Annotated in this window: 60 protein-coding genes, 1 tRNA gene and 1 riboswitch (1 of these 62 running past the window's edge); of the genes, 28 read left to right on the top strand and 33 right to left on the bottom strand. The window is 44.9% G+C overall.

Going from position 1 to position 57,671, the window contains the following annotated elements:
• The 4 genes from RMO55_RS04430 to RMO55_RS04445 form a co-directional block, all read right to left on the bottom strand.
• Positions 1-2,034, bottom strand: a 2,034-nt coding sequence (locus tag RMO55_RS04430) for a dynamin family protein (protein WP_310424134.1), incomplete at its 3' end; no start/stop codon positions are given.
• Positions 2,035-2,285: 251 nt separating this feature from the next.
• Positions 2,286-2,957, bottom strand: coding sequence for a hypothetical protein (locus RMO55_RS04435; protein ID WP_310424137.1), 672 nt, complete (start codon positions 2,955-2,957; stop codon positions 2,286-2,288).
• A gap of 156 nt (positions 2,958-3,113) precedes the next feature.
• Positions 3,114-3,422 carry a hypothetical protein gene (locus RMO55_RS04440; protein WP_310424141.1) on the bottom strand — a complete coding sequence of 103 codons (309 nt, stop codon included), beginning with the start codon at positions 3,420-3,422 and terminating at the stop codon, positions 3,114-3,116.
• A gap of 94 nt (positions 3,423-3,516) precedes the next feature.
• The gene (locus RMO55_RS04445) at positions 3,517-3,846 is read right to left on the bottom strand and encodes a helix-turn-helix domain-containing protein (RefSeq protein ID WP_310424143.1); all 330 of its coding nucleotides are present in this window, start codon (positions 3,844-3,846) and stop codon (positions 3,517-3,519) included.
• A 112-nt stretch (positions 3,847-3,958) separates the two neighbouring features.
• Here RMO55_RS04445 and RMO55_RS04450 point away from each other — a divergent pair, with 112 nt between their 5' ends.
• Entirely contained in the window at positions 3,959-4,399 is a 441-nt protein-coding gene (locus RMO55_RS04450; RefSeq protein WP_310424147.1) for a hypothetical protein, read from the top strand.
• Positions 4,400-4,402: 3 nt separating this feature from the next.
• Here the strand turns inward: RMO55_RS04450 and RMO55_RS04455 are convergent, their stop codons facing one another.
• From RMO55_RS04455 to RMO55_RS04465, 3 genes are all read right to left on the bottom strand, one after another.
• Positions 4,403-4,957 (bottom strand): shikimate kinase, encoded by a 555-nt coding sequence (locus tag RMO55_RS04455; protein WP_310424149.1) that lies wholly within the window; start codon positions 4,955-4,957, stop codon positions 4,403-4,405.
• A 110-nt stretch (positions 4,958-5,067) separates the two neighbouring features.
• The gene (locus tag RMO55_RS04460; RefSeq protein WP_310424152.1) at positions 5,068-5,250 is read right to left on the bottom strand and encodes an NAD(P)H dehydrogenase subunit NdhS; all 183 of its coding nucleotides are present in this window, start codon (positions 5,248-5,250) and stop codon (positions 5,068-5,070) included.
• Between the two features lie 160 nt (positions 5,251-5,410).
• Entirely contained in the window at positions 5,411-6,118 is a 708-nt protein-coding gene (locus RMO55_RS04465; RefSeq protein ID WP_310424155.1) for a Crp/Fnr family transcriptional regulator, read from the bottom strand.
• 114 nt (positions 6,119-6,232) lie between these two features.
• Between RMO55_RS04465 and RMO55_RS04470 the strand changes: the two genes are divergently transcribed.
• Positions 6,233-7,219 (top strand): hypothetical protein, encoded by a 987-nt coding sequence (locus RMO55_RS04470; protein WP_310424158.1) that lies wholly within the window; start codon positions 6,233-6,235, stop codon positions 7,217-7,219.
• Between the two features lie 191 nt (positions 7,220-7,410).
• Here RMO55_RS04470 and cobI read toward each other — a convergent pair whose 3' ends face one another.
• The 3 genes from cobI to cobG form a co-directional block, all read right to left on the bottom strand.
• The gene (cobI, locus tag RMO55_RS04475; RefSeq protein WP_310424160.1) at positions 7,411-8,121 is read right to left on the bottom strand and encodes a precorrin-2 C(20)-methyltransferase; all 711 of its coding nucleotides are present in this window, start codon (positions 8,119-8,121) and stop codon (positions 7,411-7,413) included.
• Positions 8,122-8,252: 131 nt separating this feature from the next.
• Positions 8,253-8,909: a precorrin-8X methylmutase gene (locus tag RMO55_RS04480; RefSeq protein WP_310424163.1), complete on the bottom strand. Its 657-nt coding sequence runs from the start codon at positions 8,907-8,909 to the stop codon at positions 8,253-8,255.
• A complete protein-coding gene (cobG, locus tag RMO55_RS04485; protein ID WP_310424167.1) occupies positions 8,899-10,347 on the bottom strand; it encodes a precorrin-3B synthase in 1,449 nt (482 codons plus the stop codon). Before cobG ends, RMO55_RS04480 begins: the two co-directional genes overlap by 11 nt.
• A gap of 60 nt (positions 10,348-10,407) precedes the next feature.
• A riboswitch (cobalamin riboswitch) is annotated at positions 10,408-10,554 on the bottom strand.
• A gap of 137 nt (positions 10,555-10,691) precedes the next feature.
• Between cobG and RMO55_RS04490 the strand changes: the two genes are divergently transcribed.
• Complete coding sequence (locus tag RMO55_RS04490) at positions 10,692-10,880, top strand: hypothetical protein (RefSeq protein ID WP_310424170.1); 189 nt, start codon at positions 10,692-10,694, stop codon at positions 10,878-10,880.
• A 135-nt stretch (positions 10,881-11,015) separates the two neighbouring features.
• Here the strand turns inward: RMO55_RS04490 and RMO55_RS04495 are convergent, their stop codons facing one another.
• A complete protein-coding gene (locus RMO55_RS04495; RefSeq protein ID WP_310424173.1) occupies positions 11,016-11,573 on the bottom strand; it encodes an HD domain-containing protein in 558 nt (185 codons plus the stop codon).
• Positions 11,574-11,674: 101 nt separating this feature from the next.
• Between RMO55_RS04495 and RMO55_RS04500 the strand changes: the two genes are divergently transcribed.
• The 4 genes from RMO55_RS04500 to RMO55_RS04515 all read left to right on the top strand — a co-directional run bounded on the left by RMO55_RS04500 (position 11,675) and on the right by RMO55_RS04515 (position 14,136).
• Positions 11,675-11,848, top strand: coding sequence for a TMEM165/GDT1 family protein (locus RMO55_RS04500; RefSeq protein WP_310424175.1), 174 nt, complete (start codon positions 11,675-11,677; stop codon positions 11,846-11,848).
• Between the two features lie 68 nt (positions 11,849-11,916).
• Positions 11,917-12,039 (top strand): hypothetical protein, encoded by a 123-nt coding sequence (locus RMO55_RS04505; protein WP_310424178.1) that lies wholly within the window; start codon positions 11,917-11,919, stop codon positions 12,037-12,039.
• A gap of 93 nt (positions 12,040-12,132) precedes the next feature.
• Positions 12,133-12,981 carry an alpha/beta fold hydrolase gene (locus RMO55_RS04510; protein ID WP_310424181.1) on the top strand — a complete coding sequence of 283 codons (849 nt, stop codon included), beginning with the start codon at positions 12,133-12,135 and terminating at the stop codon, positions 12,979-12,981.
• A 165-nt stretch (positions 12,982-13,146) separates the two neighbouring features.
• The gene (locus RMO55_RS04515; RefSeq protein ID WP_310424186.1) at positions 13,147-14,136 is read left to right on the top strand and encodes a LysR family transcriptional regulator; all 990 of its coding nucleotides are present in this window, start codon (positions 13,147-13,149) and stop codon (positions 14,134-14,136) included.
• 140 nt (positions 14,137-14,276) lie between these two features.
• Here RMO55_RS04515 and RMO55_RS04520 read toward each other — a convergent pair whose 3' ends face one another.
• Positions 14,277-15,200: a DMT family transporter gene (locus tag RMO55_RS04520; RefSeq protein ID WP_310424188.1), complete on the bottom strand. Its 924-nt coding sequence runs from the start codon at positions 15,198-15,200 to the stop codon at positions 14,277-14,279.
• A gap of 116 nt (positions 15,201-15,316) precedes the next feature.
• Between RMO55_RS04520 and RMO55_RS04525 the strand changes: the two genes are divergently transcribed.
• Positions 15,317-16,477 carry a class I SAM-dependent methyltransferase gene (locus tag RMO55_RS04525; RefSeq protein ID WP_310424191.1) on the top strand — a complete coding sequence of 387 codons (1,161 nt, stop codon included), beginning with the start codon at positions 15,317-15,319 and terminating at the stop codon, positions 16,475-16,477.
• A gap of 120 nt (positions 16,478-16,597) precedes the next feature.
• Here the strand turns inward: RMO55_RS04525 and RMO55_RS04530 are convergent, their stop codons facing one another.
• A complete protein-coding gene (locus RMO55_RS04530) occupies positions 16,598-17,911 on the bottom strand; it encodes a hypothetical protein (RefSeq protein WP_310424194.1) in 1,314 nt (437 codons plus the stop codon).
• Between the two features lie 96 nt (positions 17,912-18,007).
• Between RMO55_RS04530 and RMO55_RS04535 the strand changes: the two genes are divergently transcribed.
• Entirely contained in the window at positions 18,008-18,814 is an 807-nt protein-coding gene (locus RMO55_RS04535; protein WP_310424197.1) for an inositol monophosphatase family protein, read from the top strand.
• 136 nt (positions 18,815-18,950) lie between these two features.
• Here RMO55_RS04535 and psb29 read toward each other — a convergent pair whose 3' ends face one another.
• Complete coding sequence (gene psb29, locus RMO55_RS04540) at positions 18,951-19,682, bottom strand: photosystem II biogenesis protein Psp29 (protein WP_310424199.1); 732 nt, start codon at positions 19,680-19,682, stop codon at positions 18,951-18,953.
• 178 nt (positions 19,683-19,860) lie between these two features.
• On the opposite strand from psb29, the gene tatC reads away from it, so the two are divergent.
• Positions 19,861-20,670 (top strand): twin-arginine translocase subunit TatC, encoded by an 810-nt coding sequence (gene tatC / locus RMO55_RS04545; RefSeq protein ID WP_310424202.1) that lies wholly within the window; start codon positions 19,861-19,863, stop codon positions 20,668-20,670.
• A 214-nt stretch (positions 20,671-20,884) separates the two neighbouring features.
• Here tatC and RMO55_RS04550 read toward each other — a convergent pair whose 3' ends face one another.
• The 7 genes from RMO55_RS04550 to RMO55_RS04580 all read right to left on the bottom strand — a co-directional run bounded on the left by RMO55_RS04550 (position 20,885) and on the right by RMO55_RS04580 (position 25,098).
• Positions 20,885-21,376: a hypothetical protein gene (locus RMO55_RS04550; RefSeq protein ID WP_310424205.1), complete on the bottom strand. Its 492-nt coding sequence runs from the start codon at positions 21,374-21,376 to the stop codon at positions 20,885-20,887.
• 117 nt (positions 21,377-21,493) lie between these two features.
• A complete protein-coding gene (locus tag RMO55_RS04555) occupies positions 21,494-22,159 on the bottom strand; it encodes a sigma-70 family RNA polymerase sigma factor (protein ID WP_310424208.1) in 666 nt (221 codons plus the stop codon).
• A gap of 120 nt (positions 22,160-22,279) precedes the next feature.
• Positions 22,280-22,816, bottom strand: coding sequence for an FKBP-type peptidyl-prolyl cis-trans isomerase (locus RMO55_RS04560; protein ID WP_310424211.1), 537 nt, complete (start codon positions 22,814-22,816; stop codon positions 22,280-22,282).
• 131 nt (positions 22,817-22,947) lie between these two features.
• A complete protein-coding gene (locus tag RMO55_RS04565) occupies positions 22,948-23,271 on the bottom strand; it encodes a phasin family protein (RefSeq protein WP_310424214.1) in 324 nt (107 codons plus the stop codon).
• A gap of 96 nt (positions 23,272-23,367) precedes the next feature.
• Positions 23,368-23,733, bottom strand: coding sequence for a hypothetical protein (locus RMO55_RS04570; protein ID WP_310424217.1), 366 nt, complete (start codon positions 23,731-23,733; stop codon positions 23,368-23,370).
• Positions 23,734-23,943: 210 nt separating this feature from the next.
• The gene (locus RMO55_RS04575; protein WP_310424220.1) at positions 23,944-24,501 is read right to left on the bottom strand and encodes a rhomboid family intramembrane serine protease; all 558 of its coding nucleotides are present in this window, start codon (positions 24,499-24,501) and stop codon (positions 23,944-23,946) included.
• A 120-nt stretch (positions 24,502-24,621) separates the two neighbouring features.
• Positions 24,622-25,098, bottom strand: a complete 477-nt coding sequence (locus RMO55_RS04580) for a GNAT family N-acetyltransferase (protein WP_310424223.1) — start codon at positions 25,096-25,098, stop codon at positions 24,622-24,624.
• Between the two features lie 169 nt (positions 25,099-25,267).
• On the opposite strand from RMO55_RS04580, the gene RMO55_RS04585 reads away from it, so the two are divergent.
• Complete coding sequence (locus tag RMO55_RS04585; protein WP_310424225.1) at positions 25,268-25,516, top strand: AMP-binding protein; 249 nt, start codon at positions 25,268-25,270, stop codon at positions 25,514-25,516.
• Between the two features lie 455 nt (positions 25,517-25,971).
• The gene (locus RMO55_RS04590) at positions 25,972-27,447 is read left to right on the top strand and encodes a glycosyl hydrolase family 57 (protein ID WP_310424228.1); all 1,476 of its coding nucleotides are present in this window, start codon (positions 25,972-25,974) and stop codon (positions 27,445-27,447) included.
• Between the two features lie 158 nt (positions 27,448-27,605).
• Here the strand turns inward: RMO55_RS04590 and RMO55_RS04595 are convergent, their stop codons facing one another.
• From RMO55_RS04595 to RMO55_RS04605, 3 genes are read right to left on the bottom strand one after another with little or no spacing between them, the layout of a single operon-like run.
• Positions 27,606-28,001 carry a nuclease A inhibitor family protein gene (locus RMO55_RS04595; RefSeq protein WP_310424231.1) on the bottom strand — a complete coding sequence of 132 codons (396 nt, stop codon included), beginning with the start codon at positions 27,999-28,001 and terminating at the stop codon, positions 27,606-27,608.
• A gap of 29 nt (positions 28,002-28,030) precedes the next feature.
• Positions 28,031-28,816 carry a hypothetical protein gene (locus RMO55_RS04600; protein WP_310424234.1) on the bottom strand — a complete coding sequence of 262 codons (786 nt, stop codon included), beginning with the start codon at positions 28,814-28,816 and terminating at the stop codon, positions 28,031-28,033.
• Positions 28,813-29,118, bottom strand: coding sequence for a hypothetical protein (locus tag RMO55_RS04605; protein ID WP_310424238.1), 306 nt, complete (start codon positions 29,116-29,118; stop codon positions 28,813-28,815). The genes RMO55_RS04600 and RMO55_RS04605 overlap by 4 nt, the downstream gene beginning before the upstream one ends.
• 16 nt (positions 29,119-29,134) lie before the next feature.
• Between RMO55_RS04605 and RMO55_RS04610 the strand changes: the two genes are divergently transcribed.
• A complete protein-coding gene (locus RMO55_RS04610) occupies positions 29,135-29,344 on the top strand; it encodes an Hfq-related RNA-binding protein (protein ID WP_310424241.1) in 210 nt (69 codons plus the stop codon).
• Between the two features lie 219 nt (positions 29,345-29,563).
• Here the strand turns inward: RMO55_RS04610 and RMO55_RS04615 are convergent, their stop codons facing one another.
• On the bottom strand, positions 29,564-31,609 hold the full coding sequence (locus tag RMO55_RS04615; protein WP_310424244.1) for a cation:proton antiporter: 2,046 nt from the start codon (positions 31,607-31,609) through the stop codon (positions 29,564-29,566).
• 158 nt (positions 31,610-31,767) lie between these two features.
• On the opposite strand from RMO55_RS04615, the gene RMO55_RS04620 reads away from it, so the two are divergent.
• The 5 genes from RMO55_RS04620 (at position 31,768) to rpe (ending at position 37,362) form a co-directional block, all read left to right on the top strand.
• On the top strand, positions 31,768-32,664 hold the full coding sequence (locus RMO55_RS04620; protein WP_310424247.1) for a M23 family metallopeptidase: 897 nt from the start codon (positions 31,768-31,770) through the stop codon (positions 32,662-32,664).
• A gap of 344 nt (positions 32,665-33,008) precedes the next feature.
• Complete coding sequence (locus tag RMO55_RS04625; RefSeq protein WP_310424343.1) at positions 33,009-33,593, top strand: late competence development ComFB family protein; 585 nt, start codon at positions 33,009-33,011, stop codon at positions 33,591-33,593.
• Between the two features lie 17 nt (positions 33,594-33,610).
• Complete coding sequence (locus RMO55_RS04635; RefSeq protein ID WP_396134169.1) at positions 33,611-34,396, top strand: SAM-dependent methyltransferase; 786 nt, start codon at positions 33,611-33,613, stop codon at positions 34,394-34,396.
• A gap of 320 nt (positions 34,397-34,716) precedes the next feature.
• The gene (locus tag RMO55_RS04640) at positions 34,717-36,516 is read left to right on the top strand and encodes a hypothetical protein (RefSeq protein WP_310424251.1); all 1,800 of its coding nucleotides are present in this window, start codon (positions 34,717-34,719) and stop codon (positions 36,514-36,516) included.
• Positions 36,517-36,672: 156 nt separating this feature from the next.
• Positions 36,673-37,362, top strand: coding sequence for a ribulose-phosphate 3-epimerase (gene rpe / locus RMO55_RS04645; RefSeq protein ID WP_310424254.1), 690 nt, complete (start codon positions 36,673-36,675; stop codon positions 37,360-37,362).
• 150 nt (positions 37,363-37,512) lie between these two features.
• Here rpe and psbM read toward each other — a convergent pair whose 3' ends face one another.
• The 5 genes from psbM to RMO55_RS04670 all read right to left on the bottom strand — a co-directional run bounded on the left by psbM (position 37,513) and on the right by RMO55_RS04670 (position 39,710).
• Positions 37,513-37,629 (bottom strand): photosystem II reaction center protein PsbM, encoded by a 117-nt coding sequence (psbM, locus tag RMO55_RS04650; protein ID WP_310424257.1) that lies wholly within the window; start codon positions 37,627-37,629, stop codon positions 37,513-37,515.
• 146 nt (positions 37,630-37,775) lie between these two features.
• A tRNA-Leu gene (locus RMO55_RS04655) sits at positions 37,776-37,855 on the bottom strand.
• Positions 37,834-38,712 (bottom strand): M48 family metallopeptidase, encoded by an 879-nt coding sequence (locus RMO55_RS04660; RefSeq protein WP_310424260.1) that lies wholly within the window; start codon positions 38,710-38,712, stop codon positions 37,834-37,836. The genes RMO55_RS04655 and RMO55_RS04660 overlap by 22 nt, the downstream gene beginning before the upstream one ends.
• Positions 38,713-38,801: 89 nt before the next feature.
• Entirely contained in the window at positions 38,802-39,236 is a 435-nt protein-coding gene (locus RMO55_RS04665) for a hypothetical protein (protein WP_310424263.1), read from the bottom strand.
• A 117-nt stretch (positions 39,237-39,353) separates the two neighbouring features.
• Positions 39,354-39,710 (bottom strand): iron-sulfur cluster assembly accessory protein, encoded by a 357-nt coding sequence (locus tag RMO55_RS04670; RefSeq protein ID WP_310424266.1) that lies wholly within the window; start codon positions 39,708-39,710, stop codon positions 39,354-39,356.
• Positions 39,711-39,928: 218 nt separating this feature from the next.
• Between RMO55_RS04670 and RMO55_RS04675 the strand changes: the two genes are divergently transcribed.
• Complete coding sequence (locus tag RMO55_RS04675) at positions 39,929-41,560, top strand: DUF6930 domain-containing protein (protein WP_310424269.1); 1,632 nt, start codon at positions 39,929-39,931, stop codon at positions 41,558-41,560.
• Between the two features lie 120 nt (positions 41,561-41,680).
• Here the strand turns inward: RMO55_RS04675 and RMO55_RS04680 are convergent, their stop codons facing one another.
• On the bottom strand, positions 41,681-41,830 hold the full coding sequence (locus tag RMO55_RS04680) for a hypothetical protein (RefSeq protein WP_310424273.1): 150 nt from the start codon (positions 41,828-41,830) through the stop codon (positions 41,681-41,683).
• Between the two features lie 32 nt (positions 41,831-41,862).
• Between RMO55_RS04680 and RMO55_RS04685 the strand changes: the two genes are divergently transcribed.
• Positions 41,863-44,217, top strand: a complete 2,355-nt coding sequence (locus RMO55_RS04685) for a serine/threonine phosphatase (RefSeq protein WP_310424275.1) — start codon at positions 41,863-41,865, stop codon at positions 44,215-44,217.
• A gap of 63 nt (positions 44,218-44,280) precedes the next feature.
• Here RMO55_RS04685 and uvrC read toward each other — a convergent pair whose 3' ends face one another.
• On the bottom strand, positions 44,281-46,194 hold the full coding sequence (uvrC, locus tag RMO55_RS04690; RefSeq protein WP_396134171.1) for an excinuclease ABC subunit UvrC: 1,914 nt from the start codon (positions 46,192-46,194) through the stop codon (positions 44,281-44,283).
• A gap of 345 nt (positions 46,195-46,539) precedes the next feature.
• Between uvrC and RMO55_RS04695 the strand changes: the two genes are divergently transcribed.
• Positions 46,540-48,786 (top strand): polysaccharide biosynthesis tyrosine autokinase, encoded by a 2,247-nt coding sequence (locus RMO55_RS04695; protein WP_310424278.1) that lies wholly within the window; start codon positions 46,540-46,542, stop codon positions 48,784-48,786.
• Positions 48,787-48,939: 153 nt separating this feature from the next.
• Here the strand turns inward: RMO55_RS04695 and RMO55_RS04700 are convergent, their stop codons facing one another.
• Positions 48,940-50,370 (bottom strand): CHAT domain-containing protein, encoded by a 1,431-nt coding sequence (locus RMO55_RS04700; RefSeq protein WP_310424282.1) that lies wholly within the window; start codon positions 50,368-50,370, stop codon positions 48,940-48,942.
• A 34-nt stretch (positions 50,371-50,404) separates the two neighbouring features.
• Between RMO55_RS04700 and RMO55_RS04705 the strand changes: the two genes are divergently transcribed.
• From RMO55_RS04705 to RMO55_RS04735, 7 genes are all read left to right on the top strand, one after another.
• Positions 50,405-50,605 (top strand): hypothetical protein, encoded by a 201-nt coding sequence (locus RMO55_RS04705; protein WP_310424285.1) that lies wholly within the window; start codon positions 50,405-50,407, stop codon positions 50,603-50,605.
• A gap of 179 nt (positions 50,606-50,784) precedes the next feature.
• Positions 50,785-51,996 carry a sigma-70 family RNA polymerase sigma factor gene (locus RMO55_RS04710; RefSeq protein ID WP_310424288.1) on the top strand — a complete coding sequence of 404 codons (1,212 nt, stop codon included), beginning with the start codon at positions 50,785-50,787 and terminating at the stop codon, positions 51,994-51,996.
• On the top strand, positions 51,993-53,150 hold the full coding sequence (locus tag RMO55_RS04715; protein WP_310424291.1) for a DUF1822 family protein: 1,158 nt from the start codon (positions 51,993-51,995) through the stop codon (positions 53,148-53,150). Before RMO55_RS04710 ends, RMO55_RS04715 begins: the two co-directional genes overlap by 4 nt.
• A gap of 263 nt (positions 53,151-53,413) precedes the next feature.
• Entirely contained in the window at positions 53,414-55,780 is a 2,367-nt protein-coding gene (locus RMO55_RS04720; protein ID WP_310424294.1) for a CHASE2 domain-containing protein, read from the top strand.
• Positions 55,781-55,784: 4 nt separating this feature from the next.
• Positions 55,785-56,549 (top strand): DUF928 domain-containing protein, encoded by a 765-nt coding sequence (locus RMO55_RS04725; protein ID WP_310424297.1) that lies wholly within the window; start codon positions 55,785-55,787, stop codon positions 56,547-56,549.
• Between the two features lie 108 nt (positions 56,550-56,657).
• Positions 56,658-57,029: a hypothetical protein gene (locus RMO55_RS04730; protein WP_310424300.1), complete on the top strand. Its 372-nt coding sequence runs from the start codon at positions 56,658-56,660 to the stop codon at positions 57,027-57,029.
• 171 nt (positions 57,030-57,200) lie between these two features.
• Positions 57,201-57,671: the start of an ATP-dependent helicase gene (locus RMO55_RS04735; protein WP_310424303.1), read on the top strand. It continues 1,866 nt past the right edge of the window; only the first 471 of its 2,337 coding nucleotides appear in the window; the start codon lies at positions 57,201-57,203; the stop codon falls past the right edge of the window.

Raw genomic sequence — 57,671 nt, forward strand, 5'->3', positions numbered from 1 at the left:
GGACTCGATCGATTCAGACTCCTTCACTACATCAGCTTCAAATTTTTGTAACCGATCGACCTCAGTAACTCGATCGATCTCTTGAGATTCTTTCTGTTTGACGAGGTTTTGTAACTCACCTTTGCGAGTTTTAATATCATCATCGATTCGTTCGATCGCTTCCCGTTCGTAGCTATCAAAACACTCTTGCACCGCACTATAAATCGGTTGCCATTGTTCTTTAGAAATCTCTGGTAATTTGGCGATTAATTGCTTTTTGATTTCTTGAGTAAAATATTTCCGCGCGTGTTCGACTTGAAAAGCCGCAACGCCGATGCCTGCTGCCATCACCCCAATCGGGCCGAGCAGCGCGCCGAAGACAACGGCAATTCCCGCTGTGGTAAAGATGTTGAGCATGATGCTCTGAAAGTTGAAACCGCCGACTGCTAAAGCGGCTACGGCAAAGTTGCCAGATGCGAGGGAAAATAAACCCATCGCCCATTTTGCCCACGCTGGGGTACCATCATCGTCGAGAGCTTTACTGCGGGTGTGGATTTTACCTGTCAGTTTTTCGGCCATCTCTTGGGTGATGTTTTGATAATCGCCACCATGCTTTTGAGCTTGGACTGAGAGTTCGCTAAAAGCCGCTGTGAGTTCTTTTTGAGCTGAGAGCGTCCAGGTGGCATATTTATCATTTATGTACTGCTGGAAGCCTTTTTGGGCGGCTTGGTTGAACTGTTCGCGCTTGCTGCCGCTAAAAAAGTCTAAAAGTTGCAGATCGGAGGGTTGATAAGTCTGGAAATCTGCCTCGAAAGTATCTTCTAATTGTAATAAGTAAGTTTTCATTGAATCGGCGATCGATCGAGCTTGTCGATCGCGCACGCGGCGAATATCATCGCGGAATAGATCGCGAATTTCTTGGAGTTTATTAAATTGCGGTTCGACTGCGGCAATTTTGGTTTTTAGTTCGTTGACATCTGCATCCAATAATGGAATTCTTCGGGCTACTGCTTCTTTAACGTGGGTGCAAGTTTGTTTGCCAATAATTCGGGCTTGACGAAGTTCGGCAATCGCCCGCTCTTGAGTCAAAAATGTATTTAGGGCATTAATAAATGGTGGAAATCCAGTTCCTTCCAAATCGGCATCTTTATCTTTGATCCGGCGACGGAGTGCGGTAATTGAAGATAGAGAGAATACTCGTTCATCGTAGATATCGTAACCATCTACCGCACAGTATTCGGCTAAATTTGCCTTAAATACCCGATTTAATTTTCCTTCAGCTTCAGCCATTTCAGTCGCATCGTCAGGATCGATTAGTGATTCTTTCACCCGATCCCAAGCATTAATTAAAAAGAAGACACTCAAACCGCGATCTTTGACATAATTTTCGAGATAGCGACGTTCGCCTAATGTACAGGGTTGAGATGCACTGAGCACGAATAAAACGGCGTGACAGTTATTTAGATATCCCAGCGACAATTCATTCCGCGCTTCGGTATCATTCAAACCAGGACTATCAATAATTTCAATTCCTTTCGATAGTAACTCTAGGGGATATTCTACCACTGCATAATCTACATCGGGAAAGGCAGGCTGATTACTTTCTTCTAACTTTTTAGCTTCAGCCGGATCGATCGTGTATTTAGTTTTAAATGCACTGAAATCGATCGATTCGGCTGGCTTACCATCTTTGAAATGAACGGTGACTTTTTTCTCCTCACCATAGCGTAATACTGTCAGTAATGCCGTACAAGGATTGACATCACTCGGTAAAATATTTTCGCCAATTAAAGCATTTAGAAACGTACTTTTCCCCCGTTTCATATCGCCCAATACCATCAAGCGAAATACACCCTGCTGTAAATTGGTACTGGCTTTAGTCAAATCTGCTAAATCTCGATCGAATCCCATTTCTCCCGATCCTTTTTGGGCAGCTAGTTCGGATTTCTGGAGATTAGTTATCATCCGACGAAGACAACCAGCCACCTCTTGGCGTACTCTAGCAACCCGATCTAAATCTTGAAGGAAGCGATTAGTTTGAGCAGTTGACATCATAGGAGTTGGGGTTTAGGAGTTAAGAGAACTGTAAGGTGTTTTATCCCGTAAGTAAAGCACCATATTTTCAAACTAGTGAGGACATATCGCCGATTTCTCCAAGAAATCGGCGATATAGCGTAGTTCGTCAGAGATGAAAATTTGTAACCGTCCCAAAGGGACAGCAATTCAAGCGGTTTGAGCATGATGCTCCTACGAGTTAACGTTACTCACAAGAATTCAAGTAGAGTTTATATATCGGACAGACTAGATTAGAAACTACCAAAAAAGTTAATCCCTGCTTGAAATTCTGTCCCGTAAGCACTATTTGTGGGTAAGTTGACTGCACCAGTGATACTGATGCTATCAGCAATCTGCATATCTACGCCACCAGTGCCATAAAAAGAAAATTCATCAGATTTAATACTATCAACTTTATCAATACTTTTCATGCCTAGTCCAGCACCTAAAAATGGATTAAAGATTGTTGATTTATTACTTAGACTATAGGTAAATGCTCCGTTAATACTATTACCAGATCCAAAGTATAAACCTGTTCGGACTCGGATATTTTCAAACCCAAATTTGCTCTGGATACCATACTGACCTACTCCATTGCTAGCGATAAAACTCGGTCCAAAATTGAAGAAGCTAAAAATTTCACCAAAACCATCTAGCCCAAAACTGTCATAGGATGATGATGATGGTGTTGAATCCAATTTACTTGGGCTAGTAGTTTTGCTTGGCTGCATATTTTCACGGATTCGTTCGCGGTATTGTTCATTATATTTACGCGATTCTGTTTCTCGTTGATTATTTTGTTGTTGCTGTCGGTATTGTTGATTGTCTTCGCGCCAACCCGCAGCAGCAGGGGCAGTTTTAGTAAAAATTGAAGTGATTGGAAGTACTGTTGTAAGTAGTAATAAAGTGAAACTATTTTTCATTAGTTGAGAATAACCGAGGCTAAATGATCGTGCTATTATCATTCCCCTGATTAACAATATTTTCACAACATTTCTCAAACTTCAATCGATTCGGTTGATCTTACAATTTATGTGTCATATTGTTGCGCTATAAATAGTGTGATGATCGAGGAAAATTTAGTGTTTACGGTTGAATTCAAACCAAGCCCATCCAGCCGCGCCGAGGAAGGCAAAGAAGGAGATCCAAGCCAGCCATTGAGAGACGTAAATAACTACAACACCAGTGAGGAAGAAACCGGAAAATTTAGCAGCAATGATGAGATCTCGTTTGAAACTGCGGACTGGTTTTTTCTTGCTCGTATCCTTTACCGTTGGGTGAAAGGGTGCCTCGACACGATCTATCTCTGATTCTAGCTCGCGCATCCGTAATTCTAGTTCGCGCTGACGGAGTTGTTCCTCCCATTCCCGATTTTTACGATCTTGCACAAAACGTACTCACTATTACTAGAATCAATTTATCGAGGTAGTGCCTCGCCATCGCTAATCTAACTAAGGCAAATGTTGAGTGTCAACCGTGAATCTACATAAGATCGTCGCCATACCAGTTTGTAGCCAGATCGCAGAGATGATAAAGTGGTTGAGATAGCTGTTTGCCACGATCTGTTAATTCGTAAGTAACTTGGGGTGGAATCGTCGGTTTATAATGACGATCGATAATCCCGATCGATTCTAGCAATTGCAATCTTTCGGTCAGAACTTTGGTGGAGATTCCGTCGATCTTCCGTTTTAATTCACCAAATCGTAATTTTCCATTAGTATCCAAAATCCACAAAATATAGATCGTCCATTTCCCTGAAATTTGATTTAGGAGCTTTTCGAGGGGAATCGAGTCAGGATCTGTGATACCCATTGATAGTTTCGGATAAGTTACTTTGTTACGAAAAGGTAACTACTTTACTTTAATAACTAATCAGTTTAATGTCTAGCTAGGTTTTTAAAAAATATTTGCGGGACAAGTGAAGATGAAAGGTCAAATCTGGTATATTGCGTTGCCGATCGGACTGATGTGTGCTATTCGGTTTAGTCTTAGTGCTTTTGGTTATGCCAGTCCACATTGGTTGATGGAAGAGGTTGGACTTTCTTTATCTTCTAATCCCCAAATACCTTATACTATTCGTGTTTGGGCAATCAGAGATATCGTGCTGTCTATTCTCATCGTATTTGCAGATAAAAGCATGGTGAAGATGCTCTTGTTTGCTTGTGTGGCGATCGATTCCACTGACATTATTTCTGCCTATTTGAGTGGATTATCAGGGGTGTTTGATGCAACAGATGGTTGGCTACTGAAACTGACATCAACTGCAATTGCCGCACTAATTTTAGATCTAGTAGCATTAACATTGCTGTTCATTTATAAAACACCTAAAAATCTCGATCTTGAAACTTCCTCGATCGACAAATAGTATTTACTCTGGACAAGCGATCGGTGTTTTTAAGACTGTTGGAATTGCTGTTAAGATCCGCTCTACAATCTCTTCAGTCGTGATATTTTGAGCGATCGGAATATGAATATCGGCTTCAGCGTACCTGTCGCGCCGCTCTACCAAGATTTGGTCTAATTTAGACTGAAGATTTTTAGAGGTATCTAGAATCGGACGGGTGGTGTCACCCTGAAGTCGTTCGATGAGAAGATCCACAGAGGGATCGAGCCAAATTACCAAACCCTGATGTAAGTGGTTCCAATTCTCTTGTCTAATGGGAATCCCGCCACCTGTCGCAACTACCAGCCGAATATATGCAGAAACTTCCGCTAATACCTGAGTTTCGATTTGACGGAATTCTGTTTCGCCCACGGTTTGAAAAATTTCGACGATACTTTGACCGACTAATTTTTCGATGGTAGGATCGGTATCGAGAAAGCCATACCCCAATCGTTCGGCGAGTAAGGGAGCAATAGTACTTTTACCCGAACCCATCATCCCGATCAGGTAAATATTCAGTCCTTGTAAGTCAAACATCATAAGCTAGTAGTCTGTAGCGTGTTGGGTGTTGGGATTCGGGATTTGAGATTCGGGAATAATCCCATAACTTACGCCGCCTACTACTAGTACACAGCTAGATCGCTTTCAACTTATTTCTGTGTGAGATCTACTAGTTCGAGTTCGCTGAGGCGAAAAGTTACCATTTTATCCCAGTTACCGCCTTCAAAAATTATCGCCGCTTTCCCGTCGGTGACTCGTTGAACGAATCCTTGGAAACCATAATAGATATCGTTGCTATTTTTGACACGAATAGTAGAACCAGGCAAAATCATAGGTCGATCGCTATTAAAGTTGTGAATAATTAATTTCTAGTTTAGCTCGATTTGCCATCGACGAGGCAAGGCAAATGGGATCGATCGAAAGCTGGCGAAGACCGCCAAGTCTATAAGATTTATTCTAACGATCGCCAGGACGATCGCTAAAACTTAGATCTTATTCGTTGGGAGTATGAGTGCGCAGACAGATGAGATTGTCATCTTTGATTTGGATCGCTTTGCGTTCTTCCCGCAATTCTTTCATTAGTCTCGTCACTGTAACGCGAGTTGTCCCGATCGCACTGGCAATTTGGGCGTGAGTCAAGGGAAAAGGCAAGAAATATCCTTCCTTACAAGGTTCGCCAAATTCTTCAATCAACAGGGTTAAATAACCGAGCAATCGTTCGATCGTGTGGCGTTGTCCGAGGGTATTCAACCATAGTAACTTCCGTTGATGTTGATAACGAAAAGAATCTAAGATCTCGCGTCGGAAACTCGGAAAATTTTCTAGATCGTGCCAATACATCCAGAAAATTGAAGTGTTGTCTGTATGGGCAAAGGCTTGAAGCGTAAATGGAGATCGATCTATAATTTCAAATGGTTGCCCCGCGCCTACAAAACCCAGGAAAGTTTCATCGCCACTTTGAAGCTGAAACTCTGTCGGGGTAATATTTTGATGTGGATATGCTGGTGGACTTGCTTCGGCTCCTCCAGTCAGGCGGATCGTACCACGCTGAACCAAATAGAGTAATCCCGATCGAGTCGGGATCTGAGCATCCTTAGAAAATGTGCGATAGCGATAATGTTCTTGCGCCCAATCTAGCAATCGGTGCCAGGTTGAGAACGAACGAGTATTGTTTTTTGGTGGGGTAGATGATGAATGCATAACAAACCAGCAGAACGGCAGATGATTTTCAATGATTCTACATGTATTTTGATGTAGTGAATCATTTTTATTTTAGTCTGGAATGTACTTGACTTTTGAGCGCGAGGTTTAGGTGTGAAGACATTTCCTTTGTCAGACCAGATCGTACTACCATTGGCACCTGCAATTGAGGGAACAATTGCCGATTATTTGCAGTCGATCGCTCAGGAACTTTACGTAAGCTTATCAACTAATTGTGACAGTGCAAATACTGGGTTCCCGCAAGATTTGTTTTGGCACGAGGATTTGGGTCGAAACGGCGTAAAGAGCGACCGTTTTACCGCATCGATCGGTTGCGTGCCAACACTACAATACCAGTATGTCAGCCCGATCGCACATCGACTGGCAACAAAATTAGGATTAACACCGTTGGAAATCTGTCAACGGCTCCAACCACTCAGCCATTCAGTAGCAGTTAATCCTCGCGATCGCCTGGATCTGTACTGTTGGTATAATGATTCTGGCTATATTTACTTTCAGCTCGCACCAGAAACGATCGCGATTTGGCTAAATTATATTCATGACTTGCCACTAGACATACAGCTAAATCAAGATCTATCGCCTGCTTCTGTCAATATTGCCTTGTACGCTCACGATCGATGTTGCTCGCTCCTAGCATTGGCACAAACCGAAAAATTAGTGACAATTAGCGATAATTGGCAGATTGAGAGATCTGATAAGCCGATAAACGCGCGCAGTTGCCCTGAAAATCACTTTACAGCAGCGTTAGCCAGCATTTTCGAGGAACCAGCCGAGCAGCGACTAATTCATACTTTAATGGAAGTTTTAGATGGCATCTACGATCGCCGTTCGCAGTTGCAACCCGTGCGGCGTGTCGCTGCTTCAGGAAGAGCCATAAATTGGGCTAAATTAACGATCGATCTAGCTGAAAGCTGGTTGGAATTTCATCGTCATTGTCGGATTTTTGGCGATCTCACCCGTCGAAATCCTCGTCTAGCAATTGCGCGATGTGAGTTAACGGCGATCTCTCGTCGTTATTTACAGGTTTTATTGGAGCATTATTTAGGAGTTAGATTAATCGATAATCGCTCGAACATTTAAACCACATATTAAAATTATTGAAAGCTCGGAATTATCGGCTCCAAATCTTCAGCACAAATATCGCTTAATTTAGCGGCGGTCGATCGATCGAGGTAAAATAAAATCATTGCTTGACAATTATCGATCGAATAGAATTGATAATTAATAATTGGGTTTTTAGGATGGGGATTTAGCAGACTCAGGAGAGATGATTAAAATTGGGTTTGACTGGGAACAATAATCATCGAGAAATAAGGAACATTGCGCGGATCGACATCCTCGATCGAGATAATCCGTTGATCTATACTAGTTGCCCGTTCGATATATTTAGCGCGATCTAATAAATCTAGATCGGTTAAGATCTGACGAACTTTTTCAAAATGACGACGGAGCTTGATAATTGCTACCGCGTCAGCGTTGATTAATTGTGCTGTTAACACTTCTACAGATAAAGTTGCCGAGAGGATGCTGAAAATATCGTTACGATAACATATCGGTGCCCCGATCGCCGCCGCCGCACCCATTGGGGACGCTACTCCTGGCACGATTTCGGTGATAAATCGATCGGCTAAACGGGTAAATAAATACATAAACGAACCGTAAAATAACGGATCGCCACAGCATAATACTACGACATCTCGCCCCGCCGCTAAATGTGCCGCGATCGGTCTAATTGCATCGGCATATAATTCTTGAGCTGCGTCAGGATCGAGGGCGCGGGGGAAGTGAAAACAGACTTCGATTTGGTTGCCAGTCAGATAAGGTGCGACAATCGATCGAGCGATACTTTCATGGTCGTTGGCTGCTTGATAAGCAACGACAGGAGCCGATTGCAATAGGCGAAACGCCTTGAGCGTCAACAATTCGGGGTCGCCAGGGCCAACCCCAATCCCGTATAATCTCCCTGTCTGAATTGCAACCATTATGCTAAGTTGTTCCTAGATATTTACCAGTTAATAATTAGGTTAGTAGTCTGCGGCGTATAGGATTCGGGGTTCGGCAATTTAGATCGCAACTATTCACTATTCACCATTCACCATCCACTATCCACCAATTATTCCTGCTCCATCGCTAGTGCATTAACCGCAGCCGCAGCCATCGCACTACCGCCGCGTCTGCCGTGAATTGTCAGAAAAGGCACCCCTCGACTATCTGCGGCTAGAGCAGCCTTGGATTCTAACGCGCCGACAAAACCGACGGGAAAACCTAGAATTAGGGCGGGTTTAGGTGCGCCTTCATCAAGCATTTCCAATAGTCGAAATAGAGCCGTCGGTGCATTTCCGATGGCGACTACCGAGCCAGCTAAATAGGGTCGCCATAATTCTAGGGCAGCAGCCGATCGAGTATTCTCTAGTTGGGCTGCTAAATCTGCTACCTGCGGATCTGGGAGCGTACAAATTACTTGATTATTTACAGGTAAGCGTTTCCGCGTCACGCCATCTGCTACCATTCGCGCATCGCACAAAATTGGTGCCCCGTTGGCTAAAGCTCGTCGTCCGACACGAACGGCATCGATCGAGTAATCCAGATCGCTGACTATATCAATCATCCCACAAGCATGGATCAGTCGCACTGCTACTGAATTGAAGTCCGCAGGTAAGTTGTCTAATTGTGCCTCCGATCGAATCGTAGCAAAAGATTGACGATAAATTTCCGCCCCATCACGAACATAATTAAGGGGTGCTGGAATGGTGGTAATTTTAGACGGCATGAAGTATTTGTTGCAGTTGGGCTAAAGATTGACGACTGGTAAATGCTCGAAAAGATTCTTGGGGATTGAGCCGATGATCGTGATAGGTATCGATTAACTGACCGATCGCAATCGGGACTCGTTCTGGGGGCAAAATATCGCTCGACTCCTGTTCTGCTTCGGCTGTAAGCCCAGCAATCGACAGCCGATAGCTTCCAGATTGTTCGGGGTTTGGTTGGTGCCCCCAGAGGGTGATATCGGCGCGATCGTGTTGGGCACAAGATTTGTCACAACCACTGAAATGGATATTCAGAGGTCGATCTAGACTAAATTTAGCTGCTAAATAATTAGCTAGATCGATCGCATCAGCCTGAGTATCTGTAGCTGCAAATTGACAACCAGTCGCACCTGCACAGGCTCTTAATAAACTACTGGGATGGTTTGCTGTCTGTACTAAACCTAAATCGGTAATTAATTCCTGCACCCTCGCCAGATCCCGCTCATTAATGTCGGGGACAATAATATTTTGCCAAGGAGTCAATCGAATATGCCCACTGCCATACCGAGCGGCAATTTTACCCAAACCCTCGATTTGGTCGATCGTCCATCGTCCCAACGGTAACACTATCCCCAGGTAATAAAAACCCGTTTGACTTTGCTGATGTACACCTAAATGACGATCGCCATTTTCTCCGTACGACTCTCGATCTGGAGCGAGGTTTTTAAAAATAAACCGCCTGGAACCCGCTAATTCTCGTTGGACAATCTCGCTAAACCCTGTCAAACCCCAGTGACGAACTACATCTCTCAGACGTGGTTTTCGCCGAGCATCTCCACCTAATAATTCAATTCCCTGTCGATAACTCTGAGCGATCGCCACCAACATCGGCAAACATTCAGCTAGGGTTAATCTTACCCCCACAGGTACAGGTGCGTCGCCGCGTTCGCCGATGCCTAAATGTAGACTAAATCCGTTATCACTAACAGCTAACAGCGTAATATCATTAGGTCGATCGATAATTCCAACAGTTCCACCACCATCAACCCCGACACTAAATTTAGTCGATAACACGCCTAATTCGGGATGGTGAGTTAAATACTCATACCAAGCTTCAGCCAATGGACGCACGTCAATTAATTCCTGCGCGTCAAACCCCGTCGTCGGACTTAGCATCATATTGCGGATACCATCTACAGCAGGATCGATCGCCGCCAAACCACAATCGGCTAATCTAGTTAATAAATCTGGCGCGAGATCCTGCGCTAGTCCTCGTAACTGTAAATTTGCCCGATTTGTTACCTGAAGATACTCTAACCCAGTTGACTCTAATAACTGCGCGATCGCCAAACACTGAAATTCATTGAGCACTCCACCAGGAATTCGCAACCGAGTCAACAATCCATCCCGAGCGACAGCAGGATGATAAATATCTGGACAGATAGATCTTTCGACAGACAATGAATTTAACTCCTTCCCCATGCGACGCAAGGAATAGTGGATTTTTAGAGTACCGATTGGGCACACTCAACCTCAGGATGCGGTATTCTGACTCGAAGCAATTGCTTCATCACAGTTGCGGCACAGTCCTGGATTTTCACCAGACTTCCCCGACCCCCAGTTAGACCAATTTACCATGACATCGTGACATCGGAACAATCCCACTATTGCCCCGTCACAGACATTAAATCCACATTTTGCGGTAGATAGTTCGGAAACCTCCATAATTTATCTCTTTGAGAACGGTGGAATTCAGGCTACAATTACTCCTAGTGTGAGTAAGTATAAATAACTATTCTAAAGCTATGTCTTCCAGCCCACTAACCCTCGTCGATCGTCCTGTTGAATCTGCTACCTCCGAGCACGAGCAGCAAGTTGCTAAATTGACCAAGGCTCTATATCCAGTCGATAGACAAGAGAAGTTTCTCGAACTTCACGCAGAAGTTGAGATTCTGTTCTCTCAGTTACAAGCTCTCCAACGGGTGCGCGTGTAGTTTTTTCATCAAGAAGAATTTTCCCATCATCTAAAATAACAACTCTTTAAATCAGCGAACAGAAAGCGATCGACTAAATTCGATCGCTTTCTGTTTTAAGAGGATGTTTGGAAAGTATAGCTTGCTACTTAGACCCTAGAGAATCCCCCTGTCTTGTTGCGCTTTATAGTTTTGGATTTTTTCTACCAATCTTACCGAGAGAAAGTGACTAGCAGTATGTAATCGACTGTGAATCTCGATCGCTTCGTCACGATACTGGATAATTTTTGCTCTCGTCCAATCAGGTGGTGGCGGCTGAAGATTGCTAATCCGATCTGCTAATTTTACCATCGAAATCTCGATCGGTTGTTGTCCGATGCGATCGAGACTATCAACTAATTGTTGTGATTTCTCTAGCTCTAGATTTTTGCTCAAAGCAGCAACCCCATCGGCAACTCTGATTCCAAAGATCGATTCAATCTGCTCGTAGCTAGTATCTGTATCCTCGATTGTGTCATGGAGCAAAGCGCACTGGATCGCCAGATCGCCATCAGATCCAGGTTCGGCATTGAGCGCGGCAATAATCTCCATACTCACGAAATTCAAGTGCATCAGATACGGTAATTCAGTACCTGGATACAACTGTCCCCGATGAGCCTCAGCAGCAAAGCGACAAGCTTTAATATATATTTCTCGATCCCAATCGGATTTCATTTTTACTTTTATTACTAGAAGGGGTTGAGGAAGCAATTGTTGAAGGCGAACGCAAATTCCGGCAACGGAATACTACTTGGAAGATTTTGATAGAAAGTTGCGTGCTAACATTTGTTGCCGAATGGGGCGATCGTAACCAGTTTGCTACAATTACACTGGCTGCATCCAAAGACTCGATCGGGGTAATGTTAGGTAGTATTGTCGGTCATACGATCTGTGCGTTAATTGCTGTAATTGGCAGTAGAGCGATTGCTAGTACTCGGTGGCGTAAATAACATTACTATTTCGTAAAAGCGGGGAGCGGGGAGCGGGGAGCGGGGAGAGTGATTAGAACAAGGACTAAATGGTGGCTTTATTTCAGCCGCTCAGTACTAGTCATATTTTCGAGCGTACCATTACTATAATTGGTGGATTATTATTTATTTTACTGGCGATCGTGACGATCGCTTTTAATGGGAAAGTGTAAATACTCTCTTCGTTAGTATTTATATCGATACGCATAGATATTGATAAATATCGATATAACTGAAGACAAAACAGCACATCTCCATCATTTATCGTGGCAAAAATCACCAAAACATTAATTAAAGTCGGTTCGCTAGAATGGTGCTATCGAAAACTTTCCCCTGTTGGCTGGGAAAATCCCCAAACGGCGATACTGTTGCATGGATTGCCCTCTCAAAGCTTGACATGGACTGGATTGATGCCACCATTAGCCGAGCAGGGGATTCGGACAATCGCGCCAGATTGGATTGGGTTTGGGAATTCTAGTAAGCCGGAAGCACGAGATTTTGCCTACACGCCAGATGCCTTTGTTGCCGCTTTTGCGGAGGCGATCGACACTTTAGACCTCGATCGAGTTTCCCTAGTCGTTCAGGGCTTTCTAGGCAGCGTAGGGATACAATATGCGATCCGTTATCCAGAGCGTGTCAACAAGTTAGTTATCCTGAATGCACCGCTAACTACTAGTGTGAAATTGCCCTGGAAAATCAAACAATTGGGTTTACCTGTCGCAGGTGAAATGCTCACTCAAGATCCACTTTCAGTCGAGCGGACTTTAGAGGCTGGCTGTAAATGTATCATTGAGGACAAGTATCTCGAAGTCTATCGTCAACCATATCTCAAGAGTTCGATTCCTGGTCGATCGCTACTAGCGACAATTCGCAATCTTAGACTAGTTGAATCCCTGACAGAGATTAGCACAGGACTGCCAAAATTAGATATCCCGATCCAAATATTATGGGGTATGAACGATCCCTGGCTCGATCTTGCACCAGCCGAAGCATGTGTCAAATCTTTAAAACACGGGGAATTAGTCACTTTGCCCACCGCCGCACATTATCCTCAGGAACACTGGTATGCTGAGATTAAAGCACCACTAATCTCATTTTTGCGCCGTCAGGTTTAGGCGTTAGGTTTTAGGTTTTAGGCTTTAGGGCTAGAAATCTTAATTTAAACGTTAATATTCGTCCAATATCTAAAATCATCTCACCCAGGAAATAAGTACCGACTGGTATGGTAATGTCAATGGAAGTCGATAGTTTATCGCTACTAATCTTACACGCTCACTGCTATGTCTGACCTGCCTTTCACTCTGGATCAGTTACGGATTCTCAGGGCAATTGCTGCGGAGGGAAGTTTTAAACGCGCCGCTGATAGTTTATATGTGTCGCAACCTGCTGTCAGTTTACAGGTTCAGAATCTCGAACGTCAATTGGATGTGCCGTTATTCGATCGCGGTGGCAGACGGGCGCAACTGACTGAGGCTGGGCATTTGTTGCTCAGTTATGGGGAGAAGATTATCACACTGTGTCAGGAAACCTGTCGGGCGATCGAGGATCTCCAGAATCTCCAAGGTGGTACTCTAATTGTGGGCGCATCGCAGACGACCGGTACTTATCTACTCCCTCGGATGATTGGCGTGTTTCGACAAAAGTATCCCGATGTCTCGGTGCAGTTACACGTTCACTCTACCCGCCGCACGGCTTGGAGTGTGGCAAATGGACAGGTAGATTTGGCAATTATCGGCGGCGAGGTACCAGCGGAGTTACAAGACTCGCTCGATATTCTGCCCTATGCTGAGGACGAATTTGCCCTGATTTTACCGAGTAACCATGCTTTTGTAGGGATGAAGAGTATTCCGAAAGAAGATCTGTATAAACTCCAGTTTATTTCTCTCGATGCTCAATCGACAATTCGCAAAGTGATCGATCAAGTTTTAACTAGGTGTGGTATCGATCCCAAACGGCTAAAGATCGAGATGGAACTCAATTCGATCGAAGCGATTAAAAATGCCGTACAAGCAGGCTTAGGTGCAGCCTTTGTTTCTTCTTCAGCGATCGAAAGAGAGCTGGAAAATGATACATTACACCGAGCGTATATCGACGGTGTGTCGATCGATCGAATGCTGTCGGTGATTGTCAATCCCAATCGCTATCGTTCTAAAGCTGCTGAAGCTTTCGCTCAAGAGATCCTCCCCAACTTTACCACGTATCCTTGGGATGCGAGCAAGCTTTTTTCTAAGCGCGCTAAGGCAGAGATTGATATTGAGGAGGATAGTTGATTCGCATTCCTACTGACTCAATTTTACTAGTGGCTGTTTGGCAATTGCGGTGAGGTTGCCTGACTCTAAATAAATCGACTTACAGAAATAACCAATCATTACTGTTAATTAATTGAGTTATTTTCTAATCATAGGGTAATTTATGCCGCTTTGTATAGTGCGATTGACATCGATCCGGTAACGACGAGAATTGCCCCGATTAATCCGAGTGTAGTGATGTGTTCGGGGATAACTAATCCAGGTGCTAACCAACCAGTCGCGCTCATAGATACAATCGTAAAAATTGGGGCTAAGGCTAAAATTGCACTGACTCTAGAAGCCTCCCAATGTTGCAGCGATTCCGCAAAAGCTCCATAAGCGATGACGGTATTCAAACCGCAAAAAATAAGTGCGATCCACTCGATCGAGTTAAGCTGAGTTAGGGTTTGGGGTTTAGCCATTGTCGAAAATAATAATCCACAAGCACCATAAATCACCCACATAATATGAGTAGAATCTAGTTTTGTTAATAATTGTTTTTGAATCAATGCGTAGATGGCCCAACTGACTCCCGCAACGATTAACATGATGCTACCATTAATGTATCTATCAGTATCTGTTGCTAATACTTTTAATTGCTCGGAAAAGAAGCCGATAAACCCAGCAACCAAAACTCCTACTCCCATCCATTGATAACGGGTATAACGTTCTTTGAAAAGGATTAACCCACCGAGACTCAAGAATACTCCTGCTAGCTGAATTAATACTTCTGCATGAGAAGGAGATGTCGCTTTTAAACCCATCACAAAGAAGATATAATTTCCCATCAAACCGACGATGGCGATCGCAAACAAATACATCGGTACTGTTTTTAATCGATCGAGCTTAGGGATATTTCCTTGTTTAGCTAAGTAACAACTTAGTAGAATAAATGCAGTCACAAACCGAAACCAATTAATCGTGTAAATATCTAATTTATTCAAGACAATTGCTAGTGCTACTGGTACTAATCCCCACAAAATCACGGTAATTAGTGATAATCCTAATCCCAACCGCCAGTTACCCGTCGTCCGATGAAGTTCCATTAAATTAATTGATAATTGATAATTGATAAACCTAGGCTGTGCAAGTTACGGAACTATTCCCAAATCCCAATCCCCATCTAAATAGTCCCTTTATGTACAAACAAGACTACTAGTTAATGAATAACAATTTAGAGTTAATTGAAGTTATTAACGAGCGCATCGATAATTCCCCACAGCAGCGGATAACTTTTGCTGACTATATGGATTTGGTATTGTATCATCCTCAGCATGGTTATTATGCTAGTAATGCCGAACGAATTAGCAAAAGTGGTGATTTTTTGACATCACCCCATTTAGCTGATGATTTTGGTGAGATGTTGGCGATTCAGTTATACCAAATTTGGCAGATATTAGGTGCGCCACAGCTATTTAGTATCATTGAAATGGGTGCCGGAAGAGGATTATTAGCTGCCCAGATTTTGGACTACTCTAATCGATTATATCCCGATTTCTTTCGATCGATTGATTACATCATTATCGAGACCGCACCAGCGATGATTATAGCACAACAGGTAAAATTAAGGGACTTGCCTGTGCGTTGGTGCAATTGGACGGAAATACTCGATCGATCGATTATTGGTTGCTTTCTATCTAATGAATTAATCGATGCTCTCCCGGTGCATCAGGTGATGGTTGTGGAGGATAAATTGCAGGAAGTCTATGTAACTATAGGCGAGAAAGACCGAGGATTTAGCGAAACATTTGGTGAATTATCAAACGCAGAATTAGCTAATTACTGGCAACTAAATAATGTTGACTTACTGAGTGGTAAATATCCCGATCGCTATCACACTGAAGTAAATCTAGCAGCATTAGAATTGTTAGATCTAGTTTGTAAAAAATTACAGCGGGGTTATATTATCTCGATCGATTATGGTTATACTGCCAATCGATACTACAATCTCATGCGTGCTCAGGGTACTTTACAATGTTATTACCAACATGCTTATCATAACAATCCCTATATTAATATCGGCAATCAGGATCTTACTGCACATGTAGACTTTACCGCACTTCAAAATCGAGGTGAGCTATTAGGCTTACAAACAGTCGGATTTATCCCCCAAGGGATGTTCTTAATGGCGTTGGGTTTAGGCGAAAGAATAGCCGCAATTTCTAATAGTAGTGGCGATATTCAATCTCTCCTTCGCCGTCGTCAAAATCTACACCAATTAATCGATCCGATGGGGTTGGGTAAGTTTGGAGTTTTGATTCAAAGCCAGGGGTTAACACCTGAAGAACAGGAGATATTATTAATAGGTTTGTCGATCGTTTAGAGGCTTGTAAATAATAATTCATTCCAAATAGATTGACTGATACCAATATGGCATAATCGATTTATACAACTGGAACGATTTTATGGTTGGGAGTCCCTTAATCTATCTACTAATTATCAATTATCTAACTATGCCATCTCGATCTATCCCAGTATAGCCATCTCCAGGCATTAAACCCAGCCAGCGATCGCTTTCAGGGGTGAGAAATAATTGGTCGTATACACGAGTATTCAGACTCTCGACATCTGTTGAAAATCGATCGCCAATTAACCATTGGTGGAGTTGGCTGTGGAGCAGGTATTCATTTCGAATACTATCGATCGCGATTAATTTTTGAAACTTGTCTACCAGTGCGGGGATCTGGTCGTTATTACTACTCTTATCGGCAGCGTTGAGGCTGGATAACTGGGGTTGTTTACGACGGATGAGTTGACGACTGTTTTCGGCTAAAATGGCATCTTCCTGGTGCAATTCGCCTAGTTTTACCCAGAGTGGATCGTCGGTGGCTTGCTTCAAGATATCACTCCGCCGAGAAAAGGAGCGACGGAGGCGAAGCATTGGTAATTCAACCGCACTTTTCGAGATCGCAATTCTGCCAGCTTCATCTGCTGCGGGAGGATTGTTTAAAGATTTAATCGATTTGGGGAGGGGGATATTTACACCTAATTTATCGAGATCTTGTTTCCAGTTGGCTTGAAGATTAGTCAGTTGGGTTTGATGATATGTATCGAGTGCCTCTTGACGTTCGAGATCGGCTAATTGGTGATATTTAGCCACAAATTCCGCACCTTGAGTCAGATGACGTTTGAAAGCTTGGGGCGCGTACAATCCTGGTAGCGCATCGATCGGTTGTCCAGTTTTGTCTAGGATATAGTGAATGCTATTTCCGGTAATTGTCTGTTGAACTTTGCGCCCATCACCGAAATCGATCGTAATTTTGGGTACGGGGCGCACCGATTGCCAGTGGAGGATATATTTATCGCGTAATAACTGGGCAATTTCGGGATGGGAGTAGAGGGTAATTCTAAAGAAGCGACTATTTGCACAACTCAATTCTTCATCGAGATTGCCCAACATCCGCAGGGATAAAATCGGCTTACCACTGGTGGCGGCGGCTTGTTTGGCGGCGGCTAAATCGGTATGCCAATACAAACGGGACGCATCACAATCTCGTTGCTGACAGATACTATCTAGTGTTCTATTTAATTCTTGCCAGCGAGGATTATCCGTTTGAGTACGTAGTTTCGCCAGTTCGGTGCTGTTCATTTTTAAAAACCGCTCGATCCCCGCATATCCTTGGGATCTGAATCGAGCTATGTCGGTGTTGCTGGTTGTCTCTGTTGCCGCAACTGGCGATTGAGTCGCTAGGGGGATAATTCCGCCACTCAATATTAATAAACCTGCAATTGCGATCCTCGATCGAATGTTTGCCATGATAGTTACCATTACCGCTGTATAACTAGACTACACTAGCGATCGATCGGTTTCCTGAAAATTGACGCTTATCAATCTCACCACAATTAAAACAGCATGGAATTTTGGACTCAAGTATTGGATGTCGCCAGCACTAACGCTCAGAGAGTGGGGGCGCAATTACTGTTAGATTTTGGACATGCCCAGGGATTAGAAAAGGCTGATGGTAGTTTGGTTACTCAGTCTGACGAATGGGCCGATCGGGAGATTCGATCGAGTATCATTAAAGCTTTCCCAGATCATGCAATCCTGAGTGAGGAGGGCAACCATGAGTTTACCGATGCTCAATGGACGTGGATTATCGATCCCCTGGATGGTACGACAAATTTCACACGGGGGATTCCGTTGTGGGGGGTCTCGATCGGGTTACTGTATTACGGTGAGCCTGTATTTGGCTATGTTTATTTTCCCCCTGTATCGCAAGCTTTTCACGGTTATTGGGCGGGCAATACCGGATTAAATTTACCTACTGGTGCCTATCTAAACGGTCGTCCAATTCATGTCAGTCAGGATTCACCGAGTAGCAATCATTTTTTCAGTTTATGTGCCCGCAGTCTGCAAATTTGGCAACCTGGATTTCCCTGTAAGGTGCGGATGCTAGGTGTCGCTACCTACAACTTTTTGGCGGTTGCCGCAGGTGCGAGTCTCGGTGGAGTGGAAGCAACTCCCAAAATCTGGGATCTAGCGGCTGTGTGGGCGATTCTACACGCTGCTGGAGGGTCGTGGCAATCATTAAGGGCTGAACCAACTTTTCCAGCGGTTGCCGGCCGAAATTACGGTAACTATGCCATGCCGAGTTTAATTGTCAATCAATCGGAACTAGCGGATTTAGTATCGCCACTGATGACATCAATCCGAAAATAACTCTCATAGAGTCTGTCAGCGCGATCGTACCAGTCTGATACTAGCGGTGTGTTACGCTGTCTTGTCTCGCTAAACCGTCAGGGAACCCGACGAGCGCGAGCCGCTGATGCCAACACACCTTACTACAATTTAAGGTCTATTCACTTTTAGCCTCAGTTTCAGCAGCTTTAGCTTCAGCCTTCGCAGTCGCATCCGCTTTCTCTTGTGCTCGTTTCTCGCGTTTCTTCCGCTCGGCTTCGGCTAAGTCGCCCATGACAGCTTCCATTTGAACTAGTTTATCGAGGTTGCTGCGATAGGTATCGAGATCTTTTTGGAGTTTATCTGTTGGTAGGTGCATGGCTTCACCAATTTGCAGAATCGCAGCTTCGCGTTTTTTCTCGTCTTTGAGCAAATCTGGTGCAGCTTGTTCGAGAATTGTAAATAAACCAATCCCAAATAAGCGACTGTATTTGAATTTAGGATTGCTAGCGATCGATCCCAATGTACTCGCTAATTGCGCTCCCATCCCGTCGTTAGTCGGATGAGCGAGCCAAGTAACAATATCTTGCTCTTGCATACTGCGGGCGAATTCTTGGACTCCAGCGGCATCTGTGCGGTATTGTTGGGCATTTCCACCCATTGATTGACACAGCGCGACAAAGATCGATTGCTTATCTACATCGGGGCGATAACTTGCCATGAATCGATCGAAGCTACTGACTACACCCAATGCGTAAACAGGGTTGTAGTCAAAATCAACATTAGTAGAAAGTAAGTGCATTTCTACCATTAATTCTTCTACTACCCGCCGATAAATCGAATTAATCGGGCGTGTATGTTGAGAGTAGAAATTACGCTTGGTATCGGAGACAGTACTCAGGTTATTCACCGGGATATAAGAAAATTAGTTTACAATACTTAATTATCGTCGATCGCCTACCCAATAAGCAAAGATTGCGATCTTTGCTCTTAATTGAGATCGACTCGATCGACCAGCACATCTAGAGATCGCACCCGATCGTCCTATCCCCTATAATTTAGAAGATAGTTCAGACAAAACCGCTGCAATGACTTCAGAAGTAGATAGCGATCTTCAGTCCAATACCGAATTGAGTACTGCACTGTGGGCACCAGATCCGGATCTGGCTGATACTAATGGTGAATTAGACGAACTGCCCTCAGAGCTGGAGATGTCTTTTTTCGACCATTTGGAAGAATTGCGCCAACGGATATTTTACTCGGTAATTGCGGTCGCGATCGGGGCATTAGGTTGTTTTGTATACGCCAAACAAATCGTCCAAGTCTTGGAAATACCTGCAGCGGGAATTAAATTTCTCCAACTCGCTCCAGGCGAATACTTTTTTGTCTCGGTCAAAGTAGCTGGCTATTGTGGCTTATTAGTCGCTAGTCCGGTTGTCCTTTATCAAATCATCCAGTTTGTCATTCCTGGCTTAACGCGGCGCGAGCGGCAATTGGTATTGCCTGTGGTAGTTGCTTCGTCGGTGTTATTTTTTGTGGGGATTGCTTTCGCTTACTACTTACTAATTCCCGCCGCGCTCAATTTTCTAATTGGTTATGGTGCCGATGTTGTCGAACAGGCTTGGTCGATCGATCGGTATTTTGAGTTCGTGCTAGTCTTATTATTCGCGACGGGGTTATTGTTTGAATTGCCTGTCGTTCAAATTTTATTATCCCTACTGGGTATTCTCTCTTCTAAGTTGATGTTATCAGCTTGGCAAAGCGTAGTGGTAGGCTCGATGGTCGTCGGGGCAATCGTTACCCCATCGACAGATCCGCTCACTCAAAGCTTATTAGCAGGTGCCGTTTTAGCTCTATATTTCGGCGGGATTGGGGTAGTTAAATTACTTGGTAAATAACGTTAAACAACGTCAGTTTCTTCTGATGTAGACCGCCCTTTGACAATTTTCGGCTCCGCTCGTTACCCGCTTGGGGATTAATCCCCAGGCTAATAGCTCAAGTCTGTTAAAACAGACTGTGGACGAAATATTAAGGGTAGGGGCAATTCATGAATTGCCCCTACCCTTAATTGCCGTAATTGCACCAGAGCCGAAATCATTGCTGTCAACTTATTTAATCTGCGTTGACTTCTGGCGATGACATTGGTAACTCGATTAATTGTTCGCCCTTGGCAGGCATCGCCAAAATGGGATCGTTCAATGCCACCATTAATGGTGCGGGAGTATCGGCTTTATTAGCCGCAAATTGCAGTTGAGGACTATTCTCACCAAATAAACCACCTAAGCCAGCTACAGTGGCTACTAGCGTGGCTGCAATGGCACCACCGCCAATCCATGATAGTTTGCGATGGCGATCGATCTTATCGAATACACCCTTAGCCAAAGCTTCAGCAGATTGACTGCTAGGTATTGGCATCCGTGGAAATGCCACATGAATATTTTGCATCTGGCGATACTGGCGTTGAAATGCGGGGTCGGTGGCCAGCCATGCGTCCACTTGTTTCCGTTCGCTGACTGTTACCTCACCGTCAAGATAGGCACTGAGCAGCTCAAACCGTTCGTCTAAAACGGCACCAGATCGCTCCCCGTCGAAGTTGTCTGTCATGTTCCGATCCTCAATTCTCCTGTGTGTGTCCCAAGTTCAAATAATTTTTAATACTAGCCAGCAAAATGGAGCTAAATATAAATATATTGCTAATATTCCCAATTTGGGGGAATTTAGTTACGATTCAAAATAACCAGCCAACTGAGATTGTAATCCAGCTCTCGCTCTAGCAATCCGCGATTTTACCGTCCCGATCGATACGCCAGTGGCATCGGCAATCTCTTCGTAGGACAATCCTTCGATTTCGCGGAGAACGATTGTCGTCCGAAAAGCCGCTGGTAGATTGGCGATAGCAGATCTCAATTGGTCGTAGAATTCAACCGTACTCAGATGTTCAGAGGGATTGGGCGTATCTGAAGCAATATCCCACTCGATCGATCCATCTTCGAGATTAATTGGGGCATCTAAAGACAGTGGTGGAGCTACCCGCTTCCGTTTGCGCAATTCATCGTAAAACAGATTGGTAGCAATCCGACTTAACCAACCCCGAAATTTTTCGGGTTCGTTAAGACTCTTGATATTTTTGTATACCCGAATCCACACTTCTTGAGCTAGATCTGCCCGATCTTGCCAGTCTGGAGCCAAGTGATACAAAATCCGATCTACATGAGACTGATGCCGACGCATCAGCTCGGCTAAAGCTGCTCGATCTGAGCGCGACCCAGATTGAGCGAGCAAAATTAGTTCATTGTTCGGGAGTTTTTCTAGTTTATCTACTTGCACTCTGGTTCGAGGGAGGTTTTCCTCAAGCTGGGACCAAGATAGGGAAAGTGATTGACTCATGGTGATTAAGGTTGTTCGGTCATCCTATTTACCATGACAATCATTTATTCCGCGATGTTCCCAAATTTAGATTTGGGGATTTGGGGTTGTGAAACTTCCACAACCTCGCAGTCTCTGGCTCTATGCTTTAATTTTCAATAGTTCGACATCGAAAATTAGTGTGGCGTTGGGCGGAATCACACCACCGGCACCGCGAGCACCATAGCCTAGCTCGGCAGGAATAATTAGCTTCCGACGACCGCCAACCTTCATGGTGCTAAGTCCTTCATCCCAACCTTGGATTACTTGACCTTCACCAATTTGAAATTCAAAAGCTTGGTTGCGATCGCGAGAACTATCAAATTTCTTGCCACTCTCTAGCGTACCAGTATAGTGGACGGATACAGTTTGACCTTTTGCTGGAGTATCACCTGTTCCTTCGGCAATCTCAACGTATTTTAATCCCGAGGCAGTCGTAACTTCGGCAACTTGTTTTTCGGCGTTATCCATAGCGATTGAGTTTGATGGGCTAGGTGTGGATTGACTGACAGTAGCAACCGATTTAGGTTCGAGGATTGCTCCGGCCATTGCCTCTGGTTTTCCTGACATAAACTGAAAGGCTAGGACTAGAATACCGCATCCGAGCATCAATCCTAAACTGACTAAAATTTCTTTCATACTCAATTCGATTTAAACCACCTTCTGATTATAGTCATCAGTGCGGTTTGGGAGTGGGGGAGTGAGGGTGTTAGAGAGTTTATTGCATTTTTACTCCCATACTCCCCAACTCCCGTACTCCCATCCTCCTCTTACTTCCAAGATCTATTCTCCATCTCCCTGATCTGGCGTTCGAGTCGATCGATCCGCCCGCGCAATTCGTCCATTTCAGCCTGACGCGGTACGCCTAGATCCTGCATGGTGTTACGAATCGTTCGCTGCATCTGAAGTTCAAAGTTCGCCGGATCTAGCTTCATTTGCCCCATCAGGTCATCAACAAATGATTTGGCTTGGTCGGGATCGATTTTACCGTCTTTGACCCACTGTTCGCTGACTTCGCGGACTCGATCGGCAACTAATGAAGTCGTGCCGATGCCTAGCATTAAAATTTGTTGCAGCCAGTTGTTGTTATCCATAGCCTATATATCGAGCGGTATCCCTATTCTATGCGGGAGAACGAAGATCGATCGGGGAGATATCCGAATATTAATGAGGGGGGAGAGCATTAACAGTTATTTAAGCCAATAGGATGGTAATTGAAAAACTTGCCCACACCAGTCGGGTGAATGCATTCCCATCTCAAATTGGCTGACAGTATCCGGCCAAATCCACCGAATTTCATTAGCAATTTTTTGGTGTTTTTGGACTAAACGTTTATAAATAATCTGATTTTCACACAGAATTTCTAAACCCGTCACGATTGAGTTGGTTTCAACTTCCCGAAATAGTGCGCTATCTAGCAATGCACGGGTACTACTATTGAACTGATTATAAAAAAGTCGCAATCTGTCACCAAAAGTTTCCTCAGTATACAGACCGTCCGAATCTAAGGATCGGCAAAATAAATAATCTTCTTCTTCTGGTTCTAAAGAATGCATACAAAAGATTTAATGGTGATGCGAAAATATTTGGGTCGAAAGACATATTCTGTGAACTCAACTTAATTTTGGATGAATAGCGATCGGATTGAATCGGACTTTTGTACGAGATTTGACAGCTAAGTCAACGACTTTTATCTGAAAACTAAGCTTGAGGTAATATCTCCAAGATGGAAGTCAATCGTTGCTAGCACGAAGCAGCATTGCTTTTTAGCTGTCAATCGCAAATTTAGCGGCGAGAATGCCGCTCAAAAAACCAAACAGATGTCCTTCCCAGGAAATACCCGGTAAAGAGGGTAGAATGCCCCATAGAACACTGCCATAGGTACAACCAACAAATAAAGCAATTATGCCAGAACTAAGGCGACGATCGAAATAATAGCGGGCGAGTAGAAATCCCAGATAGCCAAAAATCACGCCACTCGCGCCAATATGTAGGGCACTAGCTCCAAATAGCCAAGTTCCCGAACCACCTACTAACATACAAATAAGTGACACAATTACAAAGTTTTTGATACTTTGAGCCATAATCAGCCAGCCCAGGGCGAGAAAGGGAAGTGTATTGGCAGTTAGGTGTGCAAAGCTTCCATGCAAGAATGGTGCGAATAAAATTCCGCGCAAACCGATCGAATTTCGGGGTAAGATCCCTAGAGTATCGAGTCCGTGCTGAAAAACGAATGTATCGAGGATCTCTAGACCCCACATGATGCCTACGAGCGTCGCTAGAATCAAAAGCTGGGTTCTAATTTCGCCAAACACTTCTTTCATTATTTTTGCCTAATGTTAACGGGCGATCGATCTCAACTACTGCATCTAGGTTAACAATTCCAGCTTAAATTTAGTGAATAGTGAATAGTGTCTCAGATCCTTTTAGCCTAAAGCCTAATCCTAGAGTTCTCGCATCATGGAGATCGATCGAGCTTGATAGCCTAATTGCTGATATAACTCGATCGCGGGTTGATTAGTCGTAAATACCTGTAAACCGATCTGAGTATATCCTTGAGCTTTTGCCCAAATTTCAGCATGTTCCATCAGTGCACGACCGATTCCTTGACGACGATAAGGGGGATCGACGCAGATCAGGAAAATATTAGGATGACGAATTCCCGTAATTTGGTCGATGGCGATACCGATCCATAGACAGGCGATCTTGATGGAGCAATTTCGATCGAGCGTAGTGACAAACCATAATGGAGTCTCAGAGCTAAAATATCGATCGACTGTAGACTGGAGATGCTGATAGTTCTGTTGCTGAGGATATAGTTCTTCATACGTAGTCTGCAGAAATTTCAACAGGGTAGTGACATCGAGTGCATTTCCTGTTGCTAACTGGTATTGCGTGAGATTGGGGAATAGATAAGTCACATGCAACGAGGTAATCGATCGGGGACAGTTGTAAATACTTGCAATATATTACAACAAGCAAGTATCGCCTTGATGTCCACATCTTGTACCAGTATCAAAATACTAGAGATCGGCGTAGATCTAAGGTCACCCTTACACAATTAACCGACAGGGGTGCCCCTAAGTTGCATTGAGGGTAGAAACGACTCATCTTAAACTGCGTCAACTAGGGATCGATCGAGGCGATCGAGTCGTGTTAATTTCACCTATTAATAGTCCAGAAACCGCAGTCCTCAGTTTAGCGATCGCGGCTAGTGCTACTTTGATTCCGCTCGATCCTCACCTAACTGATGGCGAACTAAAAACTCGATTAGAACAATTAAAGCCTAAAGTTATTATTAATTGTTTAAACCATTCATTACCAATATCGATCTATTAGGAATTCTGAAAGCAGGTGGTGCATATATCCCCTTAGATCCAGCCTATCCCCTAGAACGATTGGCGTTCATGGCGAACTACATATTGGTGGGGCTGGGTTGGCACGAGGTTATTTTGATCGACCTCAATTAACCACCGAAAAATTTATTCCCAATCCATCGAACTCGATCGCGAACATCACATTACTTGTAGTAAGCTGTTCCCTGGCGGTTTCGAGCTGCATTATGTTCCTGGTACCGATATTCTCGACTTTACCGCCTACAAAGAACCCCATGTTCGCATCTTTGCTGAAAAATTAAGAGCTTGTCTCGACGAGACCGAAAGCGGCGTTGCTGAATTGGCTGATGAAAAGAGGATTGCTATCGAAAGTTAAGTTTCCGACGGCTGGATACATAAGTGTAGAGGTAGTTTGATATTCTGAGTCGATCGTCAGATTCGGAGCTACTCAGAATTTTTATGCCATCCTCCACCTTCGAGTTAGCCAAAATCGGTACGGAAATTCCCAGCATCTGCGGACGGGAAGCCGAAATTAATGCCGCTGTCAACCATTCCGAATTAGTTTTTCTCCCGACTAGTAATCTGCGATTGACAGAGATGACAGCGGGGTTTGCGTGTGCGCTCCACATGCACCAACCGACGATTCCCGCTGGTGCGCAGGGCGAACTCATCGGACATCTACAATTCATGTTCGAGCATCAAGGCGAAGGCGATAATCATAATGCTGGTGTGTTCGCCTGGTGCTATTCTCGCATGGGTGAATTTATCCCCGATTTAGTCGCTCAGGGTTGCAATCCTCGGATCATGTTGGACTATTCGGGAAACCTGCTGTGGGGATTGCAGCAGATGGGGCGAAATGACGTGCTAGACCACCTGAAGAAGATTACCTGCGATCGACAGTATCAGCCCCATGTCGAGTGGCTGGGGACGATGTGGAGCCATGCTGTGGTACCTTCTACGCCGACTCCCGATATCAAGTTGCAAATTCAAGCATGGCAACATCATTTTGCCGCAATCTTCGGGATGGACGCACTCAAACGAGTCAAAGGTTTCTCACCACCAGAAATGCACCTCCCCAATCATCCCGATGTTTTGTATGAATATATCAAAGCTCTCAAAGAATGTGGTTATCGCTGGTTGATGGTGCAAGAACATTCTGTCGAACAGCTCGATGGTGGGAGCCTATCTCAAGACAATAAATATTTACCCAATCGTCTAGTCGCCCGCAATTCTCAAGGGGAAACAATTAGCATTACAGCATTAATTAAAACTCAAGGCTCGGATACAAAATTAGTCGCTCAGATGCAGCCTTATTATGAAGCCAAAAGTCGGGGCAAACAGCAACTAGGTGGGAAATCAATTCCTTGTTTAGTTACCCAAATTGCCGACGGTGAAAATGGCGGCGTAATGATGAATGAATTCCCTCGCGATTTCCCCCGACCTTGGCACGAAATCAAGGGTCAAACTAATGGTGTGGTCGGCTGCAATGGCACGGAATATTTAGAACTATTAGAAACCGTGGGGATAACTGACGCAGATTATCCAATCTGTCAGGGAGTTCAACAACACAAAATTTGGCAGTTAGTCAATCCCGAACAGACTGACACTAAATCAGTCGAAAATGCGATCGAGGCACTGAAAAAAACCGACTACAAATTCCATATGGATGGTGCATCTTGGACGGATAATCTCAGTTGGATACAGGGATATGATAATGTTTTGGCTCCAATGTACCAACTCAGCGCACTATTTCATCAGAAGTTCGACGCGCTCGTAGCCGCCGATCCAAATGTTACTAATCGATCGGATTATCAAGCAGCTTTGTTGTACAATTTGTTGGTGCAAACTAGTTGTTTTCGGTATTGGGGACAAGGTACTTGGACTGAGTACGCGCAGGAGTTATATCGGCGTGGATTAGCATTAGTTAATGGCTAATTAACATAATTTTGTGTTCTGCTCCGCTCCTTACCCACCTGGGGATTAATCCCTAGGCTAATAGCTCAAGTCTGTTTTAACAGACTACGGTTAATTGTGTAGGGGTACTCACAGATCTTGGCAATCATAGTATCTACATGTTGATGCAATATGTGAGTTTAAGTTTCGATCGATTGAGTTTTCAAACCGACCAGATCGCCATCGGGAGTTTTACCAATGATATAAATATCGATCTCGATTTCTCCAACCCGAAAAACTCGAACATCAGTTAAACTAGACTCGATCGCATCTAATAAGTCTGTATATCGATCGATCTGCACCAATTCGTCGGCTTCATACCAATCTTCAACTATCAGTACTGGTGCGAAAAAATCTGCTAAAGTAATAGACTCGATCTCTAAATTAGCATCGTCTAAATTGCTAAATAAGACAGCCGGAATTATTTCGACACCTCGTGCCCAAGTGACTATTTCAAAGGGGCAATCGGATTCACTCGACCATAATAGATCCACTGTGGCTTGTTTTAATCGATCGATAATTTCGGCTGTTGTCACGATTTAATAGGTATCGGGTATCGCAGTAGCTATGGTTTCTTTTTCTGCGGTTGCTCTACTTTAGGTAAAGGATTCTGGGGAAAATAGAGACTTAGTGTCGAAACATGCATTTTCAGCGGTTTCCAATGAGGATCGCTAGCCGCAGGCGTTACACCATCGCCAGACACAGCTCGATAATCTTTGGGAAACTGTTTAGCAGCGATTCGATCGGCATCAACACCAATACTCAGTCCAGTATACTGAGGTTGGATCGCAGGTGAAAGACCGATAACTTGATTGCCATAGTCCCAACCCAAACCAGTAATCTTAAACTCGCCTAAAATCTGACGTAATTTAGCTAAACTCGTCCCCATCCCGATTCCTGATGCAGTCTTGAACGTTGGATCGGCGATAATTACCTGAAGTGGTTGCAGTTGCTTGGCATCTTTCCATGCTACTGTCAAAGACCTATTTTTCCCCAGTGTGATTAGTGTACCAGGAAATACAACTAGTCCTTCCGCCCCATAGACCTTTTTTGATGTCAACCGCTGTTTGCCAAAGATTTTGACGAGATCGGCGTATGTGGTTTTTGGTGTAATTGCACCAACTCTTTTTCCTGGTACGATCGAGGTATCTAGTGCGGGAACTTTAGGTGAAGTCAGTTTTTGAGACTGAGGTAAGATTGGAGCTGGAGTTGTTGGCGTATTCGCCAATCCAATCTCTACGCCAACGGCATCGCCGCTCCCAGGGAGTACTGGATTCCAGCATAGACTACCAGTGATAATGGCAATCTTTGTCAGCCGACACACAAGCCTCGATCGATCTGAAAAAATCATAGGATATTTTTACTTTTTTGGGTAAATACGGCTGATTCACATCTGGCACCAGACTTCTCGGTTAACAATTGCTGACGATTGAAACCATGCTGCGGATATGCTCTGCGAGGACTAACTATTTCTGAGCTTAAACGAGAAGGATTGGGAACACACTCATAATTCCCTTGTTCCCTAATGTCATTAATAGTAAATATATCTTGTTGCAAGCTGTGAGTAAAACTATTGCGATTTGTGGGAATAATATTTATAGACGCTAAAATTTTTAGATCGTGCCCAGATCGACGATCGTAGGCACCAATCATCTACCCAAATGAGAATATGACCGAACTTGATGTTAATTTACCCAGTGTCCGACAAACTCAAGGATCGATCAAAGACAAAATCGAGGTGTCAATTAAATTATTGACTGGTGATGTCTTTGTTGGCAGAATTGTCTGGCAAGATCCCGAGTGCTTATTTTTCACTGATACGAACGAGCGAAAAACATTGATCTATCGTCAGTCGATCGCCTATATTCAGTATCAATGATCGGGCAAGAAAGCCCCCATTACCCTTTGAATTTCAACGCAGGTTAGAGATCGATTTAGACACAAAAATTTAGGTGATATAAGTTTATTATCCAACAATTAATCGGGGAGATCCTCTAAATCGAGGGTAGGGGCAATTCATGAAGTGGTATCTGCTAAGGCAGAGGATACCTTGCGCATGTGTTTCAGTCAAGACAAGACATTGCCCCTATCCTCGATTTCAATCGATAGCTGAATCTACCACGGGTATCGGTAGTACTGGAATGGCAATTTCGCCCTTGGTAAGCTGCTCGAACATTGCTTGTTCCTCAACGGAACCAATTACGAGACAACTATCACCGATTTGGAAGGTAGTACCCCCATTTGGATAATTAATCTGGGTACCATTTTCCCGTTGAATCGCGACGATCGTGGCTCCAGTCAAAGGACGAATGCTCGCACTAGCGATCGAATTGCCCAGCAGGGGTGATGTTAATAATAATCGATACCAGCGACGATTCATCCCCAAGGTAGCTGCTTGAATATTTTGGGACATTTCGCCGATCGCATCGGGGCGTAATTCCATATAGTGAGAATTGCGAACTGCTTTGACTTGGCGTTGAATCTGAATCGTGGGTAAGCCAATTTTTACCAGTAAATGGGATGCCATTTCCAGACTAGCTTCAAATTCCGGCTGGACGACTTCACTACCACCTAACTGGTAAAGTAATTCGATATCCTGATATTGATTCGCTCGCACGACAATCGCCAGATCGGGGGAAATTTCGAGGGCGTGTTTGAGACACAGGCGCGTGCTCATTGCGTCGGGTAAAGCAATTACCATCGCTCTGGCTCGATCGAGTCCCGCTCTAGTCAACACGGGGATACTCACCGCATTACCATAGATATAGGGAATTCCCCCATCGCGCAATTTCTGAATTGCCGATTCTGACTGATCTACAACTACCACCGGAATATTTTGTTCGGCGAGTAGTGTCGCCAAATTTTGCCCCGTGCGCCCATAACCGCAAATAACAATCGGGGGTTCGAGCGGCACATGTTCCGATACTTCCAGCGGCGGTTCGCCAGGTTGAAACCAGCGATTGAGTGCGGGGATAGTCTCAATCCAGTTAAATAAGCTAGGGATAAGTCTCAGGATAAATGGAGTGATAACTAAAGTCACCGCAGTAGTTCCCAACAGCAATAAATACACCCGTCGCGACACCAAACCCAGACTTCGCCCCTCACTGGCGAGTACAAACGAAAATTCCCCAATTTGCGCCAATCCCAACCCCGCAATCAGCGCAGTTTGCAATGGATAACCAAACAGCCTGACTAACGGCGTAATAATGATAAATTTGCCGATAAACACGATCGAGACTAAGCCCAGGATCAGATCCAGGTTGTTCCATAAAAACAACGGATCGATCAACATCCCGATCGCGGCGAAAAATAACGCCGCAAATACGTCTCTAATCGGCTCTACATAGGCTAAAGTCTGATCTGCATACTCGACTTCGGAAATCATTAAACCAGCAACGAATGCCCCCATTTCGATGGACAGCCCTAATTTCTGGGTGATTAACGCAATTCCCAGACATAGAGTCACAATTCCCAGCAGAAACAATTCCCGACTCTCAGTACTCGCCACCAGCCGCAATAACCGAGGAACGATCCAAATCCCCGTCAGCGTCGCACAAATGGCAAATAGACCGATTTTAATCGCTGCTTGAGCCACAGCTACGCCGATTTCCTCTACAGGTCGATCGAGCGCGGGTAACACTGCTAACATGAATCCCAACGCTAAATCCTGTACCACCAGAATCCCCAACATCACCTGTCCGTGAGACGTTGCGGTTTCATTAGACTCCATCAATGATTTCAACACCACTGCTGTCGAAGACAGCGACAGGATCGCGCCTAAAAATACCCCCTGTTGTGGAGTCGTCACCCAGCCTACACTCACAGAAATTAAGGTTGTGACTAAAATGGTCAGGAGAATTTGCAATCCACCACCACCCAAACTGATTTTCTGCACCTTCTTGAGTTCGGAAAATGAGAATTCCACTCCCAAGGCAAATAACAAAAAAGCTGCACCAAACTGTGCTAGGGTTTCGACTTGGATCAATTCTTTAATTAATCCCAGTCCCGCCGGGCCGACAATCATGCCCCCGACGATATAACCAAGTAATGGAGGCTGTCTGGCTAATCCCGCAATAATCCCCCCAGCGGCCGCCGCCGCGAGGATAGATACTAAATCTACAATCAGCCGAAAATCTTCTAACACTAGATTTTTATGATTATGAGAATTTTTTAAATTAACTTAATGTAAGTTAACTTCTAGGATACCGAGTTTTTTTGCTCTATGGGAACAGTGAAGCAGTTACTTGATACTTAATACTTGAGCGATATCGCAGTCGTAACCATAACTCCCCACTCCCATTTATGAAATCAGTCTCAAAACTAGTCTTATTTCGCAATTGGCAATATACCCTATTGGGTGCAATTGCCATGACGATCGTGTTATGGTCGGCGGTGCAAGTGCCTGGATTAGCATTAGGAGCTAAATTCATGCCCGCAAATCCCAAATTGGGCGAGACACTGGTGGTAAATATTACGGCATCTCCAGGTAAAACCACACCACCAATAGTTAAAGTTGGTAGCAAAACTTATCCAGCCTTTGAAATGGGTGCAAATCTGTTTCGGGCAATGATTCCCACTACTCCACTCGAAAAACCAGGCGATCGAGAGGTGACGATTTCTGACAATACTGATACCACTAAACTTAAAATCCCTGTAGCCGATCGTAAATTTAGGATTCAACACATCAATTTTTCCCCAGGAAAATCTGGAATTGAGGCGACAGAACTAGAACTCAAGCAAGTAGCCGCTTTTAAAGCCACTATCAGCAACGATAAACTGTGGGATGGCAAATTCATCGCCCCCAATCAGGGGCGAACCAGTTCTCCTTATGGTGTCCGTCGCACTTATAATGGCGCACTGGCGACAGATTATTACCATCGCGGATTAGACTATGCAGGCGGTTATGGTTCTGCCGTTGTAGCTCCGGCTGGTGGTAAAGTCTTATTAGTTGGCTACGAGAAAAAAGGTTTCCGCGTTCACGGTAATGTCGTCGGAGTAGATCACGGACAAGGGCTGGTAAGTATTTTTATGCACCTGAGTAAAATTACCGTTGAAGAGGGACAAATGCTCGCGTCTGGAGATCGCCTCGGCTCGATTGGTAATACTGGATCTTCGACAGGCCCTCATCTACACTGGGGTCTATATGTCAATGGTGTCTCTGTCGATCCCGTCCAATGGCGATCGAGTTCGATCGATTAAGTTGGTGGACAGTGAATAGTAGATAGTGTAAAGATCGTGCAGTAAGAGTAAAAGCAAGACCCCACACCCCCACACCCCTACCGCCCAACTCCCCAACTCCCCAACTCCCCCTGTTCCTCTTGACTGATTCTGAGGGAATAATATGAGTAAATGGTGGTTCGTAAACGTTAGCTTTGGGTTGAGGTTTAAGTTCCGATCCCAGAAAGCACGCTCGATCGGGTGATATAGTGAAGCACTTCATTAGCGGAGCCTCGCCTTTGGCGATACTGCTCGCGTCTGCTTCGCTCAGTACCAGCAGGGCATCGCTTACGACTTACGACTTACTACTTACGACTTAATTAATGATGAATATACAAGCGATCGTCGAACATGCGTTAGAAGAAGGCTATCTTACTCCAGCGATGGAAGCAGAGGTAGGGCGAATTTGTGATAGTGCTGCCGAATTATCAGTAGAAGAGTACATGGCACTCGATCGTTTGATGGGGGCATTATTGGCTGGAGAAATAGTCACAGTTCCGCGCAAACAATTTATTAATGTGATGGAAGAATTGGTAATTACCGAAACCATCAATCAGATTACCGCGATTTCTCAAGGGGAAGGCTGCGCCAACGAAGTTGATACTGATATGCAACTAGATGTTGGTGATATCGCTGCCTATGCACTCAATCGCCTGCCCCCCCTCTATGCTACGACAGAAGAAGGTGCCAGCTATCAAAGACAACGCGCTCAGAAAGAACTTCAGAATTTAATTACCCAACAAGTTGAATCGGCAATTGCCCAAAATCTCGATCGTCCCAAATTCTTCCCCGAACGATTACCGATTGCCAAACCAACTGAAGCAGAAGTTGTCACCCACATTAGCACGCTGCTAGAATCTTACGCGCCGCAATTTGAAGCCCAAAATCATCCGGTCGGAGCTACTAATTAGAGGCGATTACAGGTTTAATGAAATGTCCCAATTGTCAGTCTACCAGGATTCGGAAGCATGGTTTTTATCGAAATAAACAACGGTACCAATGCAAGGATTGTGCCCGTCAATTTGTTGAAAACCATCAGCCGAATCTAACTCAGCAGACTAGTACCGGAGTAGAAGATAAAATCGATCGATATATCACATCGATATCTACTCCCTCTAATGATTTACTGTTGAATTTGCAGCGAGCTACCATCGATTATTCTCTCTCCCAAATGCAGCCTACCTTGGCACAGGCAGAAGCGATCGCTCTGCTGATGCGCTCGATGGGGGCTAGTCGAGTCTTAGAGCTGGGTATTTTTAGTAGTTACTCAACTCTATCGATGGCTCTGGCATTACCGCCACAGGGTCAATTAATTAGCTCTGGGGTAGCAGGGAAACATCTCAATATATCTCGCGATTACTGGCAACAAAGTGGAGTAGCCACGCAAATCGATTTCCAGGTTGGGAGTGGGTTGGAATTACTCGATCGATTATTAGCTACCACTCCAGTCGCATATTTCGATTTAATTACGATCGCTGGTCTCAAACATCAATATCCACTGTACTATCATCGCGCGATCGAGTTATTGCGTCCCCAGGGATTATTAGTCACAACTGATGTTTTGTGGCAAGGACGAGTTTTAAATCCCGATATTTATGACGATCCATTTACAACGGCAATCGATTTATTCAATCGTGAATTAGCCGCAGATCCACGTGTTAAAGTCTCTGTTTTTCCGCTCGGTGATGGGATATCGATCGCGATTAAACTCTAGTTCGATAATTGACGATCGATCTTTGACAATCACCACTCCCTGGAAGAAAGAGAATGAAAATATCAGCGAATCGAATCGAGCTGCTATACCTTGCACAGTCACAATCTGAATCTCCATCGTAGGGTGTGTTGGGCGATAGCCACGAGCTTACCAACTACTAGCTTTGGCAAAAACGCAATCTACACTGTGAAAAGTATAGCTGCGATGTTTTTTTGGAACAATTGAGTTAGAAAGTCCGATCGACTGGGCATACTAGAGTTATAGATCCTTTCAGTCCATTTCTAGTGTTAACTCTCGTTGAGTAGATCGTACAGATTTTTATGAACCTTACAACAAATGAGTCTTGCTCTCAAGTATTTTCCGATAATCTAGATCTTTCGATCGAAGCTAATCTGAGTGCCAATCAGAGTATTCTGGCACTAAATCTGGATACTTGCTCGTCTCAAGAAACTGATAAGGGGACGATCTTCCAGCGGAGAGTTTTCACCCATGAAATTGACAAGATGTCTAAATATTTACTAAAACCGTCTTCGATCGTCAGCTTAGGACTAGCGGTGCCAACTGTGCTAGCTCCCAACATAGCTCGATCGCAATCCACAAAAAAGGAGGAGCACGATCTCCCAACTGAGTCAACTGCAACTGCTGCTAATCAGCAAATCCAGAAAGCACTGACTGCTAATCAAAATCATACAAGCAATCCCACCCCATCGCCATCAGCAAATTCGACAACTATCGGTACCGCACAATACACATTTGTGATATCTACCCCCGTACTAATTGGGGTTGGAGTTGTGATCGGTGGTTTAGCTTTATTTCCCATATTATCTTTATTGTTAAGTTCCAAAAAAGTTGGCGAGCTTCGTAAAAGTGATTTATTATCAAAATTTGTCCAGCGATTTCAGAAGCCTCAAATATTAGAAAGCGACAAATTCTTACATCGCCGTACTTTTGAAAAGCTCGCACAGATTACCAATCAAGCTGAAAATCTGAATGCAGATAAATTTGGCAATACTGAATTCCTCACCTTTTTCAGAATCAAAAGTCATATTGCACTATCGCTCGATGCATATGCAAACCTAGATGAAACAATCGAACTACTTAGGGTTGCGATCGATGCTCAGAATAGTTTTGCTCGGATTGACAGTACCGAATCTAGATATTGTAGTGGCGGACAACAAAAACTATATAAATTTGTTAATTCACTCTTAACTCAAGAACTAGATTCAGCAGCATTTAAGGAACTAGTAAATCAAAAGCTTGAGGAAGTATTACCACTCCTAAAAACTGAAGAGGGTAAAGTAGCTGTAAAATCTTATGCAGTCGAAATGGGCAAGGTGTCTGAGCATCCATTAGGATTGAAGCTCGTATTACTATTCAAAAAATATCAACTTGATGATTTCTCGACCTTACGAAGTGTTTCTAATACGATTAACCTGCTACAATCGGAAGATTTGTTGAATCTTGATGCATTAATGGTGCTGGTAATGGTGAAGTATGATGTTTTTGAAAAGCTAGGCCCAATCATTGGCATTGAAGAGCAATACAATCGACCAGAAACTTACAGTAAAATGCTGCAATATATTGGTTTAAAATCTCGGCATGAAACTGCTTATCAAAAGTTCCAGGATTTTTTGTTGCTACTCAAACAGTGGGAAATTCAATATAAAACGATCCTTAATGTCCGACAGAAATATACAGAGAAGGACTACCAACTTCCCAAAGAATTTAGTGCTGAGGTACCAGGATTTGCACTGTACCAAAAATACAAAGACAGCTTCCACCTGATAACCGCAGTAACACCACCAACTGTCGCCACCAAACAAGTAGCAACGCCAGCACCAGAGTTTCCGATCCTCGTCAAGGAAGTAGCAACGCCAGCACCAGAACTTCCCGTTCTCGTTAAGGAAGCAGAAACTTCAGCACCAGAGCTTCCCGTTCTCGTTAAGGAAGCAGCAACGCCAGCACCAGAGCTTCCCGTTCTCGTTAAGGAAGCAGAAACAACAGCACCAGAGCTTCCCGTTCTCGTCAAGGAAGCAGAAACAACAGCACCAGAGCTTCCTGTTCTCGTCAAAGAAGCAGAAGCTTCAGAACTAGAACTGCCGATTTTGACTAGTGTATAAACCACCCACCACCTTTCTTGCCCTATATTAACGTCATAGTTATGGTGGGGCTTCCAGCTTTGCCAACAGTCATGTCTGACAAGACCGAAGCCTGTTAAAATTAAAAAAATTGTTAAAATTTTACCGAACCGTAAATTTAGGAGAACTATAGTAACTATGAGCCAAAAATCCCTGGTAATTGCCCCTTCCATCCTCTCAGCCGATTTTGGTCGGTTAGGTGAAGAAATTCGGGCTGTGGATGCTGCTGGTGCTGACTGGATTCACGTTGACGTAATGGATGGACGGTTCGTACCAAATATTACTATCGGTCCCCTGATTGTTGAAGCTGTTCGTCCCCATACCAAAAAGCCTTTGGATGTCCACTTAATGATTGTGGAACCAGAAAAATATGTGGCTGATTTTGCCAAGGCTGGTGCAGATATTATCTCCGTTCATGCCGAGCACAATGCATCTCCCCACCTCCACCGCACTTTGGGACAAATTAAGGAATTGGGCAAACAAGCGGGTGTGGTACTCAATCCTGGTACTCCGCTAGAATTAATCGAGCATGTATTAGAATTGTGCGATTTAATCCTAATTATGAGTGTCAACCCAGGTTTTGGCGGCCAAAGTTTTATTCCTGGGATGGTACCTAAAATTGTCAAGTTGCGCCAAATGTGTGACGAGCGCGGTTTAGATCCCTGGATTGAAGTTGATGGCGGTCTCAAAGGTAATAATAGTTGGCAAGTCATCGAAGCTGGTGCTAATGCAATCGTGGCAGGCTCGGCAGTATTTAACGCTCCTGACTACGCTGAAGCAATTAAAAGCGTTCGCAATAGCAAACGTCCTGAATTAGTTACAGTTTAGCCGATCTTCTAAACTTGGCGTTGCCAACGCACCGCCCACACTAACGATGCGATCCATCATCGCGAACGCATCCTACGAGAGCTGAACAAAAAAGACTGCTAGAGATTAAATCTTCAGCAGTCTTTTTGGCTCTAATTGAGATTCAAGTCTCTATGAATCGGTGCCAGTACCGCGAGCACTGGTTTGGATATAGAGAATGATTAAGAAAATCGAAGGTACGAGGATAAATAACAGGCTGGCAACAAAACCTAAATCGTTAGTTTGCATTATAGTAATTCCTATAAAGTATTTCGATCGACATATAGACTAGAATATCATTTTCATTGGTTGTATACCCAAAATTGCCTAAATCTAAAAAACAACACCCAAGTCTACACGAGACTCAGGTGTTGCTTTTTGGTAATTTATGGCTATGGGCAGCGTCGGACTCGAACCGACACGCTTTCGCGGATGATTTTGAGTCAACTGCGTCTACCAATTCCGCCAGCCGCCCTTATTTATAGCTTGCTTATCATAGCGCATAGTGGGGTTATTTAGCAAGGACTGATAATTATCAGTTTGCGCCCAGCGGTCGATCTCCTTTGCCCGCAATACAGGCACGGGATGACTGAGTTGTTCGGTTTGGCTAGATGTTAGCATTTTGCCAAAATCGGTGTTGCCAATCTCCTCATAAGCCCGAGCCTGAGATAGAAAAGCATCGACATTGAGTAATGGTGCAAGCAGCGGGGAACCACCAGAAAGTTTCATCAAGACAGAAATTACGGTTTTGGGATCTTGACTGACCAGTAGAGCGGCTCTGTCACAACTAAACTCGGCACACCGCAACCATTGAAGCATCTGAGCCTGGAGGTTTTGGGCGATCGAGTTACCGATACCAGGAACTAAGCCTCCTGTCGCTAGTACAATTAAATTTGCGAGGGTTAGATAGACTCCATGTTCGCATTTGAGATGCCCCAATTCATGGGCGATGACTGCTTGAAGTTCTTCAGGGGTGAGTAAATCTACCAGTGAGGTATGGACGACGATAAATGGTTTTTTACCCCGTACTGCCATCGTATAGGCATTGGGAGCGGGGTGTTGTTTGAGATAGAGTTGTGGGACTTCTAAATCGAGAATCTGACAAGCTTCGACTAATAAACGATGGATTTGGGGAAGTTGCTGTTCGCCGATGAGTACACTGGCTGAAATATTATTTAAGTATAAAAAGTCTTCGGTTATCCCACCTAACAAGTTGCGAACCAACAGGTCTAAGCCTGGGAGTCGCTTGAGACTAGTTGTAGCTTTTAAGTCTAAGGGATGCCGAAATCGATCGGCTTGTAAACCGACTAATTGAGTTTTTGTGGTTAACATTTTTAGAAGTTATGAATTATGAGTTATGAATTACGAATGCAAATATAAGCTGCATAATTCATAATTCCGATCGATTGAAAAGTGAAAGCCTAGTCTTCAAATATCAATTTCTCGATCCGTTTGAGACTTGCCCAGTCAGGTTTACGAGCGAAGCCATCCTTGAAATTTGCGACTACTTGTTCGTGGACTTCAGGAGCAGCTTCAACGAGGCTTTTCGCCATTTCAATATGTTCGCGAACGCCAGATTGTTTGATTTCTAACATCCCTGCGGCGAGGTTGATCCGCGTTTGGGCATCAAATGGATCGATTTTCATCGATTTTTGAGCGGCTTTAATCGCTAGTTGTGGTTTGTTTTCGAGTAAATACAACCAGGCTAGGCACGTCCAAGCACTGTCCAGTTTTGGCGATCGATTACAAATATCTACGAAAATAGGGATTAGTTTAGCAGGGCTTTCTCCAGCTTGATAATCTTTAATTGCATTGTCAAATAATTCAGCGGGAGTGAGAGTTGTTGTTTCAGTCATGGGATAGGTTTTAGGTTTTAGGTTTTAGGTTTTAGGTTTCGGGTTTTAGGTTTTGAGTTTTAGTGGGTTAAACTATTTCGCCCTCTCATTCTCTAACACCTAATACCCAATACCTTCCTAAACTGCGAAAGATTTACCACAGCCACAACTTTGGGCGGCGTTGGGGTTGGTGAATTGGAAACCACCACCGATCATCGCATCGCTGTAGTCGAGAACGAGACCGTACACGTATAACATGCTTTTGCGATCGCAAACTAGTTTAAAGCCACCATAGTCGCAGATTTCATCATCTGCGCGGATTTGACTGGGATCTTCAAAATCCATCACATAGGACATGCCCGAACAACCACCTTGACGTACGCCAACGCGCAAGCAGAGATCTTTGCCTTGTTTTTCGCGTAACGCTAGCACATGGGCGAGGGCGTTATCGGTCATTTGGATGCTGGGCTTGGTAGGGGTAATTACTTCAGTCATGGTTGGGATAAACTCCTAATGAACGATCGCAAATTTATAAGATCCAAACAAATTCAAACCTGATTCTATGTTAACTGTCGATCGCGTCGCTGGGGTGAGAAAGGGGTATTCCCAGCTCGATCTGATAAAATCAGAGTCAAGGGTGTTGTAATCTACAATAAAAATATACATTCCATCTATCATCTCAATTAAGTTCGATTCTCAGGTGCAATTTGATTATGACGGCGATTAGTCCTTCCACTCAACGACGACTCCAACAACTTCCTCAAATTCCCAGCGTATGGGAGGGAGACAGAAGGCATATGGTTCAGTTGGGGGAAGAATCGGAGCTAGAAGATCGCGAACGGCGAGAATTAATTGTTTGGGTGGATGGGGTAGAAGGGGTGGTACGATCGATGGAAGTCGTCAATTCGACGATGGGCACAGAAGCGATCGTCAGGGCATTAATCAAGGCGATGGAAGCACCCCAACCGCCATCTCATCCCGCTCGTCCCCAGAAAATTATCGTTCGAGATCGGCAATTGCAATTTTACCTTAGGGGGGTGCTCCAGGACTTAGAAATAGTCATCGATTACGTCCCAGAATTGCCGATTGTCGATGAATTATTCCATCGCTTTGCAGATATGGCGGTGGCGAATACACCTAAATTGCCACGTAAGTATCTAGATCTGCTCAAGGCAACAGCGAGAGAAATTTGGGAGTTGGCTCCGTGGTCGATGTTAGCCGATTATGAGGCGATCTCGATCGAGTTAAATCGGTGGGATATCAATAAGTTTTATATCTCAGTGATGGGGATGTTGGGGATGGAGTATGGAGTATTACTCTATCGGTCGGTCGAATCCCTGCGACGGTTTCGGGCGATGGCTCTCGATCGAGATGAAAGCATGGAGATGGAATCAGCTTTCCTCTCTCAAGATTGTATTTTCTTGACATTCGATGCGGTGACAGAGCCGTTCTCGGGGAGAATTACGCCAAGTCTGGATCGGGATCTCGGTACCCTATCAGCAAAAGCGGTCGAGCCGAACTTCGGAAACATTCATCCAATGGAGGGTATGCGCCCCTTCTTGTACGAGGAAGAAGCGATCGCAACTCAAGTAGCATTAGCCGCGCTCAAGGGGTTTATTACGGCGTTTCGGAAGCAATTACAAGCAGACGATCTACCGAGTCTGACAAAACGCATTAAAGTCACGCTCCCCGATACCAATTCGATCGAGCAAATCGCAGTAGAGACACTGCCCGAACTATCCCAAGAATTGCTGAAAATGCATCTGGCAATGGGCGAGGATAACGATGATGAATTCGATCCGTTAGCCATCCAACTGCGGGAAGACTTGATTCCCGATAATTCATTTATCAGTTTGGGTGTCATGCCCTGGGATCGAGTCGAAATAATTCGCCAAGCACCGATCTATCATCAATCGAGTAAAGTCAAGCCAGTTGGGGATGGATTACCAATTATTCTGATCCAGACTACCCGCCCCAAAGCTACTGAAATTATCGAGCGGATTCAACAAGCGGGGGGACTACAGGGAATTGGCTTCAATCCTGGCGAAGATCCAGACGAGGGGGGTAGTTACGACTTGGGGATTCTCCAGTTAGCCGATGGGGAAATGCAACTATTTGGTGAATTCTATAATGACAGTACAGTACATATTGAGGCCAAGAAAAAGTGGCACCAGCGGAGCCAGAAAACTAAAGGTTATTGTGGATTAATCGTGGCAACGGGGTTGACGGGAAAAGCCCGTGGAAATCCTGGAATCAAGGAAACCATCGGCTTTCTAGAAACGAGATTTTTATCCGATGAAGAGTTAGGATTGGGAATGTTAGAACTAATGCCTCATTTTGAGTAGCTCCTCAATGTGGATTTGAGTCGATCGAATGGGAAGTATAGATATTAGAACATTTATTTATTTGTTAATTCATCAATCCGAGACTGACACATGGCAAACTAGGTTTAAGCTTGGTAAATTTTAGTCTTGCAGCGATCCTCTGTTAGAGAGGCGATGCCCACAGGCAGCGGTTTTGGTGTTGTTATGATATAAAGATTCTGAAGATTTAACTTGTAATCGCCTAGCACCTTCGATCGAGACACCCCCAACTGTCAGGCTATTCGTTATCATACCCATTTGCGCTCTGTTGTCATCTACTTTGTATGCTTACCTGCCCCAACTGTCAATCGGTAAATCCACAACATCACAATTTTTGTCAGGGTTGTGGTCGATCGCTGAAACACCATATCTGTAAAAGTTGTGGTAGTGAAGTAGAATTTGATGCCCAGAATTGTCCGCAGTGCGAAACAATCAGCGGTAGTTACTGGTGGGCGATTATCGAACCGACAGTAGCTGAGAAAACTGCCGATCTAAATTCGATCTCAGCCTCAGTGATGAGCGCGAATGAGCTAGAGTTACTAAAGCTAGATCGTCAAACACCGACCAATAGCGATCGGGAAAAGTCACAGAGATCGACAGGACTCAATTCCAGTATGAGTGGCAATCTCCAACTGGAACTAGAGACCGATCTGTGGGATTTAATCGATCTAGTACCAACTCCATCAGTTGCGACGGTACTAGACAACTTCTTCTCTTTAGCAGAGCCGCTCTTGAGTCAAATCGCTACTAGTGATGATTTAGAAACTAGTCCTTGGGATCTGTCACAACCATTAGAACCAGTTCCCCTCTATGGTGAATCACAAGACTTCCGATCTTTAACACCGATCGATGACAACGAGTTGGCGCAGAGGAATTATGATGAAGCTACAAATAACCAGCCCCTAGTCGCGACGATTTATCTCGATCCTCAAGATCGCTATAAATTACTCGATCCTGTAGTCATCCAGCTATTGAAACCAAGTGACTCCAGCCAAATTAGGGTAATCGATCGTCAACCTTTCTGTAATACCCGCTTGGAGATATTGATGGAGCAACAACCTGTCATCTTAGATAGTAATACTGCCGATTCCGTACCGCTCGGCATTGGCACCACCGCTACAGAGGAAATGCCCCCAGCGGATCGGCATCGACAATGGCAATTTTGGAATAGTCATGGTATTCCCAAAGTATCTCAGGCATACATCGCCCTCCAAGTAAGTTTACCAGGAACGATTCCCACCATTCACGATAGTTGGAGCGATGATGGTAAAACAGTAACAATCGTTGAGGATCGTAGTCACTGGACGCAATTGCTCGATCGCTGGAACGATCCCCAAATTCCCTCTTCACAAGTAATTTACTGGCTAGACTACACACTCAAATTGTGGGTAGCACTCGAACCGTGGCAAATGCGCCAAAGCTTATTGGAAGTTGCCAATTTGCTCCTAGATGAAGATGCGAGGATCTGCTTTCAACGGCTGTATCCAGAACCTGTAGATCGCCAGCTCCAGCTTACCGATTTGGCTCAGATGTGGAAAAGCTTGTTCGATCGATCCCATCGCCCAGAGGTAATGCCAATTCAAACCGCAACTCCGCTGTCCAACGTTGCAATTAGCAGTAGCGAGACTGAATCAGATCGATCGTATTCATCATCTCTAGCTAACCTGTTGCAATCGATGCATATTGGCGAAGTAGTACGAGTAGAAGAAGTAAGATCCAAACTTCAGCAAATTGCTTACGAACTAGAACCGAAACAACTCAGTGCGCCCCTGCCATCCGCCAGCTCCAACGAGCTAAGCATTGCTCACGATGCGCCAACGATGGCATTGGAGCGGAAGTTAATCGACTTACAAGAGGCTGCGGCTACTCATGTCGGTAGAAAACGCGAACATAACGAAGACTGCTTTGGGATTGTCAGCCGGATCGATCGTCAAGAGAGTCCCAAAGGTGCAAGTGTCTCCGCACGGGGTTTATATATTCTTTGCGATGGAATGGGGGGACATGCTGGTGGCGAAATAGCCAGTTCGATGACAGTAGATTCATTGCGAGATTATTTTGCGACTAGATGGGGTGACACACTCCCAGACGAGCAAACGATTCGGGAGGGGATCGTTGCGGCTAATGAAGAGGTATTCCAAATCAATCAAAAAAATTCGGCACATGGTAGTAATAGAATGGGTACTACTCTCGTGTTGGTGCTGATTCAGGATCGAGATATTGCCATCGCTCACGTTGGGGACTCGCGCTGTTATGGGATTACACCAACTCAGGGTTTGATCCAAATTACCCTCGATCATGAGGTCGGACAACAACAAATTTTACGTGGAGTCGATCCCGATATTGCTTACGGTCGCCCCGATTCTTATCAGTTAACTCAGGCAATCGGGCCGCGCGATCGCAATTATATCGCGCCTGAGATTAGATTTTTTGAATTACAAGAAGATACGCTGATCGTGCTGGCTTCTGATGGCTTAACTGACAATCAACTGTTGGAAAATTATTGGCTTACTAATGTGGCTCCACTACTCGCTCCCAATTCTAATCTCCAGAATGGGGTCGATCGATTAATTGATTTTGCCAACGAATATAACGGTCATGACAATATTACTGCGCTGGTAGTCAGAGCTAAGTTAGGGTAAAAGGGGAAAGGGGAAAGGGGAAAGGGAATATTCCCCCAGTCCCTCTTATTACTTATTACTTAATCAAGATGGATGGAAGTAACGATAAATTTCCGTAGCGACATGAGTGCCAATACCTGGAGCTTTGGCTAAGTCTTCGATACTAGCTGCACGGATATAATCGATCGAGTGAAAATGCGCTAGTAGTTGTTTCTGGCGATGGCTACCCAAACCAGGAATTTCATCTAAGTGGGAGCGGGTTTGTTTGACACTGCGTTGTTGGCGGTGGAAGGTAATCGCAAAGCGGTGAGACTCATCCCGCACTCGGCGCAGCAACTGTACGCCTGGTTGTTCGGCATCGGTAGGTAGTGGTAGACTTGCGCCAGGAAGGAAGATTTCTTCTCGTTGTTTGGCAAGGCTGAGGATGCACATTCGATCGGCTAAATTTAGCTCTTCAAGTACTTCCATGACAGCGGATAATTGACCTTTACCACCATCGATAAGTACCACGTCAGGGAAATTAGCATCCTCAGTATTGACACCACCTGCATACTTCCGAAATCTGCGTCTAGCAATTTCGGCATGACTGGCATAATCATCAGAATGTCCGATCGTAACTTCGGGATTTTGAATCTTATAATGACGGTAATGTTGTTTGGCGGGTAAACCGTCAATAAATACCACTTGGGAGGCTACCGCATTCGAGCCTTGGATGTGGGAAATATCGAAACCTTCAATTCGGCGCGGGAGTTCGGGTAAACCGAGAATTTCGACGAGATCTTCTAAGGACGCTAGATTCCGTTCTGACTGGCGTTGAAGGCGAGTTAGTTCGTGGATGGCGTTTTTTTCAACCATCTCGATCAGCGCGGCTTTAACTTGCCGCTGGGGGGTAATTAGCGTAACTTTTCGACCTTTTCGACCGCTTAAATAGCTCACCAAGATTTCGCCATCTGGTAAGGGATATTGCACCAGAATTTCCAGCGGGATTTCGACAGGATCGGCAGACTGATAATGTTCTTCTAATACTCGTTGGAGGATCGCACCAAGATCTTCGTGAGATGGCTCGACAACTTCGAGATCTTCAGATAGAGACTGCACCTCAGCCGTAAAGCCCAATCTACCGACTAATTTGCCAGCGCGAATTTGAAATAATTGGACACAGGCAGTTTGGAGATCGGCAGCTAGAGCGATCGCATCGCGCGAGATCGTATCATTGGATAGGGATACTTTTTGGTCGGCATTAAGAGCAGTTAGATTGTGGATGCGATCTCGAATTAATCCCGCTTGCTCGAATTCCAGATCTTCAGCAGCTCGATCCATTTGTGCTGTGAGAGTTTCAATTAATTCGCCAGTTCTCCCTTGAAAAATCATCGCCACTTTTTCGACAGTTTGGCGATAATCTACAGGCGTAATCAGACTTTGACAGACACCAGGACAACGACCGATATCATAATTTAGACAAGGACGATCCTTAAATAATGGTTGGGGGCGTTGTCGGAGTGGAAATGTCCGTTTAATCGTGTACAGGACATTCCTGAGTAGGTTAGCATCGGTATACGGCCCGTAATATTTATCCTTCCCTTTGCCCATGCGCCGATTGCGAGTCAATAAGATCCGAGGATAATCTTCCGACCAGGTAATCAGGATATAGGGATATTTTTTATCGTCCTTGAGCAGGACATTAAAATGGGGTTGATGCTGTTTGATCAGGTTAGCTTCTAGAGCTAGGGCTTCAGCTTCGCTGTCGGTGACGATAAACTCGATCTCCACTACCTGGCGCACCATCATCGCGATCCGAGGTGTATGGTGGCTACCCTCCCGAAAATAAGAACGGACGCGAGAACGGAGTTTTTTGGACTTGCCAATGTACAGGATGCGATCGCTAGCATCCCGCATAAAGTAGACTCCAGGTTCGGGGGGAATTTCTTGGAGTCGTCGTTCGAGATTTAGTGTCGAAGAAGTAGAAAGGTTGATGCTGCTGGGATTGAGTTGATTTATTTGTGACACGATCCCTCCGTAAACGAGTAAATGTCAGATGCTAGGCATCTAGATTGCCTACTTTCGATCGATTAACCCTATTCCCTCTGCTCTACCCCCCATTACCTCGCTTGGGATTTAATTCAAGTAAGTGCCAGATTGCAAATGTATAAAATACGTAGAACCGTACTTAGATCCTCACAGCGTTGGCGTAGCCTCTCAAAAAGGGGATCTAGTGTTGAATTCTAGAATCTATTAAGTTATTTCGCATACCTGAATTACGTTTAAATGCGGATACGATGAGCCAAAGTCGCAGTGTTAGAATGTGAGCAAGCAGACACATAGTCCCCCCCTATTTAAAGCATTATGGATGAAATTGCACAATATTGGCTAATACTCAAACGTCGTTGGTTACCCGCCGCTTTGGTTTTTGCCCTCACGACCGCATTAGCAGTAGTGTACACCTATAAGCAAACGGAAATCTTCCAAGCCAAAGGACAAGTAATCCTCAAAAAAACCAACAAAGCTAGTGCATTATTAAGTAGTGCAAGCAACGCAGTTGGGGGGGCGATGGGCGATTTAGAAGGCTTAACCGGAAGTACACCAGTTAATACTCAAGCAGAAATCCTCAAGTCGCTAACAACGATTAACGGCGTACTTGCAGAATTACGCGATGGTAAATACGCAACTAGACCAGAACGCAAACGACTAGAGAAATTTGTCAAGCAATCTGAAACCTTCGTACAGCAACTAAAAGTTAGCAGTATTAAAGGTACCGATATTCTAGAAGTTACATTCCAAGATCCCAGCAAGGAATTAACCAAAGATGTAGTTGAAAAAATCATGGAAGTTTATATCCGTGATGACCAGAAAAATCAACGTCGAGAAGCAGAAGCTGCACGGACATTTGTATCGAGAGAACTGCCAAAGATCGAAACTGAAGTAAAACAAGCTGAAAACGAACTACGCTTGTTTAAAGAGCAATATAATGTCGTCGATTTACCGACAGAATCTGTTAAAGCAGTCGAAACGATCACCACCCTCAATAAAGAAATCACTTCGGCTTCCGCTCAACTAGCCGCCGAAACCTCCAGACTAGAAGGGTTGAAGAATCTGTTTGGTGGTAAAGATGCTCAACAGACAATTCAATCTGGACTGGTGAGTGAATCACCTGGATTGCAAAAATCTCTCAAAGAGTTACAAGAAATTGAATCCAAATTAGCGATCGAAAAAACTCGATTTAGCGACAACGATCCCAGTATCCTGAACTTAAAAGAGAAGCGACAAGCTCTAGTTCAAATTCTCCAAACCCGCTTTAAACAAAGTTTGATTGGCGACAAAGCGTTCCAAGGTAAGGTAGTCGAACTACAACCATCAGGGATTCAAGGCAACCTCATTGCCGACTTTGCTAAAACAGAAGCTCAACGGACGAGCTTACAAAAACAAATTTCCGCACTGGTATATGTTGTTGATGCCTATAAAAAACGAATGAACGCGCTGCCAAAATTGGAACAACAGCAAAACGCGCTCGGACGCAGACTCGAAACAACTAGGACTAACTACAAGACCCTCTTGAGCAAACTCCAAGAAATCGAAATTGCCGAAAATCAAACCCTCGGTAACTCCAGAATTCAAACCCATGCTGAGTTACCCCAAGAACCGATCTCGCCCAAAAAAGCTCAGAATATTGCTATCGGTGGTTTCTTAGGTCTATTCCTAGGTGCAGCAACAGCCTTTCTCCTCGACAGTGCAGATAAACGGATCAAAACATCGGAAGAAGCACGCAGCTTGCTTCCTGGTTACCCTGTCTTGGGCCAAATTCCGGTATTCGAGCAACTGCGTAAATTGCCCAAACTCGGTCAAGGCAATACCAGAAACCCCGGTCAACTGGTGTTAACTGGAATGACCTCAGGGATGGCAGGTGAATCCTTCCGCATGTTGCAGACCAATCTCCAATTTTTGAATGCTGATGACAGTCTCAAAGTTGTGGTGGTTTCTAGTGCTCAGTCTGGAGAAGGGAAATCAACTGTTGCCGCCAACCTCGCATTAGCAGTAGCGGAATTGGGTAAAAAAGTCCTCTTGGTGGATGCAGACATGCGGAAACCTTCCCAGCATCTAATTTGGAGACAAGGTAACTATGAAGGTCTGAGTAATGTCCTCAGCGGACAGTCCGACCAGAAAGCGACAACTACAGAAGTCCAGCCAAATCTCTTTTTACTGACTGCTGGTGTCGTACCACCGAATCCAGTTGTATTGATCGACTCGGTTCAAATGAGCACTTTAATTGCTCAGTGGTCGCAGGATTACGATCTGGTAATTATTGATGCACCGCCACTGACTGTCGCTGCGGATGCGGCAATTTTAGGCACGCAAGCAGGTGGGTTATTATTTGTACTGCGTCCGGGTGTTGCTGACAAAGAATCGGTTGAATATGCCCAAGAAATTCTCACTCAGTCTAAACTCAAAGTACTGGGTATGGTGCTCAATGCCGTCGATCTCGATAAGCAAAGCCGTTATAATCACTACTACTACTCTTCTCAAACAGCCAGAATTGATGAAGGAGGTGTGGCTTCTAAATTATTAGCTGGAACTACAGCTAATCGCACCCGCTAGATTAGGGATTAGGGACTACTAAACAAATCAATCGATAAACGGGGTGTGGGGTTTCTCATGCCCCATATTCTATCAAGCTGAATGCCCAACAGCAAGTATTTCAGATCCCCTCTCCTTGCTCTCTTTCATATATTGATTGAGTGTGTACGATCTTCACCAAGGATTCCCGATCGTCGTAAATGCTGCCCAATAGTAAGGATGGGACAAGTCCCGTTTCAGCAACGGCTGTAACTCCGCTGGCAAACCGCCGCGCACGCGGCGGATGGCACTATTGCCCAGGGTCAAATTGCCTGTGAGCATCGCCACCTGGGTACTGCGTAGCGCATTAGATTTGATGGGTGCAGTTTTCAACTGCTGATAAAAATCCGACATTAGCACCAGTGTACCCACATCATCCACCGACCATAGACTCGCTAATACCGACTTTGCCCCCGACAGCACTGCCAACCCTGCAAACCCTAATTCGGCATTGGGAGTGCCCAATGCTGTGCGGCAAGCACTCAGCACCAACAACTGCACCGCAGGTTTGTCCAGTCGCAAATCGCGAACTCGATCTAATTGCAATCGTCGATCCCAAAACTGAATATAGGAATCCTTTACCGATTTGGCAGAAATATCTGCATGAGTAGCTAAATGTACGATTCCATAAGGAGTCTGAGATCGAGCCTGCTGAAATTGCTTTAATGTAAATGCCTCATTTAAAAATACTTTTCCCTGCCAAAATCCTCGCTGGGTAATTGTTGCTAATTCCAGGGGTACCGCAGGTAAATTTGCATTATCGGTAAACTTATCAGCACCCATGGCTAATACTTTTAGCCCCTTTAAAGTCGTCGATTCTCCAACGGAGAGGCTACGCCAACGAGTTTCTAATAAGTTAAATGCTGGAATAATTGCTAAGTTATAACGCTCGACCAAAAACCGTTGCCCGTCATGCAATGCTGCTAATGTTAATCCTCTTAAGCCCGTGCCCAAGCAAAACAAAATCGTATCGATTTTGTTGGCTTTCAACTCTGCGGCGATCGGCCCAATCAACCAGCGATCTAACTGTTGTGCTGGCGGTAAGTATTCAGCACTGGTCGTTTGAGGGTTGACTAGATTGAGGCGTAAGCTATTGGCAACTTCGGGCAATGTTGTAGCATTTGCCTCCTTGACTGTTTTGTGGATAGTCTCTCCTTTAGCAGTTACTAAAATTAGATGTAAGCCGTCTGGAGTGGGAATAGCATAAAGCAATGCCGAGTTAGACTTAGTATATTTATTAATATTAGCTAATTGTTGCTGAATTTCTGGTAATTCAAAATATTGAGATTTTAATTTGCCTTGATAATAAGTTTCATATTGATATTGCCAACCTAATTCCACTTGCCCGATCGCGTCAACGAAGTTGTTACTATCGAGAGATCGTTGCAACTTCTTGCTGTTTATTGGTTGTGGTTTGGGTATGACACTGAGGTATGGCACCCCAGTAGCTGCGCGATATGGAATGGTAATTGCAATAGAACTAGATCTCGGATAGTTAGAAATATTCAGCACAAGCCATAGACAGGCGATCGAAATTGACATCCAGACGAATTTTTTTTGCTTCATAAAAATCCTCAGGGTTTTCAAAGATATGGTGTAGATGACTCAGCTAATTATTAGCCTGGGGATTAAAGATGGTACCAAAAGTCTTGAAGCAAACAGATCGATCGAGACGGAAGGAGCGTTGAAACATCATCTGGCGATTGCCATAGCTGTCAAAGCCCGATCGTCAGTGGCTGTGAATTTTAGTAATTGGAACAAATATATTAATAGTCCGGACACCTTTTCGGAAAGAGGCTGAAACCCTGGATTTCTCGTTAGTCACCTTCCCATAAAACAAGGCTGAAACCCTCATTTTATCGTTGGCGATCTAAAACTGTCCGGAGTATTGATATATGGTCGATCGATAAAAATTACACTTGTCCCGATTACACCCCATATATACTAGTTATATACTATACTTCCTGTTCGTTTTAACTCATGCGTCAGCGCAAAGATTTAATCGAAATATTCTCCACGTTCCTGCAATTTGAAGACGATCGATCCCAGGGATGGGCGATCGATCCGCGCTTGAATCGAAGTATGACAAGATCTATTCAAGTAGAAGCCCGTGGTAGTGAAGATTTTTGGGCAATTTATTGGTTGCGGCAATACGCCCAAAAATCCGCTGCAACCGATCGGGCGTTACAACAGGAGATCGGACATCTGTCGGCTTATTTGCAGGAAACTTGTTTTTGGGCGGTAAATCGGGTGATGCCACGTGTGAGTTCAATTCAGATGAAGTTGTCGGATTGCTTTCAGGTGGCGATCGCCGATGTGCCCAAGCTATTAGCAGCCTTTGATGCCTCAAAACCGACGGGGTTGAAAACTTATGCTAATACTGTGTTTAGTAATTGTTTGCGGGATCATTTGCGGCAACGACGGGAGATTGATTTTTGTACTGATTGGGGATTGCTACAAAAAATCAGCCGCAAACGCTTGTTAGATGCCCTGACAGCGAATAATTTTGATAAAGTATCGTGCGATCGGTATTATGTGGCGTGGCAGGCTTTAACCAGTCATCATAGCTCTGAGAAGTCGCCCAAACTCCGCTCGATCGCTGTCCCCGAGGCCCAGACTTGGCAACTCATCGAACAGTCTTACAATCGAGATCGGAAAGAATTTCCGCATTTAACCGCCGCGACTGCCAAAGAACTGGAAAAATGCTTACTGGATGCGGCTAAAAAGGTGCGGAGCTATCTCTATCCCACTGTCAATTCTTTAAATGTCAAGAAGGGCGATGACACCGAAGCAGACTGGGAAAGCGATCTAGTCGGGAATGAAGCCGAGCCGATGGTGTATCTAGAAGAGCAGGAAACCAGAGCCGAACGCCAAACCCAACAGCAGCAAATGGTAGCGGTGTTACACGAGGCGATCGGCAAGCTCGATGAACCCGCAGCCCAGTTGTTGACACTTTATTATCGCGATCGAGCAACCCAGCAAAATATTGCCCAGCAACTAGAAATTCCCCAATATACCGTGTCGCGGAAGCTCTCCAGAGTTCGGGAAACCTTGCTCAAAGAGATCGTGGCTTGGGGACAAACCACATTGCATATTGAGCCGACTTCAGACGTGATTGCTGCTATCAGTCCTCTACTGGAAGAGTGGTTAGAATCGTTTTATAAACAAGCCAAGCACCCCGAAAAATCATGACACTCGAACTCATCCCGATTACCCAACTTGCCCTACCCATTCCGACACCAATGAGCGATCGAGCTTGGCAACAAGCACAGGCTTATCGAACTATTGAATCACGGTGGAATTCTTACCTTAACCAAATTGCCAGCCAATCGATCGCCACAGACTTAGCGGCAGACTTCCCCCAGATCCAGATCTCGCTAGATTCAGATACTTGGCAATTTGTCAATGGTAGCGTGTTGGAATTGAATGGAAAACGGCTCGTTCTGTTGCCATCCAAAGCGATCGATCGGAGCGAATTAGTTATCCCTCAAGAATGGGTCGATATTCCCGCCTGGGCAGGGGATTACTTCCTGGGGATACAAATTGACCCCGATACCGAAATGCTACATTGCTGGGGCTATACGACCCATCAGATGATGAAATCGAAAGCCAGGTATGATGCCCGCGATCGCACTTACCATCTCGATGCCCATCATTTAATTGCCGATGTATCCGGTTTGTCGGTTGTTCAGCAGCTCAACCCCAACGAAGTTACTCAAACGGCAATTGCACCGCTTAATATTGTGGCGGTAACTCAAGCAGAGAATCTACTCCAACGATTAGCGACAGTCCCCAATCCCCGCTTAGAAATCCCGTTTGAATTGTGGGGTGCCTTGGTAAGTGATCGCCATTGGCGACAACGATTAGTTGCATTACGTCAAAGCCAAACATCTCCACAAACCGACTTAACCACTCGTCTGGGCGGTTGGCTTCAAAACGCTGTTAGTACTGGTTGGCAAGCCGTAGAAGACTTCCTGGGCGAGGATGCCGAATTAGGCTTGGCATTTCGCCAAACGACAACGCCAACTTCCACCATCCGCCGAGTCAAAGCGTTGCAATTACCCGAAGCTGGCGTGTCGTTATTGCTCCTAGTGTCAGTGGCACCAGCAGCAGACGAACGCTTGGGCATTGAGATCCAACTAAGATCGATCGACAATACCGAAATTCTCCCCGCAAACTTAACCTTAACCCTACTTGCTAGCGATAATGAAGTGATAAAATCTGTTGTCACGCGCGATCGAGATAATGCCATTCAGTTACCACGATTTCGGTTAAACTCCGGCACAGAATTTCAGATTCAAGTGCAATTAGACGCAACAACTGTGAACGAATCTTTTCTGGTGTGAATATCAGAATTCAAAGCTATTCGATCGTCAATCGGATGCTGTAGTGCTAATGTTCGATCGCCTTCAATCGTTATTGGAGGGGTTGGGCGGGTTTGGTTGAGGTTGTTTTTGCAATTCGATTATTTTTAGCATAAAGCGGCGTTTTTATGCGGGGGGAACCCCCGCATAAAAAAACGACAAGACACCCGCCCCTACGAGAGATCGGAATGGTTGGAATGTGGAATTGCTGTTGAGATAGAGGGAACTTCTATTATTTTTTCGATATGGAACGTTTGCTGGTACTAAATTTGGGCAATGGCGATCTCCAGACAGGCTTGCCTAGTATCATCGCCCAACTATGGGAAGATACTACTGCACAACCGATGCAAATGGCGGGGAGCTTGCCTGCGGTGCCCGAATTAGCCCGATTGATGTCGCAGTGGCAAACTTTATATTTCGCGCTGTATGCCCATTTAGGTTGGCGGCGCAGTGCGCGGGATAGCTTTGAATTTGATGATCTCGCAGATGTTAGGCAGATTTCCCAGGCGGAATTTGAATCAGTTTGTCAGCAGTTACAAATATACCTGAATCAATGGTTGAATAGCGATGGGTTTGGGCAAATCCAGCGGCAGATTCGTACCTATCTTAGCCCAGACGATCGGATTAGAATTGCGATCGCCTCTAATGATGGCAGTTTATTACAATTACCGTGGCATTTGTGGCAACTCCTAGACGATTATCCCACAGCGGAAATTGCATTGAGTCCGGCTGAATATGCCCGTTCCCAGCCAGCCCCAGCTCGGATTAAACCAGCGCAGGTGAGCATCCTAGCGATTTTAGGGAACAGTCATGGCATCGATGTCGAGTACGACAGACAGATTTTGTCCCAACTTCCCCAAGCCGATATCCACTGGTTAATTGAGCCTAGTAGCGAACAATTACAAGCACAACTTTGGGAGCAAAAATGGGATCTGCTATTTTTTGCTGGGCATAGTTCCAGTCAGGGGCGGGGCTGTATCCAAATTAACGCTACCGAAACCTTAACGATCGATCGGCTCAAATATGGCTTGAAACGGGCGATCGCCAATGGACTCAAACTCGCCATCTTCAACTCCTGTGATGGTTTGGGGCTGGCGCGGGACTTAGCCGAGCTGCGGATTCCCCAAACGATCGTCATGCGTCAACCCGTACCCGATCGCGTGGCGCAGGAATTCCTCAAAACCTTTCTCCAGACTTTTTCAGCCGGACAATCGTTGTATTACTCCGTCAGGGAAGCTCGCGAAAAATTACAGCTACTAGAAAGTGACTTTCCCTGTGCAACTTGGCTTCCAGTCATCTGTCAAAACCCAGCCGAACCTGCGGCGGTGTGGGCTGATTGGTGTCAGCCTAAAATTCCCGCTCCAGCCATTGAGATCAATCGATCGGTGTCTGCTTTACCTCAGCGCAATTGGCGAAAATCTGTATCTCAATCGATTGTATCGATTGCTGTTGGTAGTGCGATCGCCACCGGAATCGCCCTGGCTGCAAAATCTCTCGGTTGGCTGCAACCATTAGAACTAGCAATTTACGATCGATCGATCCAAACCCGCCCGATCGAACCCACCGATCCCCGCTTATTAATTGTCACCCTCACTGACGAAGATGTCCGCGCTCAACGCCGTCAAACCGCCTCAGGATCGATCTCCGACTCATCATTAGACAAACTACTCCAAGTCTTAGTCACAGCTCAACCCAGCGCGATCGGCTTAGATATTTATCGAGATTTTGAGACGACATTACCAACGCTCAAATCCGAGCTAGCCGATAACGATCGACTATTTAGCATCTGCAAGCGTCCCGATGTTCAACATGACACTACTGGCGTAGCCCCAGCCCCCGAAGCTCCGCCCGAAGCCATTGGATTTAGCGATTTCGTCCAAGATTATGATGGTGCTGTGCGCCGACACCTCATCGCTATGGATTCCAAATCTACATCCCAATGTCGATCGGGAACCGCCTTGAGCAGCCTATTAGCCATGCGTTATTTAGCCGATCGAGATATTCCGATCCAATTTAGCCAAAATAGTTTACAAGTGGGCAAACAATCGCTCGCCCCCCTCGCCGAAAATGCCGGAGGTTATGCCGCCCAGGATGCGCAGGGGCTGCAAGTGATGCTCAATTATCGTCGTACCGCCCAAGGCATCGCCCAAACCGTCACACTACAACAAGCTCTCTCAGGGCAATTGCCCCCAGATACAATTAAAGACCGGATTATCCTGATTGGTTCAATTAATCCCAGTAGTAACGATTTTTGGGCCACCCCATTTGGTTCCGGTTTTCCGCAAAAACAGCCTGGTGTCTTCATCCATGCCCAGATGGTGAGCCAAATTCTCAGTGCAGTCCAAGACAATCGCCCCTTATTGTATCCAGTTACATTTCCCCACCTCATTATCTTCTCGATCGGTAGTGCCATCATTGGCGGCGCGATCGCCTCTATCCGCACGAGATCTGGTCAGTGGCTCCTGCTGGGGGGATCGATCGCCATAATTTACGGCACTGCTTGGCTCTGTTTAAATCATGGATTGTGGCTCCCAATGGGAATGCCCATTCTATCCTTAGCTGCGTCATCCCTATTGGTATCCGCCTCCCGTTCGATCCCAAATCCAGCTTAAAACTATGAAAACTGCCCATCCACTCCACCAAATCACTCAAAACTTGCGTCTAGTCACCATCTTTTTCCTATCGGCGATCGTCACCATCACATCTCCCACCCTCGCCAACCCCCCTACTCCCCCCCAACCAAGCCTCAAAATCCGCTGGAAACCACCCATCCCACCCAGCTCACTCGGCATCCCAGGAAATCGCGCTCAAGGTGGCGGCACACGCGGTTGTCAACCCTATCGTGGCATCACCGCATTAGTGCCAAAATTGCCTGGGCAAATTTTCTGGGGACAAACGATCGACGATCGCCCCACAGTCTGGCTGAATACACCCCAAGGATTGGAGCGGGATTTACTGATGGAGATTGCCGTGCGCGAACAAAATGGCAAGCTGCTCGCCAAACAGTCATCCACAACCAAGCGTAAAATATCATCGGGCACGATCGGCATCTTATTTCCGCCCACAGCAGTACTGAAAATCGATCGTACCTATCATTGGACAGTAGCTTTCTACTGTGATACCGATGAGCGAGTCGATCGTCCTTTCCTCGTCCAAGCACAAATTGGGCGGATTGCCCCACCCACAGCCCTCACCACTGCTAAATCCGACTTGGAGAGTATCCAAATCCTGGCCGAAAACGGCATTTGGTACGACGCACTCACTCAAATAGGTGATCGGTTTCGCAAAACCAAAGATCGAAAGACAGCCACTGTTTGGGCGGCATTACTAAAATCGGCTGGCATTAATGGCAGCGATCGAATTCAGGATTGTTGTCAGTAGTAGAAAGAAAGAAAATCTTCAATCGCCACTACCCCTGCATAAACCAAAAATTCCTGACGTGTATCTGCTCACAAGCAAAAACACTCATACACAACAGGAAACAAAATCATGAACTTTCTAAACTCGATTACAACTCTCGGTTTGGCTGTGGCTAGTGCGGCGACGATGATTGCTACTCAGATTGCCCCAACAGTCGCTCAAACGCCTCAGACTCGCACCATCACATTTTTCAATCAAGGTGGCTACACTGCCCGCTATTTCATCACCGCACCTGGAATAAAAACCTTTGATAGCCAAACAATGCTCCTCGGTCAGAAAAAAACCGTGACCGTCCCTGCGTTTACCAATGTCACGGTGACAGGTCGCCGTGAAGACAATCGCCAGGTGATTTTTCAACGCTCCTTCCGTGTCGATAACTCTGTTTGCTTCAAGACCTTTGGTACTATCTTCAATCCCCAGGTTAATAATAGCTGCAATTAATGGATGATCCGATCGACGGGGAGGATGGGAGTTGATATTTTACAATCTAGTAGCGAAAATTAATAAGTAGGTACCTTAATAAAAAAGAGTGCTGGAGTCAGCACCCTTTTTTATTGCTACTGGAAAAAGTTTTAAAGAGAAAGAAAAGTCATCCTTTTAACCACCAAAGTTATGCCCACTTTGCCTGCTGCACCTCCAGATAATATTGCCAGCCGTCAAGCAGAAATCATCTCCAGATGGCGGCAAGGATTGCGTCTAGGGCAGCGGACTCTTGCAGATTGGCAATCTGGGCAACTGGCTGTATCAGCAGTGCCAGGAGCGGGAAAATCCCATAGTATGGCAGTAGCGGCAGCGATAACAATCGCCAGAGAGAAGTTGCATCAACGCCGCCAGTTGATAATTGTCACCCTGACTCGATCGGCAGCGGCGAATATTAAGGATAAAATTAAAAGTTGTCTCAAAGAATTGGGATTGCCTCCGATCGGCTATAGCGTTAATACCATCCACAGTTTGGCATTGAGTATTGCGACTAAGCATCCAGAATTATCAAAACTAGATTTAACAGATCGAACCTTGGTCATGCCATCTAGCAATCATAAACTGATTGAAGATACTATCCAAAGCTGGCTGAATCAGAACCCT

It is taken from the genome of Chamaesiphon sp. VAR_48_metabat_135_sub (assembly GCF_031418915.1).
In the GTDB taxonomy this organism is placed as follows: Bacteria; Cyanobacteriota; Cyanobacteriia; order Cyanobacteriales; family Chamaesiphonaceae; genus Chamaesiphon.

Excerpts from the sequence above, each read along its gene's own strand:
- RMO55_RS04625 (WP_310424343.1), top strand. The coding sequence starts at position 33,009 with ATGAATATACAAGCGATCGTCGAACATGCGTTAGAAGAAGGCTATCTT.
- RMO55_RS04665 (WP_310424263.1), bottom strand. The coding sequence starts at position 39,236 with ATGACTGAAACAACAACTCTCACTCCCGCTGAATTATTTGACAATGCA.
- RMO55_RS04525 (WP_310424191.1), top strand. The coding sequence starts at position 15,317 with ATGAATAACAATTTAGAGTTAATTGAAGTTATTAACGAGCGCATCGAT.
- rpe (WP_310424254.1), top strand. The coding sequence starts at position 36,673 with ATGAGCCAAAAATCCCTGGTAATTGCCCCTTCCATCCTCTCAGCCGAT.
- RMO55_RS04515 (WP_310424186.1), top strand. The coding sequence starts at position 13,147 with ATGTCTGACCTGCCTTTCACTCTGGATCAGTTACGGATTCTCAGGGCA.
- RMO55_RS04450 (WP_310424147.1), top strand. The coding sequence starts at position 3,959 with ATGAAAGGTCAAATCTGGTATATTGCGTTGCCGATCGGACTGATGTGT.
- RMO55_RS04660 (WP_310424260.1), bottom strand. The coding sequence starts at position 38,712 with ATGTTAACCACAAAAACTCAATTAGTCGGTTTACAAGCCGATCGATTT.
- RMO55_RS04445 (WP_310424143.1), bottom strand. The coding sequence starts at position 3,846 with ATGGGTATCACAGATCCTGACTCGATTCCCCTCGAAAAGCTCCTAAAT.
- RMO55_RS04705 (WP_310424285.1), top strand. The coding sequence starts at position 50,405 with ATGACTCAGCTAATTATTAGCCTGGGGATTAAAGATGGTACCAAAAGT.
- RMO55_RS04670 (WP_310424266.1), bottom strand. The coding sequence starts at position 39,710 with ATGACTGAAGTAATTACCCCTACCAAGCCCAGCATCCAAATGACCGAT.
- RMO55_RS04565 (WP_310424214.1), bottom strand. The coding sequence starts at position 23,271 with ATGGATAACAACAACTGGCTGCAACAAATTTTAATGCTAGGCATCGGC.
- RMO55_RS04620 (WP_310424247.1), top strand. The coding sequence starts at position 31,768 with ATGAAATCAGTCTCAAAACTAGTCTTATTTCGCAATTGGCAATATACC.
- psbM (WP_310424257.1), bottom strand. The coding sequence starts at position 37,629 with ATGCAAACTAACGATTTAGGTTTTGTTGCCAGCCTGTTATTTATCCTC.
- RMO55_RS04700 (WP_310424282.1), bottom strand. The coding sequence starts at position 50,370 with ATGAAGCAAAAAAAATTCGTCTGGATGTCAATTTCGATCGCCTGTCTA.
- RMO55_RS04495 (WP_310424173.1), bottom strand. The coding sequence starts at position 11,573 with ATGAAATCCGATTGGGATCGAGAAATATATATTAAAGCTTGTCGCTTT.
- RMO55_RS04675 (WP_310424269.1), top strand. The coding sequence starts at position 39,929 with ATGACGGCGATTAGTCCTTCCACTCAACGACGACTCCAACAACTTCCT.
- RMO55_RS04465 (WP_310424155.1), bottom strand. The coding sequence starts at position 6,118 with ATGCATTCATCATCTACCCCACCAAAAAACAATACTCGTTCGTTCTCA.
- RMO55_RS04505 (WP_310424178.1), top strand. The coding sequence starts at position 11,917 with ATGGTGGCTTTATTTCAGCCGCTCAGTACTAGTCATATTTTCGAGCGT.
- RMO55_RS04555 (WP_310424208.1), bottom strand. The coding sequence starts at position 22,159 with ATGAGTCAATCACTTTCCCTATCTTGGTCCCAGCTTGAGGAAAACCTC.
- RMO55_RS04530 (WP_310424194.1), bottom strand. The coding sequence starts at position 17,911 with ATGGCAAACATTCGATCGAGGATCGCAATTGCAGGTTTATTAATATTG.
- RMO55_RS04575 (WP_310424220.1), bottom strand. The coding sequence starts at position 24,501 with ATGAAAGAAGTGTTTGGCGAAATTAGAACCCAGCTTTTGATTCTAGCG.
- RMO55_RS04710 (WP_310424288.1), top strand. The coding sequence starts at position 50,785 with ATGCGTCAGCGCAAAGATTTAATCGAAATATTCTCCACGTTCCTGCAA.
- RMO55_RS04605 (WP_310424238.1), bottom strand. The coding sequence starts at position 29,118 with ATGATTGGTGCCTACGATCGTCGATCTGGGCACGATCTAAAAATTTTA.
- RMO55_RS04455 (WP_310424149.1), bottom strand. The coding sequence starts at position 4,957 with ATGATGTTTGACTTACAAGGACTGAATATTTACCTGATCGGGATGATG.
- RMO55_RS04490 (WP_310424170.1), top strand. The coding sequence starts at position 10,692 with ATGTCTTCCAGCCCACTAACCCTCGTCGATCGTCCTGTTGAATCTGCT.
- RMO55_RS04715 (WP_310424291.1), top strand. The coding sequence starts at position 51,993 with ATGACACTCGAACTCATCCCGATTACCCAACTTGCCCTACCCATTCCG.
- RMO55_RS04520 (WP_310424188.1), bottom strand. The coding sequence starts at position 15,200 with ATGGAACTTCATCGGACGACGGGTAACTGGCGGTTGGGATTAGGATTA.
- RMO55_RS04600 (WP_310424234.1), bottom strand. The coding sequence starts at position 28,816 with ATGATTTTTTCAGATCGATCGAGGCTTGTGTGTCGGCTGACAAAGATT.
- cobI (WP_310424160.1), bottom strand. The coding sequence starts at position 8,121 with ATGGTTGCAATTCAGACAGGGAGATTATACGGGATTGGGGTTGGCCCT.
- RMO55_RS04590 (WP_310424228.1), top strand. The coding sequence starts at position 25,972 with ATGCCATCCTCCACCTTCGAGTTAGCCAAAATCGGTACGGAAATTCCC.
- RMO55_RS04635 (WP_396134169.1), top strand. The coding sequence starts at position 33,611 with ATGAAATGTCCCAATTGTCAGTCTACCAGGATTCGGAAGCATGGTTTT.
- RMO55_RS04730 (WP_310424300.1), top strand. The coding sequence starts at position 56,658 with ATGAACTTTCTAAACTCGATTACAACTCTCGGTTTGGCTGTGGCTAGT.
- RMO55_RS04480 (WP_310424163.1), bottom strand. The coding sequence starts at position 8,909 with ATGCCGTCTAAAATTACCACCATTCCAGCACCCCTTAATTATGTTCGT.
- RMO55_RS04695 (WP_310424278.1), top strand. The coding sequence starts at position 46,540 with ATGGATGAAATTGCACAATATTGGCTAATACTCAAACGTCGTTGGTTA.
- RMO55_RS04640 (WP_310424251.1), top strand. The coding sequence starts at position 34,717 with ATGAACCTTACAACAAATGAGTCTTGCTCTCAAGTATTTTCCGATAAT.
- RMO55_RS04725 (WP_310424297.1), top strand. The coding sequence starts at position 55,785 with ATGAAAACTGCCCATCCACTCCACCAAATCACTCAAAACTTGCGTCTA.
- RMO55_RS04550 (WP_310424205.1), bottom strand. The coding sequence starts at position 21,376 with ATGACAGACAACTTCGACGGGGAGCGATCTGGTGCCGTTTTAGACGAA.
- RMO55_RS04560 (WP_310424211.1), bottom strand. The coding sequence starts at position 22,816 with ATGAAAGAAATTTTAGTCAGTTTAGGATTGATGCTCGGATGCGGTATT.
- RMO55_RS04535 (WP_310424197.1), top strand. The coding sequence starts at position 18,008 with ATGGAATTTTGGACTCAAGTATTGGATGTCGCCAGCACTAACGCTCAG.
- RMO55_RS04570 (WP_310424217.1), bottom strand. The coding sequence starts at position 23,733 with ATGCATTCTTTAGAACCAGAAGAAGAAGATTATTTATTTTGCCGATCC.
- RMO55_RS04460 (WP_310424152.1), bottom strand. The coding sequence starts at position 5,250 with ATGATTTTGCCTGGTTCTACTATTCGTGTCAAAAATAGCAACGATATC.
- RMO55_RS04720 (WP_310424294.1), top strand. The coding sequence starts at position 53,414 with ATGGAACGTTTGCTGGTACTAAATTTGGGCAATGGCGATCTCCAGACA.
- RMO55_RS04685 (WP_310424275.1), top strand. The coding sequence starts at position 41,863 with ATGCTTACCTGCCCCAACTGTCAATCGGTAAATCCACAACATCACAAT.
- RMO55_RS04435 (WP_310424137.1), bottom strand. The coding sequence starts at position 2,957 with ATGAAAAATAGTTTCACTTTATTACTACTTACAACAGTACTTCCAATC.
- RMO55_RS04610 (WP_310424241.1), top strand. The coding sequence starts at position 29,135 with ATGACCGAACTTGATGTTAATTTACCCAGTGTCCGACAAACTCAAGGA.
- RMO55_RS04680 (WP_310424273.1), bottom strand. The coding sequence starts at position 41,830 with ATGATAACGAATAGCCTGACAGTTGGGGGTGTCTCGATCGAAGGTGCT.
- tatC (WP_310424202.1), top strand. The coding sequence starts at position 19,861 with ATGACTTCAGAAGTAGATAGCGATCTTCAGTCCAATACCGAATTGAGT.